Annotated in this window: 46 protein-coding genes and 1 tRNA gene (2 of these 47 only partly in view); 16 read left to right on the top strand and 31 right to left on the bottom strand. The window is 72.7% G+C overall.

Annotated elements, in window-relative coordinates; genetic code table 11:
- On the top strand, nt 1-49 hold the 3' end of the coding sequence (locus tag ACH4DZ_RS06940) for a glycoside hydrolase family 26 protein (protein WP_398285889.1). 1,247 nt of this gene lie to the left of the window's left edge; only the last 49 of its 1,296 coding nucleotides appear in the window; its start codon lies beyond the left edge, outside the window; its stop codon occupies nt 47-49.
- Between the two features lie 31 nt (nt 50-80).
- Here the strand turns inward: ACH4DZ_RS06940 and ACH4DZ_RS06935 are convergent, their stop codons facing one another.
- From ACH4DZ_RS06935 to ACH4DZ_RS06895, 9 genes are all read right to left on the bottom strand, one after another.
- Entirely contained in the window at nt 81-1,238 is a 1,158-nt protein-coding gene (locus ACH4DZ_RS06935; protein WP_398285888.1) for a GNAT family N-acetyltransferase, read from the bottom strand.
- Complete coding sequence (locus tag ACH4DZ_RS06930) at nt 1,235-1,891, bottom strand: lipopolysaccharide biosynthesis protein (protein WP_398285887.1); 657 nt, start codon at nt 1,889-1,891, stop codon at nt 1,235-1,237. Before ACH4DZ_RS06930 ends, ACH4DZ_RS06935 begins: the two co-directional genes overlap by 4 nt.
- Complete coding sequence (locus ACH4DZ_RS06925) at nt 1,888-3,030, bottom strand: glycosyltransferase (RefSeq protein ID WP_398285886.1); 1,143 nt, start codon at nt 3,028-3,030, stop codon at nt 1,888-1,890. The genes ACH4DZ_RS06930 and ACH4DZ_RS06925 overlap by 4 nt, the downstream gene beginning before the upstream one ends.
- Complete coding sequence (locus tag ACH4DZ_RS06920; RefSeq protein WP_398286222.1) at nt 3,027-3,770, bottom strand: polysaccharide deacetylase family protein; 744 nt, start codon at nt 3,768-3,770, stop codon at nt 3,027-3,029. Before ACH4DZ_RS06920 ends, ACH4DZ_RS06925 begins: the two co-directional genes overlap by 4 nt.
- Before the next feature lie 88 nt (nt 3,771-3,858).
- Complete coding sequence (gene murJ / locus ACH4DZ_RS06915) at nt 3,859-6,144, bottom strand: murein biosynthesis integral membrane protein MurJ (protein ID WP_398285885.1); 2,286 nt, start codon at nt 6,142-6,144, stop codon at nt 3,859-3,861.
- Complete coding sequence (locus tag ACH4DZ_RS06910) at nt 6,141-7,532, bottom strand: O-antigen ligase family protein (protein ID WP_398285884.1); 1,392 nt, start codon at nt 7,530-7,532, stop codon at nt 6,141-6,143. The genes murJ and ACH4DZ_RS06910 overlap by 4 nt, the downstream gene beginning before the upstream one ends.
- Nucleotides 7,533-7,536: 4 nt before the next feature.
- Entirely contained in the window at nt 7,537-9,039 is a 1,503-nt protein-coding gene (locus tag ACH4DZ_RS06905) for an exopolysaccharide biosynthesis polyprenyl glycosylphosphotransferase (RefSeq protein WP_398285883.1), read from the bottom strand.
- The gene (locus tag ACH4DZ_RS06900; protein WP_398285882.1) at nt 9,036-10,235 is read right to left on the bottom strand and encodes a glycosyltransferase; all 1,200 of its coding nucleotides are present in this window, start codon (nt 10,233-10,235) and stop codon (nt 9,036-9,038) included. Before ACH4DZ_RS06900 ends, ACH4DZ_RS06905 begins: the two co-directional genes overlap by 4 nt.
- 107 nt (nt 10,236-10,342) lie before the next feature.
- Entirely contained in the window at nt 10,343-11,470 is a 1,128-nt protein-coding gene (locus ACH4DZ_RS06895) for a DUF3344 domain-containing protein (RefSeq protein ID WP_398285881.1), read from the bottom strand.
- 408 nt (nt 11,471-11,878) lie between these two features.
- Between ACH4DZ_RS06895 and ACH4DZ_RS06890 the strand changes: the two genes are divergently transcribed.
- From ACH4DZ_RS06890 to ACH4DZ_RS06860, 7 genes are all read left to right on the top strand, one after another.
- The gene (locus tag ACH4DZ_RS06890; protein WP_398285880.1) at nt 11,879-12,118 is read left to right on the top strand and encodes a chaplin; all 240 of its coding nucleotides are present in this window, start codon (nt 11,879-11,881) and stop codon (nt 12,116-12,118) included.
- A gap of 240 nt (nt 12,119-12,358) precedes the next feature.
- Entirely contained in the window at nt 12,359-13,189 is an 831-nt protein-coding gene (locus tag ACH4DZ_RS06885) for a hypothetical protein (RefSeq protein ID WP_398285879.1), read from the top strand.
- Nucleotides 13,190-13,475: 286 nt separating this feature from the next.
- The gene (locus tag ACH4DZ_RS06880) at nt 13,476-13,772 is read left to right on the top strand and encodes a hypothetical protein (RefSeq protein ID WP_398285878.1); all 297 of its coding nucleotides are present in this window, start codon (nt 13,476-13,478) and stop codon (nt 13,770-13,772) included.
- Nucleotides 13,773-14,029: 257 nt separating this feature from the next.
- Nucleotides 14,030-14,527 (top strand): DUF5949 family protein, encoded by a 498-nt coding sequence (locus ACH4DZ_RS06875; protein ID WP_398285877.1) that lies wholly within the window; start codon nt 14,030-14,032, stop codon nt 14,525-14,527.
- Nucleotides 14,528-14,674: 147 nt separating this feature from the next.
- Nucleotides 14,675-15,181: a hypothetical protein gene (locus ACH4DZ_RS06870; protein ID WP_398285876.1), complete on the top strand. Its 507-nt coding sequence runs from the start codon at nt 14,675-14,677 to the stop codon at nt 15,179-15,181.
- A gap of 41 nt (nt 15,182-15,222) precedes the next feature.
- The gene (locus ACH4DZ_RS06865; RefSeq protein ID WP_398285875.1) at nt 15,223-15,753 is read left to right on the top strand and encodes a tyrosinase family oxidase copper chaperone; all 531 of its coding nucleotides are present in this window, start codon (nt 15,223-15,225) and stop codon (nt 15,751-15,753) included.
- Complete coding sequence (locus tag ACH4DZ_RS06860; RefSeq protein ID WP_398285874.1) at nt 15,737-16,603, top strand: tyrosinase family protein; 867 nt, start codon at nt 15,737-15,739, stop codon at nt 16,601-16,603. The genes ACH4DZ_RS06865 and ACH4DZ_RS06860 overlap by 17 nt, the downstream gene beginning before the upstream one ends.
- Before the next feature lie 135 nt (nt 16,604-16,738).
- Here the strand turns inward: ACH4DZ_RS06860 and ACH4DZ_RS06855 are convergent, their stop codons facing one another.
- The 4 genes from ACH4DZ_RS06855 to ACH4DZ_RS06840 form a co-directional block, all read right to left on the bottom strand.
- On the bottom strand, nt 16,739-17,005 hold the full coding sequence (locus ACH4DZ_RS06855; protein WP_398285873.1) for a chaplin: 267 nt from the start codon (nt 17,003-17,005) through the stop codon (nt 16,739-16,741).
- A 196-nt stretch (nt 17,006-17,201) separates the two neighbouring features.
- On the bottom strand, nt 17,202-18,815 hold the full coding sequence (locus ACH4DZ_RS06850; RefSeq protein ID WP_398285872.1) for a serine/threonine-protein kinase: 1,614 nt from the start codon (nt 18,813-18,815) through the stop codon (nt 17,202-17,204).
- Between the two features lie 60 nt (nt 18,816-18,875).
- Nucleotides 18,876-19,304, bottom strand: a complete 429-nt coding sequence (locus tag ACH4DZ_RS06845; protein WP_398285871.1) for a VOC family protein — start codon at nt 19,302-19,304, stop codon at nt 18,876-18,878.
- A gap of 238 nt (nt 19,305-19,542) precedes the next feature.
- Nucleotides 19,543-19,615: transfer RNA gene (locus ACH4DZ_RS06840), tRNA-Arg, on the bottom strand.
- A 311-nt stretch (nt 19,616-19,926) separates the two neighbouring features.
- On the opposite strand from ACH4DZ_RS06840, the gene ACH4DZ_RS06835 reads away from it, so the two are divergent.
- From ACH4DZ_RS06835 to ACH4DZ_RS06805, 7 genes are all read left to right on the top strand, one after another.
- Nucleotides 19,927-21,534: a dynamin family protein gene (locus ACH4DZ_RS06835; RefSeq protein WP_398285870.1), complete on the top strand. Its 1,608-nt coding sequence runs from the start codon at nt 19,927-19,929 to the stop codon at nt 21,532-21,534.
- Between the two features lie 5 nt (nt 21,535-21,539).
- A complete protein-coding gene (locus tag ACH4DZ_RS06830; RefSeq protein ID WP_398286221.1) occupies nt 21,540-23,564 on the top strand; it encodes a GTPase in 2,025 nt (674 codons plus the stop codon).
- 290 nt (nt 23,565-23,854) lie between these two features.
- Nucleotides 23,855-24,367 (top strand): single-stranded DNA-binding protein, encoded by a 513-nt coding sequence (locus tag ACH4DZ_RS06825; RefSeq protein ID WP_398285869.1) that lies wholly within the window; start codon nt 23,855-23,857, stop codon nt 24,365-24,367.
- 283 nt (nt 24,368-24,650) lie between these two features.
- Nucleotides 24,651-26,066: a TQXA domain-containing protein gene (locus ACH4DZ_RS06820; RefSeq protein ID WP_398285868.1), complete on the top strand. Its 1,416-nt coding sequence runs from the start codon at nt 24,651-24,653 to the stop codon at nt 26,064-26,066.
- A 263-nt stretch (nt 26,067-26,329) separates the two neighbouring features.
- Nucleotides 26,330-27,994 carry an energy-dependent translational throttle protein EttA gene (gene ettA / locus ACH4DZ_RS06815; RefSeq protein ID WP_398285867.1) on the top strand — a complete coding sequence of 555 codons (1,665 nt, stop codon included), beginning with the start codon at nt 26,330-26,332 and terminating at the stop codon, nt 27,992-27,994.
- Between the two features lie 5 nt (nt 27,995-27,999).
- Nucleotides 28,000-28,419, top strand: a complete 420-nt coding sequence (locus ACH4DZ_RS06810; RefSeq protein ID WP_384802410.1) for an acyl-CoA thioesterase — start codon at nt 28,000-28,002, stop codon at nt 28,417-28,419.
- Entirely contained in the window at nt 28,416-29,159 is a 744-nt protein-coding gene (locus ACH4DZ_RS06805) for a hypothetical protein (RefSeq protein WP_398285866.1), read from the top strand. The genes ACH4DZ_RS06810 and ACH4DZ_RS06805 overlap by 4 nt, the downstream gene beginning before the upstream one ends.
- 79 nt (nt 29,160-29,238) lie before the next feature.
- Here ACH4DZ_RS06805 and ACH4DZ_RS06800 read toward each other — a convergent pair whose 3' ends face one another.
- The 4 genes from ACH4DZ_RS06800 to ACH4DZ_RS06785 form a co-directional block, all read right to left on the bottom strand.
- Entirely contained in the window at nt 29,239-30,279 is a 1,041-nt protein-coding gene (locus ACH4DZ_RS06800) for an ABC transporter ATP-binding protein (RefSeq protein ID WP_398285865.1), read from the bottom strand.
- A 94-nt stretch (nt 30,280-30,373) separates the two neighbouring features.
- Nucleotides 30,374-33,292: an FtsX-like permease family protein gene (locus ACH4DZ_RS06795; protein WP_398285864.1), complete on the bottom strand. Its 2,919-nt coding sequence runs from the start codon at nt 33,290-33,292 to the stop codon at nt 30,374-30,376.
- A complete protein-coding gene (locus ACH4DZ_RS06790; protein ID WP_398285863.1) occupies nt 33,285-36,941 on the bottom strand; it encodes an FtsX-like permease family protein in 3,657 nt (1,218 codons plus the stop codon). Before ACH4DZ_RS06790 ends, ACH4DZ_RS06795 begins: the two co-directional genes overlap by 8 nt.
- A gap of 174 nt (nt 36,942-37,115) precedes the next feature.
- Nucleotides 37,116-37,529, bottom strand: coding sequence for a globin (locus ACH4DZ_RS06785; protein ID WP_189779239.1), 414 nt, complete (start codon nt 37,527-37,529; stop codon nt 37,116-37,118).
- A gap of 178 nt (nt 37,530-37,707) precedes the next feature.
- On the opposite strand from ACH4DZ_RS06785, the gene ACH4DZ_RS06780 reads away from it, so the two are divergent.
- A complete protein-coding gene (locus ACH4DZ_RS06780) occupies nt 37,708-38,703 on the top strand; it encodes a methyltransferase domain-containing protein (protein WP_398285862.1) in 996 nt (331 codons plus the stop codon).
- Between the two features lie 156 nt (nt 38,704-38,859).
- Here the strand turns inward: ACH4DZ_RS06780 and ACH4DZ_RS06775 are convergent, their stop codons facing one another.
- The 14 genes from ACH4DZ_RS06775 to ACH4DZ_RS06710 all read right to left on the bottom strand — a co-directional run.
- Nucleotides 38,860-40,326 carry an FHA domain-containing protein gene (locus ACH4DZ_RS06775; RefSeq protein ID WP_398286220.1) on the bottom strand — a complete coding sequence of 489 codons (1,467 nt, stop codon included), beginning with the start codon at nt 40,324-40,326 and terminating at the stop codon, nt 38,860-38,862.
- Between the two features lie 114 nt (nt 40,327-40,440).
- Nucleotides 40,441-41,787, bottom strand: coding sequence for a VWA domain-containing protein (locus ACH4DZ_RS06770; RefSeq protein WP_398285861.1), 1,347 nt, complete (start codon nt 41,785-41,787; stop codon nt 40,441-40,443).
- A 171-nt stretch (nt 41,788-41,958) separates the two neighbouring features.
- Complete coding sequence (locus tag ACH4DZ_RS06765) at nt 41,959-43,635, bottom strand: protein phosphatase 2C domain-containing protein (protein ID WP_398285860.1); 1,677 nt, start codon at nt 43,633-43,635, stop codon at nt 41,959-41,961.
- Between the two features lie 3 nt (nt 43,636-43,638).
- Nucleotides 43,639-46,419 (bottom strand): tetratricopeptide repeat protein, encoded by a 2,781-nt coding sequence (locus ACH4DZ_RS06760; protein ID WP_398285859.1) that lies wholly within the window; start codon nt 46,417-46,419, stop codon nt 43,639-43,641.
- Nucleotides 46,416-47,738: a hypothetical protein gene (locus ACH4DZ_RS06755; protein WP_398285858.1), complete on the bottom strand. Its 1,323-nt coding sequence runs from the start codon at nt 47,736-47,738 to the stop codon at nt 46,416-46,418. The genes ACH4DZ_RS06760 and ACH4DZ_RS06755 overlap by 4 nt, the downstream gene beginning before the upstream one ends.
- A gap of 181 nt (nt 47,739-47,919) precedes the next feature.
- The gene (locus ACH4DZ_RS06750; protein ID WP_398285857.1) at nt 47,920-48,936 is read right to left on the bottom strand and encodes a glutamate ABC transporter substrate-binding protein; all 1,017 of its coding nucleotides are present in this window, start codon (nt 48,934-48,936) and stop codon (nt 47,920-47,922) included.
- 14 nt (nt 48,937-48,950) lie between these two features.
- On the bottom strand, nt 48,951-50,408 hold the full coding sequence (locus tag ACH4DZ_RS06745) for a hypothetical protein (RefSeq protein ID WP_398285856.1): 1,458 nt from the start codon (nt 50,406-50,408) through the stop codon (nt 48,951-48,953).
- Nucleotides 50,409-50,611: 203 nt separating this feature from the next.
- Nucleotides 50,612-51,586: an N-acetylglucosamine kinase gene (locus tag ACH4DZ_RS06740; RefSeq protein WP_398286218.1), complete on the bottom strand. Its 975-nt coding sequence runs from the start codon at nt 51,584-51,586 to the stop codon at nt 50,612-50,614.
- A 44-nt stretch (nt 51,587-51,630) separates the two neighbouring features.
- The gene (locus tag ACH4DZ_RS06735) at nt 51,631-52,896 is read right to left on the bottom strand and encodes a 6-phospho-beta-glucosidase (protein ID WP_398285855.1); all 1,266 of its coding nucleotides are present in this window, start codon (nt 52,894-52,896) and stop codon (nt 51,631-51,633) included.
- 2 nt (nt 52,897-52,898) lie between these two features.
- The gene (locus ACH4DZ_RS06730) at nt 52,899-53,816 is read right to left on the bottom strand and encodes a carbohydrate ABC transporter permease (protein WP_398285854.1); all 918 of its coding nucleotides are present in this window, start codon (nt 53,814-53,816) and stop codon (nt 52,899-52,901) included.
- A 2-nt stretch (nt 53,817-53,818) separates the two neighbouring features.
- Nucleotides 53,819-54,781: a carbohydrate ABC transporter permease gene (locus tag ACH4DZ_RS06725; RefSeq protein WP_398285853.1), complete on the bottom strand. Its 963-nt coding sequence runs from the start codon at nt 54,779-54,781 to the stop codon at nt 53,819-53,821.
- 6 nt (nt 54,782-54,787) lie between these two features.
- Nucleotides 54,788-56,116 carry an ABC transporter substrate-binding protein gene (locus ACH4DZ_RS06720; RefSeq protein ID WP_398285852.1) on the bottom strand — a complete coding sequence of 443 codons (1,329 nt, stop codon included), beginning with the start codon at nt 56,114-56,116 and terminating at the stop codon, nt 54,788-54,790.
- A gap of 67 nt (nt 56,117-56,183) precedes the next feature.
- On the bottom strand, nt 56,184-57,398 hold the full coding sequence (locus ACH4DZ_RS06715) for an ROK family protein (RefSeq protein WP_398285851.1): 1,215 nt from the start codon (nt 57,396-57,398) through the stop codon (nt 56,184-56,186).
- A 223-nt stretch (nt 57,399-57,621) separates the two neighbouring features.
- Nucleotides 57,622-57,671 carry the final stretch of a glycoside hydrolase family 43 protein gene (locus tag ACH4DZ_RS06710; protein ID WP_398285850.1) on the bottom strand. It continues 1,066 nt past the right edge of the window, so only the last 50 of its 1,116 coding nucleotides appear in the window; its start codon lies beyond the right edge, outside the window — the gene reads right to left on this strand; the stop codon is at nt 57,622-57,624.

Raw genomic sequence — 57,671 nt, 5'->3', positions numbered from 1 at the left:
CGGCGGGAAGCTCTGCCTGCGCTTCGACTGGTGGTCGCGCAACCGCTGACCCGACGGCGGAGGGGGCGGCGGCGGGCCTGTCACGGCCTGCCGCCGCCGCGGTCCCTCCAGCCGAGGAACCGGTCGAGCAGCTTCTTGCCCCGGCTGCGGGCGGCCACGTCACAGACGGCGGCGGACATCAGCGGCGACGTCCGCCGCCGGGCCAGCAGGAAACGCTGGTTGACGACGGGCTGCGGGCGCCAGTGGTGCTTGTAGGGCTCGTTGCCGCGCAGCAGGCTCAGCACCCGGCGCCCGCCCGTCCCGCCGCCCGCTCCGGTGTGCTGGGCGCAGGCGTGCAGCAGCATCGTCGCCACGTCCGCCTTGCGCTCCCGCAGCTGCGGATGCGCACCGTACAGATAGCCGCCCGCCAATCGGTCCGACAGGAGCGTCAGGTCGACCGCCACCACGGTGCCGTCCACCCGGAACTCGGTCACCACCGCGTCCCCGGCGCGGACCATCGGCCCCACCGAACGGATCAGATGTTCGGCGAAGCGATCCTGCAGATGCTCGGTGGTCACCTTCCGGCCCTGCCACTGCAGCCGGTGCAGCTCCAGAAGTCTGCGCAGTGCCGTGTCGACCTCGTCGGGGCGTACGGCCCGCCGTTCGACCCCCAGCGTGGACAGCTTGCGCAGCTTGGCACGGACCCGCTGCTGAGCCTTGGCCGTCGCCAGCCGGCCGATCAGGTCGTCCATCGGCACGGCGGGCAGCTCCAGGCACAGCGAGTCCGGCACCTGCCGCCGGGGCCCGCGCCAGCTCGCGTACACCCGCTCCACCGCGCCGCCGGGCCGTACCTCACGGAAGTCGATCAGCGCGGTGCGCGCGGCCGTGGCCAGCCCGTCGGCCAGGGCGGCGGCGGCACGGTCGGCGTGGTCGCCGTCCTCGATCAGCACGTCCCCGAAGTCGGAGATCGATCCGCCCAGCGGCACCAGGGCCGGCCACGGCTGCCGTACGAGCATCAGCGGGGCGGCGGCCACCAGGTCGGCGCCGTCGCGGACGAGCACGAGCCGGAGCCGGCCGGGCGTGCCGTACGAGAGCCACCACGAGTGCAGCCACGCGTGGCTCTGGAACGGGGTCGCCGTGCCGCAGCGCCGGTACAGCCTCCCCCACTCCTCGGCCAGCCGCCCGAACTCCCGCTCGTCCGTGCACAGTTCCGTACGCAGCTCGGTCAGCGGCCGGGTCCGCGGCGCGGCGGCTCTCACAGCTGTCCGTGGACGTCGGCGGCGGTGGCGGGGCCCGGCACCGAGGCCGTGGGCGCGGCCCCCGGGGCGCGGCGGGGGCGCACCAGCAGCGCGAGTCCGCCGAGCAGTCCGCCGGCGCTCGCGCCGACGAGACCGGTCATCGTCGCGGACGCCGAGGACGCCTCGGTGGGTTCGATCGCCCGGGAGAACTGCAGCAGTTCCACATGCGTGCTGTCCTCGGTGTCGTTCGCGTGCCGGGTCAGCGAGCGCGACACGGCGTTGGCGATGTCCGCGGCGAGGTCGGGCCGGGTGGAGGTGGCGGTCACGGCGACCATCGGCGCGTCCGGCGAGGTCGCGGTCCGCACGCTCTCCCGCAGGGTCGACACCGGCACGTCCGCCCACACCTGGGCGTCCCCGAGCACCGCGAGCTGGGTGGCGACCCGCCCGTAGGCCTGCGCGAAGCCGAGCGCCGCCGCCGGGTCCGACTGCTCGGTGGGCACGGCGATGACGTAACTCGTGGCGGTGTACTGCGGTGTCTTCAGGACGCCGTACGTGCCGCCGAGCACTCCGCCGAGGAGGGCGCCCGCGGCGAGCAGGGACCACGGCGGCAGAGCCCTGGCCCGCGCGAGTGCCGTTCCCGGCCGCCCGGTGATACGGATGGGGTTGTCGGTCATGCGGAACTCACTCCCAGAGTTGCGGCCGTGTAGATGTCCATGAGCCGGTCGGCACTGCGGGCGATGCTGTAGTGGTGGGCGGCCTCCGGCGCGGAGCGCGGCCCGGGGTCCTGCGCGCGGGCCTGCCGCACGGCCCGTACGAAGGAGTCCGCGCTGCCCTGCACCCGCCGGGCGAACGGCGCCGCGTTCCGGGGGAGGTCGTCGACGGCCGGGCAGGAGACGTAGAGCACGGGCAGGCCGGCCGCCAGGGCCTCCACGACGGCGAGTCCGAAGGCCTCCTCCGCGGACGGCGAGGCGAGGAGGTCCATGGCTCCGGTCAGGGACGGCAGATCGAGGTCGGGGCCGCCCGGAGCGCCGTGCTGCGCGGGCCCGTTCGGGCGCTCGCCCGTGAGGAGCACCCGGTCCGCGACCCCCAGGTGCTGCGCCGCCCGTCGCAGTACGTTCTCCTCCGGGCCTCCGCCGACCAGCAGCAGCCAGACGTCGTCCGGGAGTTCGGCCAGCGCCCGGACGAGCACCTCGAACCGTTTGCCGGCCGTCAGCCGCCCGACACCTCCGACGACGTACGCCCCCCGCGGCAGCCCCAGCCGCCGCCGGGTGCGCTCGCGCCGGGCCGCGTCGAAGCGGAAGCGGTCCACGTCGATGCCGTTCGGCACGACCTCGATGCGCGGGCCCGGCACCCCCCAGCGGCGCAGCCGTTCGGCGACCGTGGGCGAGACCGCGACCGTCGAGCGGCCGAGGCGCTCGCTGGCCAGATAGAGCGCCCGGACGCCCGGGGTGAGGCGGCGGCCCTCCATCTGCGAGTCGCCGAGCGAGTGTTCGGTGGCCACGACGGCCCGCACCCCGGCGAGCCGCGCGGCGGTCCTGCCGTACACGCAGGCCCGGTAGAGGTGGGTGTGGACGAGGTCGTAGCGGCCGCGGCGGATGAGCCGGGCCAGACGCGGGAGCGCCGCGAGGTCCCGGTTGCCCTGTATGCCGAGGTGGGTGACGCGCACACCGTCCGCGACGAGGCCCTCGGCGACCGCACCCGGGTTGGTGAGGGTCACCACGTCACACTCGACGGGCAGGTTCCGCACCAGCAGCCGCAGTTGCTGCTCGGCCCCGCCGACACCGAGCCCGGTGATGACGTGCAGGGCCTTCACCGGCTCTCCGTCACGGTGTCGGCGGCGGTGTCGGCGCCGGTGCCGAGGTCGGTCAGGGGCACCGGGCGTCGGCGCAGCCGGGCCAGGCGGTACTTCAGCTGCAGCCGCCAGGAGGTGTCGTTCTCCCCGATGTGGACCCGGGGCAGGGCGAAGACGCCGGTGAGTGGGCCGGGGTCGATCGCGCACGCGTAGCCGTACCCGGCGGCCCGGACGGCGTCGGCCACCCGCCGGTCCACCGTCCCATACGGGTAGCACAGGCCCTGGACGGCACGGCCCGTCAGCTCGGAGAGCAGGGCCCGGCTGCCACCGATCTCGGCGCCGAGCAGCGCCTCGTCGGCCAGGGTGAGGTCGACATGGGTGAGACCGTGCGAGGCGATCTCCAGACCCTCGGTGTCCGCGAGCCGGCGGATGCCGTCGGCGGTGAGGAGGGGTTTGCGGGGGCCGAGCGGGTCCCACTCGTTCGTGCCGCCGAGCCGGCCCGGCAGGACGAACACGGTGGCGCCGAAACCCCAGCGCCGCAGTACGGGCAGGGCGTTGCCGGCGAAGTCCGCGTAACCGTCGTCGAAGGTGAGGCCGACCAGGCCCCGGGCCTCGCCCCGGGCGCGGGCCGCGAGCAGGTCCGCCACGCCCACCCCGCGCAGGCCCCGGCGGTGCAGCCAGCCCAGCTGCCGGTCGAGGCGGTCGGGGGAGACCGTGATGCGGTACGGGTCGTCGGAGCAGTCGCCCACCGAGTGGTACATCGCCACCCACAGGGGCGCCGCGGCCGGGCGGGTGCGGATGCGGCTCTCGGCACGGGGAGCGCCGGTCGGGCCGATCGGGTCGGTCGGGTCAGCGGAAACGGGCATGCGGCAGCCTTCGGGTGACGGAGCGGAGGGCGGTTCGGAAGGCGGGTGCGACGGCCTGGACGCCGAGCAACCGGAGCAGCAGTACGTAGACGAGGGTGACGGTCAGACCACCGGTGAACAGGGCGAGCGCGGGCGAATCGAAGCGGCTCGCGCACAGGGCGCCCGCCACGGCCGCGCACCCGGCCGCGCGGAGCGGCTTGGTGAGCTCGTGGACGACCCGGCGGGTATGGATCGGCACGCTGCGCCGCTCGTTCATGCCGGACAGCAGCAGCGCCGCGGTGAGGGTGATCCCGATCGCGTTGGCGGCGGCGATCCCGGACACCCCCCAGGCACCGACGGTCGCGGCGCCGATCCACGAGGTGGCCACGATGCCCGCGGCCATCGCCGCGAGGGGGTACCAGGTGGGCCGGCCGGCCGAGAAGTACGTCCGGACGAGCGCGCCCACGAGGGTGTGGCCGAGCAGCCCCACCGAGTAGACCCGCATGACGGTCGCCGTAGCCGCCGTGTCCCGCGCGGTGAACGCGCCGCGCTGGAAGAGGAGTTCGATGATCTGCGGCGCGCACGCGAAGACCGCGGCGGCGCCCAGCAGGACTATGCACGCGGCGACCGAGACGTCGTGCTCGACCCGGTTGCGGGCCCGCTCGGTGTCGCCCTCGGCGAGCGCCTGCGCCAGCACCGGGAAGGTGACCGTGCACAGCATCAGCGAGAGGGTCATGGGGATCTGGGCCACCTTCTGCGCGTAGTTCAGGTGCGAGATGGCTCCGGAGGGGAGGTTGGAGGCGAGGTAACGCTCGATGAGGACCTGCGACTGCCGGCAGAGGGCGAAGAGCAGGACCGGGGTGACGAGGGCGAGATTCACCGAGTGCGTCACCGATCGCTGCGCGCCCTGCCCACCCTGCCCGCCCTGCTCGGACCGCTCGGCTACGGGGTCTTCGGTGCCGGCACCGGGGGCCTCTGGGGGTTTGGTGAGGGCGACTTCGGGAGCCGGGGCCGGGGTTGCCGTCGCAGGCGACGTCGAGGTCGAGTTCGGGTTCGACGTCGAAACCCCGGGCCGGTGGCGGCCGAAGAGCTGTCGTACGAGGGCGGGAAGCTGTGCCGCCACCATCAGGCAGCCGCCCAGCGCGACACCGATGGCGGCCGACCGCACGCCCCAGTGGCCGCCGAGGACGAACATCGCCGTGATGATGCCGGTGTTGTAGGCGACGTAGATGGCGGCCGGGGCCAGGAAGCGGCGATGCGCGCGCAGTGCCGCGCTGCAGTATCCGGCGAGCCCGAAGCTCAGGACGCAGGTCGCCGTCAGCCGTGTGCAGTCGACGGCGAGCCCGGGGTCGGGCAGTCCCGGCGCGAGTCCCGCGACCAGGTAGGGCGCCCCGGCGATCAGCAGTGCGGAGACCCCCACGAGGGCCAGCGCGATACGGGGCAGTGTGGAGGCGACGAGCGCACGGACGGGGTCCCCGCCGCTGCCCCCGGTTCCGCGTGCCCGCCGTGCCACGGCCAGGCTGAACGCCGGGACCAGCACGAAGGCCATCCCGTCCTCGATCAGCAGCGTCGCCGCGACCTCCGGCACGGTCCACGCGACCAGGAAGGCGTCGGTCTCGGTCCCGGCCCCGAAGAGATGCGCGAGCGCCTGGTCCCGGCCGAGACCGAACAGGGCGCCCGCGATGGAGAGGGCGGCGGTGACGAGCGTGGCCTTGGCGAGGAACCCCCGGGTGGGCGGGGTGACTCCGGCGGTCCCGCCTCCGGTGGGCGTGCTGCCGGTCGAGACGGTCGCGGAAGCGGCGCCGGCCGGGGCGGCCCCGCCGGGCGCGGCGTCGGCCGCCGCCACGCGGGCACCGGGCAACTGAACGTCGTCCCCGACCCCGGTCCCGGCCGTGGCGTCGCCACGCTCCACGGCCCCGGCACCCGCGCCGTGCGTCTCAGTCCCGGCCCTGGCTCCGGTGCCGGGACCGGCTCCGGTCCAGGTCCCGGCTGTGGCTCCGGCCCCGGCCGTCATCCTGGCTGCGGCTGCGGCTGCGGCTCCGGTCCCGGCTTCTGCCCCGGTCCCGGCCGTGGCGTCGCCGCGCTCCACGGCCCCGGCACCCGCGCCGTGCCTCTCGGCCTCGGTCCCGGCTCCAGCTGCGGTCCCGGCCGCGATCTCGGCTGCGGTTCCGGCTGCGGTCCCGGCTCCGGCTGCGGCCCCGGCCCCAGCCGCGATCCCGGCCCCGGACCGGCGGCGGCCCTTTCTCGTCGTCGTTCCCTCGTCCTCGGCTCGGGAAGGCGTCACCGTCATCGCGTCCCAGCCCCTTCGTGGGCGTCGTCGTCCCTGTGGGCGTCTTCGTCGGCCAGCGACCACCACGCGGCGAGGCCGAGGACCAGCGCGGTCAGCACGGTCGAGGGGCCGCCGATGTCCGCGTACACGAAGTCGACCAGCTGCCAGACCAGCAGCCCGCAGGCGACGAGCGCGCAGTCGAGGCCGCCGGAGCGGTCGGAGCCGCTGGTGACGTCGGAGGCGGCGGAACCGTCCGGCGGGCGCCGTGTGCGCAGGAGCCGTCTCAGTCCGAGAACCAGCAGCGCCAGCCAGCTTCCGGCCAGCGCGAGCAGCCCCAGCAGACCCTGCTCGCTGAGGACCAGCAGATACATGTTGTGCGGTGAGAGGAGCGGCTGACGTCGGAAACCGGCACCCGCCCCGTCCGTGTCACTGCCCGAGGACAGCGCGAGTGAGGCGTGCCCGTCGCGATGGTCCGGGAAGCCCTTCAGTCCCACTCCGGTCAGCGGTTGATCGCGCCACATGTCGACGGCGGCCGTCCACATCGTGTACCGGTCGGTCACCGACTGGTCCGGCGCGTCCGCGACCTGCGTGATGCTGCCGATCCGCTCCTGGAGCATCGCGGAGCCCACCCCGAGCCCGCCCACCAGGACCACCGTGGCCGCCGCCACCGCCGCGAACACCTGCACGGCCCGCCGCAGTCCGGCGAGTACGAGCTGCGCCCCGCACGTCACGGCCGTCGCGATCCACGCGCCCCGGCTGAACGACAGCGCGAGCGGCAGCAGCAGCGCCAGCGCGCACACCGCCGCTGCGGTCCGCTGCCGCGCGGGCCCGGACCCGAGCGCGAGTCCGAGCGCGCACACCAGCCCGAACGCCACCACGGCCGCCATGCCCATGATGTCCGTGGCCCCGAAGGTGCCCACGGCCCGGATCATCTCGCCCTGGTACGAGGCCCCGGTCCCGGTCACGAACTGATGGACCCCGAGCGCCCCCTGCCACAGCGCGAGCCCGACGAGGGACCAGGCGACCAGACGCGCGTCACGGCGGTCGCGTACCAGCAGCGTCACCGCCGTCGGCACCAGCACGAAGATCTGCAGATAGCGCACGAGCCCCTCGGCCCCCACCCCGGCCGAGGACGCGCCGGCCGTCGCCACCGCGATCCCGACGACGGGCAGCCCGAGCACGACGGCCGCGGTACGGGACAGGGGGCGCCGCCGGCCGCGTACGAGACGCAGTGCGCAGCACACCACGACCAGCCCGGACACGGCGTCCGCGAGGGTGCCGCCGCCGTCCCCGGAGACCGGCAGCGCGAGCATCACGATCAGCGCGATCACGGGCAGCACGGGAAGGAAGCGGCGGGGCGCCGCGGCCACGGCGGCGACCAGCGGCGGGGCGGGCAGGACCTGGGTCACCGGTTCAGCTCCCCGTCGGACGCACGAGCGAGACCGCGGTGCGCGCCAGGATGCAGACGTCCTGCCAGAGCGACCAGTCGTCGATGTAGGCGTTGTCGAACCGGCAGCGGTCCTCGATCGAGGTGTCGCCGCGCAGTCCGTGGATCTGCGCGAGCCCGGTGATCCCGGTACGCATCCGGTGGCGGGCCGCGTAACCGGGGTACGTCTGGCTGAACTGGCCCACGAAGAAGGGCCGTTCGGGGCGCGGCCCCACCAGGCTCATGTCGCCCCAGAAGACGTTCCACAGCTGGAGCAGCTCGTCGAGCGACGTCCGCCGCAGGAAACGGCAGAACCAGACCATCTCGTGCTCGTTCGCCACGCTCCAGCGGGTCGCCGCCTCGTGCGCGTCGACCGGCCGGTGCGTACGGAACTTCAGCAGGGTGAACGGCCGCCCGTCCTTGCCGATCCGCTCCTGCCGGAACACCACACCGGGCCCGTCGACGGCTCGCAGCACGATCGCGCACACCAGCAGCACCGGGCTGACCAGCAGGAGCAGGGCCCCGGAGACCAGCACGTCGAGCAGGCGCTTCCCGGCGCTCCCGTACCGGCGGCCCATGGGCAGCCGACGGCAGGCGAACCCGGCGAGCCGGCCGGCCCGCCCGTACGCCGGCGCGTCCGGGCGCACCTCCCACACGGCGCAGCCCGACTCGCCCAACGCCCGCAGCAGCGAGGCCTGTTCGGGCCAGCCGGACGCGCCCACGGCGAGCACGTCCTGCACGCCGTTCTGGATGAGGGCCCGCTGGACCTCCTCGCCGCTGGTCAGCACCGGCAGCCCCTCGCCGTCGCTCGCCTCGTCGGCGACGACGCCCACCGGCCGTACCCCGCAGTCCGGATGCCGCAGGAAGGCGGCCGCCACCCGCTGCGCGTCGACGGTGCGGCCGACCACCAGGGCCGCGCGCGGGCGCCGCAGGAGCGCCCGGCGCCGGTGCCCGTGCACGACGCCCCGGCCCGCGCAGCTCACCAGCGACTGCACCGCGCAGCCGAGGACCAGGACGCGGGCGGACAGCGCGTGCTCCGGGGAGTACGCGGCCAGCAGGGCCGCGAGCGCGCACCAGCCCACCGCGATCCGGGCGCAGACGGCGGGCAGTTCGTCCAGTGGAGCCGGTACGGCGGGCGTGGACGTGGCGCGGTACAGCGACGCGTGCGCGTTGAGCCGGAGCACCGCGAGCACCAGTAGGGCGAGCGGAAGCGGATGCGCCCAGGGCAGGGCCAGGGCGCCGCCGGCCAGCGCCGCGCCGATGTCCACGGCGGGCAGGGGCAGCCGTGAGGGCCGCCGGGCGAAGGGCCGTCTGCCGCTCGTGGATCCGAAGCCGCCGACGGCCCCGCGCGGCGGGATGACCGAGACGGGCGAGCCGGACGGGACGGACGGGATGGATGAGACGGACGGGATGGATGAGACGGACGTGAATCCGTGGTCCGCCGCCCGCGGCCGGCCGCCGGGGGAGGGAACGGTACTTTCCGCAGTCACGTGTGGATGGACTCCCTGTACTCGGTGTGGTCCACGCCCGTGTCCCGCCCGGTCGGCCAGGTGCCGATCAGATCGCGGTACACGTCGGCGACGGCCGCGGCCGTGCGCCGCACGTCGTGCGTGGTCGTTGCGTACCGGCGTCCCTGATGACCGAGCGACTCGCGCAGCAGCGGGTCGAGAAGCAGCTCGGCGACGGCCCCGGCCAGCGCGTCCGGCCGCTCGGACGGCACCAGGCAACGTGGCCCCTGGCCCGGCGGCAGGCTTTCGCGCGCCCCGTCCACATCGGTGATCACGACGGGCCGTCCGCAGGCCATGGCCTCCAGCGGCGCCAGCGCCATGCCCTCCCAGCGGGACGGCAGGACGATCAGATCGGCGGCCTGGTACCAGGGCGTGGCATCGGTGACGGCCCCGGCGAACAGCACGGACGGGGGAGCCCCGGCCCGCAGTGCCCGCGCGTCCGGCCCGTCGCCGACCAGTACGAGCCGCGCGGCCGGCACCCGCCGGGTCACCTCGCGCCACGCCTCCAGCAGGACGTCCTGCCCCTTCTGCCGGCACAGCCGCCCGACGCACACGACGAGGGGGGCCGTCGCGTCGACCCCTTCGAGCAGCGGAATCCCGGCCCGTACGGTCTCCACGGCCGCCGGGTGGAAGCTCTCGGTGTCGATGCCGTTGGGGATGACGCTCCACCTGCCCCTGATCCCCGACCGCTGCCCGGTGCGCCGCTCGGCCTCGCTGACGCACACCGTTCGCGAGGCCCAACGGGCGCCCAGCCGCTCCCAGTTGAGGGCGAGGAGCCCGGTGGCCCCGCCGACCGCCTCGAACGACCAGGCGTGCGGCTGGAACACGGTCGGCACCCGCCCGCGTACGGCGAGCCGCGCCGCGAGTCCGGCCTTGGCGCTGTGCGCGTGCACGACGTCGGGCCGTACCTCCCGTACGAGCCGACGCAGACTTCGTACCTCCTGGGCGAGCGACGGCCCCGGCGAGCGGGTCGCCTGCCAGTGCCGTACGTCCGCGCCCAGGAGTTCGGCCGCCGTCGCGAGGCCGCCGTCCGGCGGACAGGCGACGGTGACGCCGGCGCCGGCGGTCAGCTGGGCCCGCACCAGGTCGGTGACCACACGGCCCACCCCGCCGTCGACGGGCTGGGAGACGTGCAGGACCCGTGGCCTCGGTCCTGGGCCGGTCGGTGACAGTCGCATGCGGGCTTTCCTCGCGGAGTCGGGAACAGGGGCGGGAGGCGGGCCGGGAGACGGATCGGGAGAGGGATCGGGAGAGGGAGACGGATCGGGAGAAGAGGGGCAGGGCATCAGCGCTTCGCGTCGACGGCGACGAACAGCGCGCCGGCCCAGGCCGCGTCCCGCCGCGACTCCAGCCGGAAGTCCAGCCGGTCCCCGCCGCGCCGCAGGCCCTCGCGGAGATCGAGGACGTCGGAGTCGTACCCGAGCGTGTTCGGATACGAAGGCGTCCGCGGGGAAGCCGTCCCGTCGGACTCGCCGATCGTCGAATTCAGTACGTCGTCCCGGGGGTTGGCGCTGTTGCCGAGGGGGACCGCCTCGCCCCACCCGTCCGACACGGTGAGCGAGTCGCCGGTCCGCCCGCGGTCGCCGTTGTAGGCGACGAGCCCCGCGCGACCGGTGGCCCCCTCGGGGAACGGCAGGTCGTCCACCCGGACCACCTGGTCGTCATCCGGTCCCACCGGGCCGAAGCCGTCCCAGATCGCCAGATGCCGCAGCGGCTCCGACTCCTTCTCGTACGCCACCATCAGCGTCCAGCCGCCCCACGCGCCGGCCGCCGAGTGCCCCATCGCCACATTGACCTGCGCCACGGTGTACGCGCCCGCGCCGCTCGACCGCACCAGCCGCGTGACGTCCGCCGAGGCCTGGAAGGCGTCCGCGCCGTGCGCCACCCGGTGCCCGGTGAGGGTGTCCGCGAGCACCTCCTGGTACCGGCCGCCGGGCTCGGCGATCAGCACCCTTCCGTTGTCCTTGGGCGGCTTCTGTTCGCCGACCAGCAGATTGCCGCCCCAGTACAGCCGCGCGTACGAGACGCGGGCGCCCGGCGGCAGGGGGACCTCGGCGCTGCTGGAGTTGTAGGTGTTCGGGTCCTTGTCGATGTCCGTGTAGAACATGTCGAAGCCGTCGTTCGCGACCGCCAGGCCCGCGCGGGCGGCGGGGCACGACACCGCGGTCGGCGCGACGGGCGTGCGGCAGGTGATCGACGAGTTGGCGGCCCGGACGATCCCGCCGTGCGCGAGTGCGCGGTACCGCTGGGTGAAGGTCAGGCTCTTTGCCTCGGCGGGCGGTGCGACCGTGGTGTCCGGCGGGACAGGGACAGCCACGACAGCCACCGCCGGTCCGCCCGGCGCCCACAGCGAGGCGAGGGAAAAAGCACCCACCATCCCACGGCGCAGCAGAAGACCCAGGGAATTGCGCATGACCGGCGTTGCCCTTTCGGGGGGAATCTCGGCGGCGGAGGTTCTGGCCCTTGCGGGCGTACGAGAAGGGGACATCGGCGGACGGGACGTGGACATCACACGAGTGCCGACACGACTCCCCGTCTGCTTCAAGCGATCTGAGGTGATCTGAGCTGATCTGAGGTGATCTGGAGCGGTCTGAGATGATCTGAGGAGGAACGCAACTGTAGCCGCTATCCGTATTTATCCGTGAAACCCGCCAAGTGTGTCGGAATCGTGTGCATGCCTCGGAATAACCTCCTGGCTCGCTTCTGGTAACGGGCCGGAGCGTCACTCTTTTGGAGGCACAACCCGCGCCCGCGCCACGCGTTGATTCCAGAGCCGGGCATCCCGCCCGGTTGTTGTTTCAATCCCAAGGAGCACCTCTCCATGTCGCGTATCGCGAAGGGCCTGGTCTTTACCTCCGTTGCCGCCGCCGCCATGGCGGGCACCGCCGGCATCGCCGCCGCCGACAGTGACGCGCAGGGCGCAGCCGCCCACTCCCCGGGTGTCCTGTCGGGCAACCTGGTGCAGGTCCCCGTCCACGTGCCGATCAACCTGTGCGGCAACACCGTGAACGTCATCGCGCTGCTGAACCCGGCGTTCGGCAACGAGTGCGAGAACGACTGACGTCGAAGCCCGGCCCCTGATCGGCCGTCCTCCCCTCGGGGAGGGCGGCCGATCCGCGTTGCCCCGAATGGAGGGAGGGGCCGCAAGTGCGTTCGGCGGGGCCGGTCATGGCGGCTCATCAGGGACAACGGTCGGGGCGGTGGGAGCGGGCCGCCGCGGTGCCCGTCCGATCGGTTGCAGGCGGCGGTCACCGATTCCACGGTGAGTACAGGACCCGACGCATCATCGAAAGGACCCTCCATGCGTGCTCTGTCCGCGCGGCGTACCGCGACCTCCGCGCTCTGCGCCACGTTCCTGCTGGGGATCGCCGGACCCGTCGCCGTGGCCGCCGACCACGACCCGGCGCGCGACGCCCGCGCCGCGGCGGCCCCTGTCACGGCGGTGTCCGCGGCGGCGGTCCGGGCACCGGTGCCCGAGGCGGACGCCCTGCTGGCACAGACCGCAGCTCTCGGCGATGTCGCCGGAGTGCTGAGGCCGGTCACCGACCTGCTCACCGCCGCGCTCAAGGCCGACAGCGGGAAGCTGCCCGCCGCCGACGCCACGAAGCTCGGCGGCGCGGTGAAGGAGGCCATCGCCCAGGCCACCGCGTCGGCCCCGGCCGCTCCGCAGACCCCGCCGGCGAAGACACCGGCCGAGCCGCAGACGCCGACCGCGCCGAAGACGCCCACCGTGCCGCAAACGCCTGCCGAGCCGCAGACGCCCACCGAGCCGAAGCCGCCTGCGGAGGCGAACTCGCCGGCCGATCCCGAGATCCCGGCCGCTCCGCCGGCGATCCTGCCGGCGCTTCCCGGTGCCCCCGCGCTCCCCGCCCCGGACACGGCCGGCCGCGTGGCCGCGCCCGACCTCAGGGCCGACGCGCTCAAGGCCCTGCAGAGCTCGGTCGATTCCCTGGTCGAGGCGGCGGTCGCCGGTGACGCCACCGCTCTGGGGACGGCCGCCAAGCAGACCGTGTCCGGCCTGGTCAACTTCGTCGCCGCGGTGGCGGTGGGCGGCGCTCTGCCCGCACCGAACCTGCCGGGACTGCCCAAGCTGCCCGCGGACGGGCCCGCACAGTCGGGGAGCGGCGGCTGAGGCGAAGCAGCCACCGCCCCGGCCGTCGGGCCGGCCCGTCACCCGGGCCGGCCCGACGGCTGTTTCACACCCTGTTTGCACAATATTTCAGGGTTCTCATATGAGGGGTCCCATTTGGTGATGAAACACAGCCTTCAATCGGGTGGGTTCCAGGAATTTTCAGCGTTCGGGGTTTCCGTCCAGACGAGGGGTCGTTGGGCAGGAAGCAGTGCGAGAGCAGGCATGCACCGTGCCTGAACACTGAGAATTCCCTCTGGTGACGCGAGTCACCGATGAAAGGAACACGATGAAGTCCCTGAAGGCCGCCGCTGTCGTTGCCGGGTCCATGGTCGTCGCTGGTGTCGCCGCGCCCGCCTTTGCCGCCGACCTCACGCCCCCCACGAGCCTCAACGGCGGCCTCGACTCGGCTCTCACGCAGCTCACCACCGAGCCGGTGGACGCCATGCCCCTGCAGTCGCAGTCGAGGGCGCTCGACACGGAGAACCAGGACTCCGCGCTCAGCACCCTCAGCGACGCGACGGACGCCCTGAACTCGGCGGGCGGGCCCACGGGCCTCCTGGGCGGTCTTCCCCTCCAGAAGTGACGACGGGCCCGTACGGAAGTGACGCGGGCCGTACGGAAGTGACGCGGGGCCGGTTGCGCGTCGGCGCGGACCGGCCCTTCGCGTCGGCGGTCCCGCCCATTCGCCGCGTTCCGGCTGTTCCTTTCCCGTGTTCGGGCTGTTTCCCTCTTCCTGTCCGTTCGACCCCGTCCCTCGTTCGTGTGGAGACCTTCATGGAAATCCCCCGGGCGGGTGAGAAAGGGAGCGGACGCATTCCGACACGCCGATACGGTTCCGCGGTGACCTCAATCTCAAGCGAAACGCGCCCTTTTCCCGCCGCGGACCTCGGCACCCTCGTCGTCATGGCGTGGAGCGGCGAACAGCCCGACGGCGACATGCCCTATCTCCTGGCGTACTCCCTCGGTGACGGCGCGGGCGGCCCCGAGGGCTCCACGGCAGCCGTCGAGCAGCTGCTGAAGGCCAACGGACTGCCCCTCGGCGACGAGGTCGTCGACGCCACCCGACAGCCGAGCTTCCCGGTCCGCCTCCTCGTCGAGTCGGGTCAGGCCGTCGTCAGCATGACCCAGCTCAACGCCCAGTGCCCCGTACCGCCGGAGTGGCTCGCCGCGGTCGGCGAACGCGGCTACGCCTACTTCCTGTTCACCACCCGCCCGTGGCCCGAGGCTGAGCCGGGCAAGCCCGTCGAGCCGGAGGCCCTGGCCGCCTTCGCCGGCGACGAGGAGACCCTGAACAACGCGGCGCACGCCCTCGTCCCGGCCCGCAGCCTGCGCGCCTGACCCCACGCGCCGCGCCCGACCACGCGGTGGGACTTTTGGACGAGCTGAAGATTGCATCGACCGGGGGAATTTTGACCGGATCCCGTGCGCCGGGTCGTTACCCGTTTCGGACGCACCCTCCCGAATCCCGAAAGGCCCGTGCCTGAGATGAAGTCGACCACCCGAGGAACTCTTGCCGCCGTCGTCACCTGTGTGGCGGCCGCCGTCGCGACGCCCGCTGTCGCGGCCGACGGGGTTCCGGTCGCCGTGCCCCTGGAAGGTGTGGAGCACTCCCTGAACATGGAGATGCCCAGGATCAGCGGCACCGTGCCGCTGATCACGCCGGGCAGCCCCGACGGGCCCCGGTACGTCGAGGGCCGGCTGCTGCCGGAGCGGGCCCTCCCGCAGCTGCCGGTCACCAGCGACCTGCCCTCGCTCGACCTGCGTACGCCGCTGCCGCGCGTGCTCGGGGACACCTTCGACCACCTCGCCGCCAGCACGCCCACCTCAAGTCTGCGCACCCTGACGCCCGGCGCCTCGCTGGACGCCCCGCTGACCGCGCCGCGCGCGGACATGCTCGGTCTCCCGGCCGCGAAGCTGCCCCAGGTGGCCCTGCTGGCCCCGGTCCTCCAGGCGGCACCGGGGGCGACCCTGGGCCTCGCTCCGGGCCTGTAGGCACCGACAGCGCGGACAGGACGTAGCCAAGGGGGCGGGGAATGCGGGTGAGAGTGGGGAACGGCACGCGGCGTGACGTTCTGAGAGGGGTGCTCGCCGCGGCCGTGGCGGTCGCCGTGGCTCCGTTCGTCGCGGCGTCGAGACCGACGCGCGGGGAGCCGTACGCGCGGGGGGGCCCTGCCGGTGGGCCGTCCCGCGAACTGGCCGATTTCGAGGCGCGGTTCGCTGCCGGTTTCGACGAGATGTACGGCGGGTGCCGGATCCGCGGGTGCAGGGACGGGGCGGCGGGCGGCGTACGTCCGGCCGGGGCCGCGCGTACGGCTCCCGCCGGGCTCTGGCGGGTCACGGTGGACGACCGGCCGCTGCACCTCATGCGGCGGGCCGACGGCGGCTATCTGACGATGGTCGACCACTACCGGTCGTACCCGACACCGCTGGCCGCCGCCCGCGCCGCCGTGGACGAACTGGGCGGCACGCTGCGGCTGCGCGCGGCCGTCACGGAGGCGGATCCGGAGCGGGAACCGCGGGGTCCGGCGAGGCGGGAGGGGCACGGACATGGCGTACACGCGTAAGAACGTGAGCGCGCTGACACGTACGGAGAAGAGCAGGCTCGTCGGCGCGTTCCTGGAGATCAAACGCACCGGCGAGTACGACGAATTCGTCCGCATGCACATCGACCACTACGTGTCGGACGGTGAGGACGGGCTGCGCGCGGCCCATATGACCCCCTCCTTCCTGCCCTGGCACCGGCGGTTCCTGCTGGACCTGGAGCGGGCGCTGCGCAGGGTGGACTCCGGGGTGTCCGTGCCGTACTGGGACTGGACGAAGGACCGCACTCCCGCCGCCTCGCTGTGGGGGGAGGACCTCCTCGGGGGCAATGGGCGCCGCTCCGACCACCAGGTCACCACCGGTCCGTTCGCGCGTCGGCACAAGAAGTGGGTCGTCAAGGAGTCGATGACCGACGGCGACTACCTCACGCGCGACTTCGGCAGGCCCCGCGATCCGCTGTCCCTGCCCACCTCGGGCGAGCTCGCGAAGGCTCTCGACGATCCCGTGTACGACACGGCCCCCTGGGACTCCACCTCCGGCCGCGGCTTCCGCAACAAGCTGGAGGGATGGGGGACCGGGCGGGGCAACGACGCCTGGCGCAACCACAACCGCGTCCACCGCTGGGTCGGCGGGCACATGCTGGGCGGGGCCTCCGTCAACGACCCTGTCTTCTGGCTGCACCACGCCTTCGTGGACCTGCTCTGGACGCGCTGGCAGAAGCGCCATCAGGGCGCGCGGTATCTGCCCGCGTCGCCGCCGGAACTCGGGGAACGGGCATACGGCCGGATCGTCGCGCGGCACGAGGAGATGCCGCCGTGGGGCGTGACGCCGGACCAGTTGGAGGACCACAGCCGGATCTACCGGTACGTGTGAGGTGCCCGTGCGCGCGGTGAGACGCCTGGGGTGTCTAGTGTGCTTGTGGTGTCTGGTGTGCGTGGGGCACCCGGGGTATGAGTAAGCCCCCGGCGGTGGGTACCGGCGGGGGCCTTCGCTTCGTGGTGCGGCGACTCAGTGGCCGTAACCCTCGTGCTTGTCGTCGATGTTGGCGCACTGGTTGCCGAATGCCGGGTTCAGCAGGGCGATGACGTTCACGGTGTTGCCGCAGAGGTTGACCGGGATGTGGACCGGAATCTGGACGGCGTTGCCCGACGCCACGCCGGGTGAGCCGACGGCCGTGCCCGCGGCGTCCGCGTCCGCCATGGCCAGACCGGCACCACTGAGCACAACGGCGCCCGTGCCGAGAGCGACACCGGCTGCCTTCGCGATGCGAGACATCACGTTTCTCCTTCGAATCGGTGAGCGCGGAAGCATGAACGCGACCGCACTGCCCCTTCAACGCCAGGACTCACAGCGGGTAACGGCACTCGACATGACATCGTGCACCAAGATGCTTCGTACCAGGTCATAGATCATATGAGCTGCCTGGTTTGGCGGGGTCCACGCGCGCGTGCGGTTCACTGGCGTGCGCGGTTCACGGGCGTGTGCAGAGGCCCGTCGGGTTGGCGGCCGGAGGGCGGCACTGGAGGTTGTAGTCGTCCGCGCTCGTGCTCGCGTACCGGCCGACGCAGGTGGTCGGCGTGGTCCTGCCGCGTTCCTCGCAGAAGGCCAGGGCGTCGCCGCCGTCGGTGAAGGGGCCCGGCGCGTAGACGACCCAGTAACCCGGGCGGAGGGACGCGTAGTCGTCGCTGCGGAGGTAGACGGCCTCGGGGACGGACTTCCGGACGGCGGCGAGCCGTCGGTCCCGGGCGGCGGTGCCGGAGCCGACCGGTTCGGAGAAGAGCTGGGCGATCCACCGGCCTCCGGAGGCGGGTGAGGAGCCGGGGGCGGACGGCTCGGGAGTGGACGTCGGCGTCGAGGACCGCTTCGAGGACGGCGAGGACGGCGAGGACGTGGAGTTCGACGAGGACGACGTGGCGGCGGGGTTGCCGCCGCCCTTGGCGCCGTCCTCCTTGCCGTCGCTGCCGCCCCGGTCGCCCAGGGTGAGTACCAGAGCGGTCGCGGCCGTCGCGAGCGCGACCACGACGACGGCGACGGTGGCGACGAGCGCCGCACGTCCTCCGTGCCGCCCGGACGGGCGGTGGTCCCCGACGCGCGTCGGCTCCTCACCCGCCGGCGTTTCACCCGGTGCTTCACCCGCTGCTTCACCCGGTGTTTCGGCGGGCGTTTCGCCGTGCGCGGGGCCGCCGGGGCCCGCGGCCGGGACACCCGGGGCGCGGCTCGGGGGCGTCGTGAGCCCGGGCGGCAGCGGGGCGGTCGTCGTCGGCAGCGCCCAGTCCGGCGTCGTACCCGACTCGACCTGCGCCAGCATCGCGTCCAGCCGTGCCGCGTCGGGGCGGGCCGCCGGATCCCGTACTAGCAGGGCCTGGAGTACGGGTGCCAATGGGCCGGAGCGCACCGGCGGGGGCAGGGCCTCGTCGAGCACGGCGGCCAGGGTGGCCAGGGTCGTCCCGCGGCGCAGCGGGCTGACGCCCTCGACGCACACGTACAGGACGAGCCCCAGGGACCAGAGGTCGGACGCCGGGTCGTCGTCGTTGCCGCGGATCCGCTCGGGGGCGATGTACTCGGGCGAGCCGATGAGTTCGCCGGTCGCCGTCAGGGCGGTGGAGCCCTGGAGCGCCGCGATGCCGAAGTCGGTGAGGACCGCGGAGCCGTCGGTGCGCAGCAGGATGTTGGCAGGTTTGACGTCCCGGTGCTGGACCCCGGCCGCGTCGGCGGCGCGCAGGGCGCCGAGCACCTGGCGGCCCAGCCGGGCGGCCTCCACGGGCGGCAACGGGCCGTCGGCGAGCCGCTCCTGGAGCGAGACGCCTTCGACGAGTTCCATCACGAGCCAGGGATGCGGGTCGTCGTTCACGATGTGATGGATCATCACCACGTTCGGGTGGCTGACCCGGGCCAGCGCCCGCGCCTCCCGCAGCACCCGCGCGCGGACGGCTTCGGAGGCCGCCGCATCATGTCGTACGGCCTTGAGGGCGACCTCCCGGTGCAGCACGCTGTCCCGCGCCCGCCACACCGTGCCCATACCACCGCTGCCGAGCCGCCCGACCAGTTCGAACCGACCGTCGATCATGTCCCCCGGTGCGTTCATGGCGGACAGATTAGTGGGGCCGGTGAGCTCCGAGGCGGCGGGCGGGCGGGAGAGCGGCCCTCAGTCGATACAGAACTCGTTGCCCTCGATGTCCTGCATCGGGATGCACGAATCAGTGCCGTCGTAGAGCGTTCGCACGTGCACCGCGCCGAGCGGGACCAGCCGCGCGCGTTCGGCCTCCAGCGCGGCGAGGCGCTCCTCGCCCACGAGTCCGGTGCCGACCCGCACATCGAGATGCAGCCGGTTCTTGGCGGCCTTCCCTTCGGGGACGCGCTGGAAGTACAGACGCGGACCCACACCCGAGGGATCGACGCAGGCGAACCATGAATCCTGCTGCTCGGGCGGCTGCGAATGCTTGTGGTCGTCCCAGGTGGCGAACCCCTCCGGCGGCGGCGGTACGACGTATCCCAACACCTCGCACCAGAAACGGGCGAGGCGCTCGGGTTCCGCGCAGTCGAAGGTGACCTGGAACTTCTTGACCGACGTCATCCGGCCACCGTAGGGGCGCGTGCTGCTCCGTGTCACGAACGTGCCTGAAGCGGAGTGCGGGCCGTCGGGTACACCCGCCAGGTCCGACACCAAGTGCACGGACCAGCTCGACTACGCGGGCGGCTTCCTTACAGAAGGAGCACCGAGGGCTGTCGGCGGTCATCGGAATCAAGCCGCGAGCTGCCCCTGCTCCGACACGGTGCAGCCCCGTAAAAGGCTGCCCGTAAGAGGCTGTCTGCGCCCCCGGCAGGACTCGAACCTGCGGCCAAGCGCTTAGAAGGCGCCTGCTCTATCCACTGAGCTACGGGGGCCGGGTGTGGTGGCCTGTGGTGCTGGTGCCCGGGTATGGGCGGGGCTGTGACCTTGCCGGGGACAAGGATAGAGCTCCTGGGTCCCTGCGCTTCGCGCTTCCCCTCCGTGGCTCGATGTGGAGGTTCAGTGAAGCGGTCCTGATAATCGCAGGCAGGTACGAATCGTGCATCGCTTTTGGCGTCTCCCGCCCCGGGTGTTGTGCACTCGTTATGCCTGCGCCCCAGTCATCCCTTAGGCCCCGTGTGTCCAATCGGCGCGCAGACATGCCCATATGCTTTAGAAAGCCTGCAAAATTGGGCATTCTTCGCATGTGGTGACCTTGGACGTACGGCCCCAGCTGCTCGACGCACTCTCCGCCCTGCGCGACCGTGTCGCCGCCGCACGCTTCCCGCTGCCCCTGGCGGGGGCTCCACGCGCGCGTGCCAACCGCGACGAACTGCTCGCGCAACTCGACGACTATCTCGTGCCCCGGTTGAGAGAACCCGAAGCACCCCTGCTCGCCGTGATCGGAGGATCGACCGGGGCGGGCAAGTCGACGCTGGTCAACTCCCTTGTGGGGCGGCGGGTCAGCGAGGCCGGGGTGCTCCGGCCCACGACGCGTACTCCGGTGCTCGTGTGCCATCCCGAGGACCATCACTGGTTCAGCGGGATGCGCGTACTGCCCGACCTCACGCGCGTGTGGATGCCGCAACAGGACGTCGACGACGATCCGCTGCTGCCCGGTGAGGAGGACATGCGCGTCCTGCGCATCGAGACCGCCGACACGCTCCCCCGAGGGCTCGCGCTCCTCGACGCGCCCGACATCGACTCCCTGGTGGCCGGCAACCGGGTGCTCGCCGCCGAACTCATGTGCGCGGCGGACATCTGGGTGATGGTCACCACGGCGGCACGGTACGCCGACGCGGTGCCGTGGCATCTGCTGCGTACCGCGAAGGATCATGACGCCACCCTCGTCACCGTGCTCGACCGGGTGCCCCACCAGGTGGTGTCCGAGGTGTCGCGGCAGTTCGGCGCGCTCCTCGCCAAGGCGGGGCTGGGCGACATGCCCCGTTTCACCGTGCCCGAGCTGCCCGAGTCGGCCTGGGGCGGGGGACTGCTTCCGGCCACCGCCGTGGCGCCCCTGCGCGCCTGGCTGGCCCAGCGGGCCCAGGACCCGGGCGCCCGGCATCAGGCGATGGCGCGCACCGCCCGCGGGGCGCTCGACTCGCTCAGTTCGCGGATGCCCGAGCTGGCCTCCGCCGCCGCGGCCCAGTACGCCGCCGCGCTGCGGCTCACCGCGGCCGTCGACGGGGCGTACGACAGCGAGTACACCCGCCTGCGGGGCCGGTTGCAGGCCGGCGCGGTCCTCGCCGGGGGCGCGCTCAAACGGTGGCGCAGCTACCCGCTGGACTCCACCGCCGGTGAACTGCTGGACGCGCTCGTCGAGAGCCTGGCCGCACTGCTGCTGTGCGCCGTCACCGCGGCCGACGAGCGCGTCGACGAGGCGTGGCGGCGTGAACCCGCCGCGGGCGCCCCGGGGCTGACGGACCGCGATCCGACGCTGGAGAGCGCCGAGCACCGTATCGGGATGGCGGTACGGCGCTGGCGCCGCGTCCTGGAGGAGTACGCCGAGGACGAGGTGCGTGCCCTGGACAAGAGCGTCGCGCCGGATCCCGAGGCGGTGGCCGCGCTGGTCGCCACCGCGCTCCTGGGCGGTCGGCGGGCGCGTTCCGCGGGCGAGGGGCTCGCCGAGCGGATCGGCGCGCACGGCGCGCTGCGGCTGCGCGACAAGGGCGGCCGGCTGCTCACCGACTACCTCGACAAGGCGCTGCACGACGAACGGGAGCGGCGGCTCGCCCCGCTCGACGCACTCGGCGTACATCCGCACCCCCAGGCCGAACTCATCGCCGCGCTGTCGGTACTGCAGAAGGAGAGGTGACCGCGGTGACCGCCGTCACGGACCACACGGATCACGCCGACCAGCCGGGGGACGACGACCGCCGGAAGAAGGGCCCCGGCAGGGAAATCGCCCGCAAGGAGGACCCCGAAAGGGAAGTCGTGCGCAAGGAGAGGTCCGGCAGGGAAGTCGTGCGCAAGGAGAAGGGGGATTCCGGGCACGGGCGCGGGCGCGGGTCTACGGAGGCGGGTTCCGGGGCTGGTTCCGGCTCTGGTTCCGGCTTCGGCTCCGGTGGCGCGGAGGCCGTTGCCTCGGAGGACAGGGGAGTCGCCGACGGCGCCGGCGGTGCGGGCGCCGCGGACGCGGTTGGCGGCTGGGACGACGGGCTGATCGCACGGCGCGTGTCCGCCACGGCCGAGGGTCAGGCCAGGCCGGTACAGGAGACCGCCGTGGACAACAGGCCGCCCGTGGTGGCCCCCCTCGCGTACGACGGGCCGTTGCGGTCCCGTCTCGACGCGCTGCGCGAACTGGTGGGGCTCTCCAGGACGCGGCTGGACAGCAGGACGCTCGCCGAGGCGGGGCAGGTCCTGGACGAGGCGGCGGCACGGCGCAGGCTCTCGGGGCAGCACACCGTCGTCGCCATCGCGGGGGCCACCGGAAGCGGCAAGTCGCAGCTCTTCAACGCGCTCGCCGGAGTGGCCATCTCGGAGACCGGGGTACGCAGGCCGACCACCGCCGCTCCCATCGCGTGCAGCTGGAGCGACGGCGCGGCCGGACTCATCGACCGGCTCGGCATTCCCGGGCGGTTGCGCCGCAGGCCGCTGCAGAGCGCCGAGGCGGAGGCGCAGTTGCGCGGGCTCGTCCTGGTGGACCTGCCCGACCACGACTCGGCGGCCGTCCAGCACCGTGAGCACGTGGACCGGATCCTCGCGCTCGTGGACGCCGTCATCTGGGTCGTCGACCCGGAGAAGTACGCCGACGCGGTGCTCCATGAGCGCTATCTGCGGCCCATGGCGGGCCACGCGGAAGTCACCTTCGTGGTCCTCAACCAGGTCGACCGGCTGCCCGGTGAAGCCGCCGACCAGGTCCTCGACGACCTGCGCCGGCTGCTCGACGAGGACGGGATCGCGCTCGGCGAGTACGGCGAGCCGGGCGCGACCGTTCTCGCGCTGTCCGCGCTCACCGGAGAGGGCATCGGGGAACTGCGCGAGGTGCTCGGTCACTTCGTCGCCGAGCGGGGAGCCGCGGCCCGCCGGATCTCGGCCGACGTGGACGCGGCCGCGGTGCGCCTGTGGCCCGTCTACGCCAACCGGCGGCAGGCCGGGCTCAGCGAGGAGGCACGCGACGAGTTCGCCGACCGGCTCGCCGACGCGGTCGGCGCCACGGCGGCGGGCGAGGCCGCCGAGCGCGCGTGGCGCCGCAACGCCAACCGCGCGTGCGGCACGCCCTGGCTGCGGCTGTGGCGCTGGTACCAGGACCGGTGCGAGCCCGCGACGGGACGGCTGTCCGTACGGGCGTACGACGACGAGGAGGCCACGGCGCGGCAGCGCGTCGAGCAGGCGGTGCGCACGGTGGCCGAGCAGGCGACCGACGGGCTGCCCGCGCCCTGGGCACAGGCGGTCCGTGAGGCGGCCGTACGGGGGTCGCAGGGGCTGTGCGAGGCCCTGGACGAACTGGCGGTACGGGCCGGGACACCGGTCGGCCGGCCGCCGCGGCCGGGCTGGTGGCCGGCCGCCGTGCTCGCGCAGGCGGCCATGACCATCCTTCAGGTCGTCGGCGGACTGTGGCTGTTGGCCCAGGTCATCGGCTTCATGTCGCCGAACCTCGGTGTGCCCGCGCTGCTGATGGTCATCGGCATCGTGGGCGGCCCGGGTGTCGAGTGGGCCTGCCGACTCGCGGCGAACGGGCCCGCGCGGCGGTACGGGTCCGAGGCCGAACGGAGATTGCGGGAGGCGGCGTCGGGATGCGGCCGGGCCCGGGTTCTCGATCCGGTGGCGGCGGAGTTGCTGCGGTATCGGGAGGTGCGGGAGCAGTTCCTGCGGGTCTCGGGGGTCACGGTGTCGGCGGGGTGAGGTGAGAGGGGGAGGGTGCGGGCGGAGGCTCTCGTTCGGGTGGCGGAGTTGTCCACAACCGGGGGGTGGCCCACAGGGCTCAGCGGGTTCGGGCCGACGGAGGCAGTCTGAGGTCTCGACGGACACGACGTGATCGCCGCGAGGCGGTCATGGGGCGTCATGAGGCGCCGCGAGGCGTCATCGGGCGCTGTGAGGCGGTCGAAGCATGAGCGCCAAGTCGTGTTCGGCGCGACAGACGGACACAGCCGTACGGGACGAGCCCGTGCGCGTGGGCAGGGAGGGCTTCCGCGATGAACGAGACGATGGTGTGCGTGGTGGGGAACGTGGCGACACAGCCCGTGTTCCGGGAGACGGCGGCAGGCCCGTCGGCGAGGTTCCGGCTGGCGGTCACGCAGCGGTTCTGGGACCGCGAGAAGAGCGCCTGGCGGGACGGGCACACCAACTTCTTCACGGTCTGGGCCAATCGGGCGCTGGCGGCGAACGTACAGGCGTCCGTGTCGCTCGGGGAGCCGCTGATGGTGCGAGGCAGGCTGAAGGTCCGCTCCGAGCAGCGCGACGGGCAGTCGTGGACGGGCGCGGACATCGAGGCCTCGGCGATCGGGCACGATCTGGCGCGCGGCACCGCGGCGTTCCGGAGGACGCTCAGGGGCGACGGGGCACCGGATCAGGCGTCCGGCGAGTCGTCGGGCGCGTCGGCCCGCCCGGAGCCGAACTGGGAGACGGAGCCGGCCGATCAGGCCGACGGGGCTGAGCCGACCGATCAGGCAACTCCGCAGCGGCAGGAACCGGCTCTGGCGGGGTGACCGTGGTGCATGCGGTGACTGTGAGTGCCGAAACCTCGGCCTGACCGAAGTGCGGCTTATCGGTGAATGCGTTGCGAACGGTCCCAGTGGATTTGTCGATAAGCGCGGTCCGAAACCGGCCCTGGCGATAACGATTCCGATTCGGATCACTCATCGGATGACATGACCGGGGAGGGAGCTGCGCCCCGTCCTTAGGATGCCGGGCATAGCTCTCGGGGCTGCTGATTCCGCTGGTGGGACCGTAACCCTCCAGTTCAACGGGTCCCGCTCGAAAGGGAATTCTGTGCTTTCTTCGTTCTCTGCGCCGTCCGTGCACGGGCGAGGTGCCGCTGCCGCCCGCCTGGCCGCGGTGGTGCTCGTGTCCGGCCTCGTCGCCGTGAGCGCCGTGACCACCGCCGGTGCGGCCGTCGCGGACGAACTCCCTCTGAGCCAGGGCGGTGCGACCGCCACGATAGGCGGCCTGAAGACGTCCGGGCCCGCGGTCATCCACGAGGAGGGCGGGGACAAGCAGGTCTCCGCCGGGCTCTTCGAGATGTCCGTGGACAACGGCGGCACCCTGCAGACGTACTGCGTCGACATCTACAGCCCGACGCAGAAGGACGCCAAGTACCAGGAGACCCCCTGGAGCGGTACGTCGCTGAACGGGAACCCCGACGCGGGCCGGATCCGCTGGATCCTGCAGAACTCCTACCCGCAGGTCAACGACCTCGCCTCGTTGGCCGCGAAGGCGGGCGCGAAGGGCCTCACCCAGCAGGACGCGGCGGTCGGCACGCAGGTGGCGATCTGGCGGTACTCGGACGGCGCCGACGTGGACGCCGTGGACCCGCGGGCGGAGAAGCTCGCCGACTATCTGCAGCGCAGCGCACGCGATCTGGCGGAGCCCGCCGCCTCCCTGGAACTGGATCCGCCCGCGGTCTCCGGTCGCCCGGGTGAACTGCTCGGCCCGGTCACCGTGCGCACCAACGCGGCCGGCGTGACAATGACGCCGCTCGCCGACGCCACGAGCGGTGTGAAGGTCGTCGGCCGGGACGGCAAGGAGATCACGTCCGCGACCGACGGCAGCGAGTTGTTCTTCGATGTGGCCGAGGACGCCGCGGACGGTTCGGCCGCGCTGACGGTGCAGGCGTCGACCACCGTGCCGGTCGGCCGGGCCTTCGCCTCCGAGACCAGGAGCCAGACCCAGATCCTGGCCGGTTCCAGCGAGTCGACGGTCTCCGCGGCGGCGACCGCGAACTGGGCCGGCGCCGGAGCGATACCCGCGCTGTCGGCCGAGAAGAACTGCGCGGAGGGCGGCCTCGACGTCACGGCGGTGAACGAGGGCGACGAGGCGTTCACCTTCGAGCTGATGGGCACCGAGCACACCGTCGAGGCGGGCGCGTCACAGACCGTGACGGTCCCGCTGAAGGAGGACCAGGCGTACGACTTCACGGTCGAGGGGCCGGGTGGCTACGAGAAGCGGTTCCAGGGCGTGCTCGACTGCAAGACGCAGAGCGGCGCCGCCGCCGAGGAGACCGTCCGGACGCTGAACGAGCCGAGCCCCGCCACGGTCGGCGGCACGTCCGCCACGACCACCGACCTCGCCGAGACCGGCGCGTCGAGCGCCACCCCGGTGATAGCCGGAATCGCGATAGGCCTGGTCCTGATCGGCGGCGCCGCGATCCTCTTCATCCGCAAGAAGAAGGCGCCTGCGCAGGACTGAGGGCCGGAGCGGACGCCGCACGCCGACGCCGGACTCAAGCCGCGCGAGCGGCGTGAGCCCGACCTCCGGAACGAGAAGCCGCACCTTGACAAGTGGACAGTGAGTCACCGGACGTCGACGCACGGTGCCGCCGACGGCCCGCGGCCGACCGCGGCGTCCCAGCTCAGAGGCCTCCGCCATACGCGTTTCCCCCCGGGGGTGGCGGTACGGCAAGATGGGGTGTATCTGCCCACTGCCGATTTCAAGCGTCCGGACGGTTTCTCTTGGCTGAGTTCATTTACACCATGCGCAAGACGCGCAAAGCGCACGGCGACAAGGTGATTCTTGATGACGTCACCCTGAACTTCCTGCCGGGGGCGAAGATCGGCGTAGTCGGGCCGAACGGTGCCGGCAAGTCGACCGTGCTCAAGATCATGGCGGGCCTGGAGCAGCCGTCCAACGGTGACGCGTTCCTGTCACCCGGCTTCAGCGTCGGCATCCTCATGCAGGAGCCGGAGCTGGACGAGAGCAAGACGGTTCTGGAGAACGTCCAGGACGGCGCCGCCGAGCTCATGGGCAAGCTCAGCCGCTTCAACGAGGTCGCCGAGCTGATGGCGACCGACTACTCGGACGCGCTCCTGGACGAGATGGGCAAGCTCCAGGAGGACCTGGACCACTCGAACGCCTGGGACCTCGACGCGCAGCTGGAGCAGGCCATGGACGCGCTGGGCTGCCCGCCCGGCGACTGGCCCGTCACCACCCTCTCCGGTGGTGAGAAGCGCCGCGTCGCGCTCTGCAAGCTCCTCATCGAGGCGCCCGACCTGCTGCTCCTCGACGAGCCCACCAACCATCTCGACGCCGAGTCGGTGAACTGGCTGGAGCAGCACCTCTCGAAGTACGCGGGCGCCGTCGTCGCCGTCACTCACGACCGGTACTTCCTGAACAACGTCGCCGAGTGGATCCTCGAACTGGACCGCGGCCGCGCGATCCCCTACGAGGGCAACTACTCCACGTACCTCGACAAGAAGTCCACGCGTCTCAAGGTCGAGGGCCGCAAGGACGAGAAGCGCCAGAAGCGGCTCAAGGAAGAGCTGGAGTGGGTGCGGTCCAACGCCAAGGGCCGGCAGACCAAGTCCAAGGCGCGCCTCGCCCGTTACGAGGAGATGGCGGCCGAGGCCGACAAGATGCGGAAGCTGGACTTCGAGGAGATCCAGATCCCGCCGGGCCCGCGTCTGGGCTCCATCGTCGTCGAGGTCAACAACCTCTCCAAGGCCTTCGGTGACAAGGTCCTGATCGACGACCTCAGCTTCACCCTGCCGCGCAACGGCATCGTGGGCGTCATCGGCCCGAACGGCGCCGGCAAGACCACGCTGTTCAAGATGATCCAGGGCCTGGAGACCCCGGACTCCGGCGCGATCAAGGTCGGCGACACCGTCAAGATCAGCTACGTCGACCAGAGCCGCGCCAGCATCGACCCCAAGAAGACGCTGTGGGCCGTCGTCTCCGACGAGCTCGACTACATCAACGTCGGCCAGGTCGAGATGCCGTCGCGGGCGTACGTCTCCGCCTTCGGCTTCAAGGGCCCGGACCAGCAGAAGCCGGCCGGTGTCCTCTCCGGTGGTGAGCGCAACCGTCTGAACCTGGCGCTGACCCTCAAGGAGGGCGGCAACCTGCTGCTCCTCGACGAGCCCACCAACGACCTCGACGTGGAGACACTGTCGTCGCTGGAGAACGCGCTGCTTGAGTTCCCCGGTGCGGCCGTGGTCATCTCCCACGACCGCTGGTTCCTGGACCGGGTCGCGACGCACATCCTCGCCTACGAGGGCGAGTCGAAGTGGTACTGGTTCGAGGGCAACTTCGAGTCGTACGAGAAGAACAAGGTCGAGCGGCTCGGAGCGGACGCCGCGCGTCCGCACCGCGCCACCTACAAGAAGCTGACCCGGGGCTGATCTCCTTGCGGCACATCTACCGCTGCCCGCTGCGCTGGGCGGACATGGACGCGTACGGCCACATCAACAACGTGGTCTTCCTCCGTTATCTGGAGGAGGCGCGTATCGACTTCCTGTTCCGCCCGGACAAGGATTTCCAGCAGGGGTCCGTGGTGGCGCGCCATGAGATCGACTACAAGCAGCAGTTGGTGCACCGGCACACCCCGGTGGACATCGAGTTGTGGGTCACGCAGATCAGAGCGGCTTCGTTCACCATCTCCTATGAGGTCAAGGACCCGGACCAGGTGTATGTGCGGGCCCAGACGGTGATAGTGCCGTTCGACTTCGAGGCGCAGCGGCCGCGTCGTATCACCGCGGAGGAGCGCGAGTTCCTTCAGGAGTACGCGGACGACGGGGCCGGTTCCGCGGGGGCCGTCGCCGCATGACGGCCCTGCACCTCGTCGACGAGGGGGAGGCGGCGGATCTCGCCGCCTTCCTGGCTCGGCTGATCCACTACGACCGGGCCGCCGCGGTGCGGCTGCAGGCGTCGGGGACGACGCTCGCGGTGTTCGGCCGGCCCCCGTCGTTCGAGGTGCTCGCGATCCGTACGGCACGGCTCGCCAAGCCGTACGAGAACGGTCTCGACCGCACCCTCGACGTGACGGTCTCGGCCGGTGAACTCCTGGAGTCCCTCGACGAGGCGGCGGCCACGGCGATCGTGCCCGCCGCCGTCACGGGGCCACCGTGGGCCGGAGTGCTGCCGCCGCGCGGCGGCTGGCGGCCGGAGCCGGGACTGCCCGCGCTCGACGCGGTGCGCACGACGGTGGCCGCGGTGGTCGCCGAATTCCGGTCGCGGATGGACGAGTTGGCGCCCGAGGGGCGTACGCGGTCCGAACTCGACCGGATCGGGCGGGAGATCTGGTCCCGGCCGGTCGGGGACACCGAACTCCCGGTACGGGCCGCACACGCGGCTCAGTCGCTGGGCTTCCTGAGGCCCGCGCGCACCGTCTCCTCCGCCGGACCCGCCGGACCCGCCGGACCCGCCGGACCCACCGGACCAGGCGCATCCGGTGAAGCCCCGCTGCGGTTGCTCTCGTCGGGCGCGTGGCTCAGGCTGCGGACGCCGTACGGGACGATCGCCGTACGCAAGGCGGGGCTCGGGGCGCTGGACGTCAGCGTTCGCTGAGCGGGCGGCGGAAGCCTCCCCGGCACCGGCACCGGCATCGGCACCGGCACCTGCGTTGGCGTCAGTATTGCCGTTGGCGTCAGCGGTGTTCGCTGTCGTCCGGCCATACGCCGATGTGGTCCGGTTCGAGTTCCAGGGCGACGCGGTCGCGCATACCGAGGGCCTCGGTGTACTCGGCGGGCAGCTGGAGCCGGCCGGCCCGGTCGAGCATCGCGTACTCGCGGGCCACCACCGTCTCGTGGCCGGTCGTGGCGTCCACCTCGGTGCGGCGCAGGACCTCCGTGGAGGTACGGCCGTCCCGGATGGCGACCGTCCGGCGGACCTCGGCGGCGACCGCCTGGTCGTGTGTGACGATCACGATGGTCGTGCCGAGACGCTCGTTCGCGGTGCGGAAGGCGGCGAAGATCTGCTCGGCGGTGTGCGAGTCGAGTTCACCGGTGGGTTCGTCGGCGAGCAGGACCGACGGGTCGTTGGCCAGCGCCACGGCGATGGCGACGCGCTGCTGCTGACCGCCGGACATCTGGAACGGGCGTCGGCCCCGGCACTCCGCGACCTCCAGCAACTCCAGTAGTTCCAGGGCGCGTTGGGCCTGTGCGCGACGGCCCTTGCGGGAGACGCCGAGTTGCATCGGCAGGGCGACGTTCTGGGCGGCCGTCAGATAGGGCAGGAGATTGCGGGCCGTCTGCTGCCAGACGAAGCCGACGGTCTCGCGCCGGTAGCTGAGGCGGTCCTTGGCCCCCATGGTCAGCAGGTCGTGCCCCGCGACCCGGGCGGCGCCCGCGGTGGGGGTGTCCAGACCCGCCAGGATGTTCATCAGGGTCGACTTGCCGCTGCCGGACGCGCCGACCAGTGCCATCAACTCGCCCTCGCGCACGAGGAGATCGAGGCCCTGCAGCGCCTGTACCTCCACGCCGTCCGTGGAGAAGATCCGCACCAGCCGGTCACACGTGATCAGGGCGTCATGGCCGTAGGCGGGACGGTCGCGGCGGTCGGCGGCACGCTGGGCGAGGTCGGCGAAGGAGGGACCGCCGGAACCGGCCGGACCGCCGGAACCGGCCGGACCGCCGGAACCGGCCGGACCGGCGGAACCGGCGGGACCGACGGAGTCGGTGGTCGTCATCGGGCGTCTCCGGTCGTGGTCGTCATCCGGTGGCTCCGGCTGGTCGTGGTCGTTATCGGGCGGCTTCGAGTGGCTTCGAGGGAGTCGGGAGGGGTCACCGGGCGTCCCCCGCCCGTAGTTCCCTGACCGAACCCCGTCGCCCGGTCCACCACGCCTGGGCCGCGGCGATGCCCGTGGCGACGAGAAGTACGGCGAGGGCGGGCAGGAGCAGGGACGCCGGGTCGGTGTGCAGTGCGGCGGTGCCGGGGGGAGGGCTGCCGCCGGGGGTGGCGAGGGCCACGGAGGTCAGGTCGACGCCGGGTGCCAGGAGGCGGACCGCCGCCCAGCCCGTCAGGGCCCCGCCCACTGCGGCGAGCAGGGCCTGCGGCAGTGCTTCCAGCACGAGCAGCCGACGGCCCTGGCTCCGGGTGAGGCCCATGGTGCGCAGCCGGGCCAGCAGGGCCGTGCGTTCGGGTGCCGCGCGGATCAGGGCGAGCAGCAGCGCGAGTACGGCGTAACCGGAGCCGGCGGCCACGGCCACCGCGTAGACGCGTTCGGCGCCGGACTGGAGAGGGGAGTCGACGTACCGCGCGCGTTCGTCGGCCCGCAGGCGTACGTCCGCGGCGGTGCCCGCGGCCTTGCGCAGCACACCCGCGTCCATCCGGTCGCCGGTCAGCAGGAGGGCCGTCGGCCGTGCGGGGACGGCGCCGAGGCCGGCGCGGTCCACGATGAGGAAGTCGGTTCCCGACACGGCCGGGGTCAGCTCGCGCACCACGGTGATGCGGACGGTGATGTCGCTGCCGTCCTCCAGGCGGACCGGGAAGGGCTGCGTGCCGAACCGCTCGGCGACGGTGGGGGAGGCGAGGGCGGGCAGCGGGGACCCGTTCGACGCACCGTTCTCCGAGGGCTTCGAGGGCTCCGAGCGCTCGGAGGGCTCCGAGGGTTTCGGTGGCTTTGAGGGCTTGGCGTCCGCCGGTGCCGTCAACTCGCCCGCCGGGAAGGCCCCGAGGTTCGTGCTCCGCGCCAGCCGGGCGTAACCCCCGGGCTCCACGCCGGCCAGGGGTACCGTCTCCACACCGGTCCCGGGCTTGGCCTGGTAGCCGATGCTCAGAGGGGTGACCTCGCGTACGCCGGGTGCCGAGCGGAGCTGTTGCGGGAGGCCGGCGGGGAGTGCGCCCATCACCTCGACGCGGGCGTCGGCCCCGAGGTTCAGCAGGGCTGCCCGGTCCCGTGCGTCCGCGACGCCCGCAAGGACCGACCCGCCGAACGCGGCCGTGGTGAGGGCCGTCAGGAGGGCGAGCAGGGGCAGCACCGTGGAGACGGAGGTGCGGCCCGCGCGGGCCAGCGAGAGATGCCCGACCGCACCGCGCAGCCGGCCGGCGGGACGGGCCAGCCAGCGCAGGGGCAGCGGATAGAGCCGTACCAGCAGGAGCGCGGCGATCACACCGATCAGCACCGGTGCCAGCGCGACGAGTTGATCACCGGAACCCGAGCCGGAGCCGGAGGCGTCCAGGTCCACCGGGTCGCCCGGGCCCGCCGCGCCGGCGGAACCGCCCGACGTCCCGCGGCTGCGCAGCGCGAACACCGCCGCCGACGCCAGTACCAGCAGGGTGAGTTCGGCGACCGTACGGCGGCGCGAGGGGCGTACGGACGCGAGATCCTCGCGGGCGCCGTGGACGCGTACGGCACGGTGGGTGATCCAGGCGCGCACGGGCAGCATCGCGCAGGCGAGGAGCGCGACCGCGGCGGCGGTCCACACGGCGTACGACAGGCGGCCGTACGGGACGACGAGCAGGGCGCCCGCGAGGCCGAGCGCGGCGGCCGGTACCGCGACCACCGCCGTCTCGGCGGACAGCCGGGCCGTCAGGCCGCGCAGGGAGACGCCCCGGGCGCGCAGCAGGGCGAGTTCGCCGCGGCGGCGGTCGGCGGTGAGGCCGCCGGCCATGAGCAGGACGACGGCCGCGACCGTGGCGCTGCCGAAGGCGGCGACGGCGACCAAGGGGCGGATGCCGGAGCGCAGTCCGGCGTACGAGGCGAGGACGTCGTCGAGGTCGGTGCTCGCGTCGGCCGCCGGATCCGTGAGCGCGCGCACCTTCAGCAGACCCGGGCCGGACTCCAGCGCGGCGATCGCGCCCGCAAGGCGGGGCAGTTCGCTCGCGGTCAGGGCGGCGGGGGCCGGGGCCAGTTGCCAGTAGCGGGCGGGGGCGCCGGGGGTGCCGAGGAGGGCCGGTGCCGCGTCCGGGGCCAGGAGGAGCGCGCCGAGCCAGTACGTGCTCGGTTCGGCGCCCTGGGTGGGGAGACGCACGAGGGACGGGGTGCGCAGGATGGGCTGGGTCGCCCAGTACGCGCCCTCCCGGTCGCGCGGGGCGACGATGCCGGTGACGCGTACGGCGAGCGGGGCGCGTTCGACGGCGGGGACGTGGATCACCGAACCGACCTCGATGTGGAGGTGGTCGGCGGTCTCCGTGGTGACCGCGGCCTCCAGCTCAGGGGTCGCGGCGGTCACCGTGCCGTCGGCGCGCGGGAGACGGCCCGCGCGCAGCCGGGCGTGTTCGGCGAGGCCGTTCTGGGCGGCGAGGGTCATGTGCGCGGGCAGTCCGGTCGGCCGCGGCAGCCACTTCTCCGGCGTTTCGAGGGATTTCGTGGTGCGGACGCCGTACGCGGACTGGCCCGGGTCGGCGACCAGGGGCCGCTCGATCACCTTCAGGATGCGCTTGTACCGCTCGCGTACCGAGGCCGGGCGCAGGACCGACTCGCGTTCCTTCTGCGTGGCGCCGAGGGAGGGCGGCGGGGCCGACATCTGTACGGAGGTCCTGAGGGCCGTGGCGTCGGCGACCGCCCGGCGCAGGCCCGCGTCCTCGTAACGGTCGACGGCACGCGGGAAGGACGCGGCGAGGAGGACGGTCGCCAGCACCAGCAGGGCGAGGGCGACGGCGGCACCGGGCGCGGCGCGCAGACGGGTACGGATCCAGGGAGCGACGGGGGGTTCGGCATCCCGACGCGTGAAGGTCCACCGGCGGCCCACCTCACTCACCCCCCTGCTCGTGCAGCGAACGCAACGACCGCAGCGACGAGGCCGAGTCGCCCCGCCGCAGCACCAGTACACCGGTCACGATCAGCGGCGCGACCACCAGGCCCGCCAGCAGCAACGCGACGCGGGCGAGGGGCAGTTCCACCAGTACCTCCGGGACCGGCCGGGTGGCCCGGGACGTCAGCACGATCAGCGGAACGACCGCCCTGGTCAGTACCGCTCCCAGGGCCACCCCCACCACCAGGGCCAGCGCCACCAGCACGCCCTGCTCGGCCGCGACCAGCCGGGCCAGTTGGCGGCGGGGCGCCCCCAGCGCGCGGAGCAGCGCGAACTCGGCGCCGCGCTCCCGCAACGAGCCCGCCGTACTCACCGCGAAGCCGACCGCGGCCAGCGCGGCGGCGACCACGGAGGCCGCGGCGAACGCCGCCTCCGGCCCCGCCCCGAACGGGTCGTCCCGCAGCCGTTCCGCGATCTCGTCGCGCACGACGACCTGCGACGGTTCGACATCGGGCCGTTCGCGCAACTGGGCCGCCACCCGGGCCTCGGCGCCCGGCTCGGTCCGCAGCCACCACTCGGTGGGCGCGACGCTCTCCCCGTACCGCTCCTCCAGCACCCGGTTCACGGAACGGAGATCGACCAGCAGCGCCCCGCCGGAGCTCTGCGTGGCGTCCGAGCCCGCCGAGCCCGCCGAGCCTTCCGTGGTCGGCAACGCGCGGACGCTCTCCACGATCCGTACCGGTACGGCCGAGCCGCCGAAGGGGATGTCGAGCCGGTCCCCCTCGCGCGCCCCCGCGGCCTTCAGGAAGTCGTCGGTCGCCACGGCCTCGACCTCGGGTGCGGCGGGCCGCTGCGCCTGCAGCCGGATCGTCACCGAAGAGGTCTCCCAGGGGGTCTCCCGGGGGATGTAGCCGGTTCCGTAGGTCACGGTCAGCGGGCGCTCGGACTTCACGTCCGGGCCCGTCGGGGTGTTGCCCGCCTTGGGGTCCGCCGTGGTCTGGTTGTTCTCCGACGTCACCTGCCAGGACGGGGGCGCCGACAGTGGCCGACGCGTCCCGTCGGACGTCGTGGCCGTCAACCGCTCCACGGACAGCCGGTGTTCCTCCGCGCGCCCGGTCGGCTGGGACATCTCCAGCTGCGCCCCGGTCAGCGAGAGCGGTTCGGCGGCCCGGTCGGACGGTGCCTGCCCGGCCTGCGCCAGTTGCACGGTGAGGCGGTGTGCCTTTCCGTCGGCGGGGAGGTCGCCGGCGGAGACGCGGTACGGGGTGCCGTAGCGGTCCTCCAGCGTCACGGTCACGTCCGCCGACATCTTGGAGCGGTACGCCGACGACCCCGCCGAGCCTGTCGAGTCCGAGTCCGAGTCCGATGCGTCCGCCGCGTCCGCCGCGTCCAGGGTCGAAGGCTGCGCGCTCGCCCGGATGCGTAGTTCCAGTTCCAGCCGCGTACTGGCCTTGGGCAGGGCCACGCCCGCCGACCCGGCCCGGCCGGGGCCGAGCCCCGCCAGCAGCCGTCCGGCGGGCTTGTCCGCCAGGTCCCCGCGCAGGAGCATCGCGGCGGCGTCCCCGCTCCCGGAGCCACCGTCGGAGCCGCTGTCGGAACCGTTGCCGGAGGCGTCGTCGGAGCGGCCACCGGAATCCTTGCCGGCCCCCTCGCCGGAATCCGCCCCGGCGCCCTCCGTGTCCAGCGCCAGCACCGCCGCCGTCCGGTTGCCGGACAGCGGCAGCGACGTACGCATGGCGGGGGCCGCCCCGCGTACGCCGTCGAGGTCCGCGTAGAGCCCGGCCCGGGACAAGCCGTCCGTGCCGCCCGCCAGGACCCGTACGGACGTGCCGGCCAGGAAGTCCGCCTGGTCGTCCTGCGAGCGGTTCCACGACGCGCCCTGGCCGATCGCGAGCATGCCCATGGCGACGGCGAGGACGAGCAGCAGGACCGGTCCGGCGCCGCGCATCGGGCGACGGCTGAACTGCCAGCCCGCGAGCGCCGTCGGCAGCCCCCGGCCACCGGCCGCGCGCCGTTCGGCCAGGCGGGCCACGGGCGGCATGAGGCGCAGGGTGAGGACCGTCCCGGCCAGCAGGGCCAGCGCGGGAGCGGCGACCAGCAGGGGATCGATGCCGAGCGTGTCCGTGGGCGTCGCCGCCGACCGGCCGGGGCCGGTGGCGGTGACGGCACCGGAGGTCTGCCGGCTCAACTGCCAGTACGCGACGGCCGCGACGACCAGCAGGCCGACGTCCGCACCCGCCCGTACCGGCGCGGGGAGCGAGTGGGCACGGCCGCCTTCCGCGTTCTCCTCCCGCGCGGTCAGCGCGGGTACGGTCACCGCCAGCGCGCAGCCCAGCGCGACCGCTGCCGCCGTCGCCCACACCGCGCCGGCCCCCGCCGAGGTGTCCAGGCGCAGCCCGATCCGCGACAGCGCCCCCTGTCCGGCCAGCAGCCGCGTCAACGGCCCGGCGAGCAGCGGCGCGCAGACGACGGCGGGCAGGGCGAGGAGCGAGGCCTCCAGCGCGGCGAGGGCGGCCACCCGCCCGCGCGAGGCGCCACGCGCCCGCAACAGCCGTGTCTCACCGGCTCGTTCGACGCTCAGCAGCCGGGCCACGAGCAGCAGCGCGTAGCCGGCGAGCAGCGCGAGCTGGAGCGCGACGATCAGCAGCGTCGAACGGGAGACCAGCAACGACCGCTCCACCCGCTCCAGTTCCTCGGGCAACGATGTCGTGACGGCCGTGGTGCCGTGCAGCGCGGGCGACTTGAGCAGGGCGCGGGTCCCGGCGGTGGCCGCCTCCCGCAGGGCGCCGATCCGCCCGGTCGTCAGTGCCGAGAAGTCGGCGGACGCCAGCCAGGCGGTCGGCCCGGAGCTGACCGGTTGGCCGCTTCCGGTGGCCGCGAGCACCGACGGGTCCGCCAGCAGCGGCCCGTACGTCGTGAAGTCGAGCTTGCTGACCCCGCGTCCGTGCAGGTCGTCCAACTGCCAGTAGGGCGAGGTGACGCGCACGGGCCGGTAGAGACCGGTCACCAGGACCCGTACCTTCGGGCCGTCGAAGCGGTCGACGAGTGTCAGCCGCGCGCCCGGTTCGACCGCCAGCCGGCGCGCGGCGGTCTCGGGAAGGGCCACCTCGATCTCTCGGCCGTCGGCGAGGTCGCCCGGGGCCCGGGGCGCGCGTCCCTCGACCGTCCGTACCTGGGAAGGGTCCAGCGCCGCGAAGTGCGTGAGATCCGGGTCCTTCGAGCGGGCGGCGGGCTCCTGCAGGGACCTCGGCAGGGCGTAGGGCCCCGACCGGGACAACGTCCGCAGTGTCACGGGCAGCCCGTCGAAGGTGCGCCCGGCCCCGTCCCGTACGGCCTGGTCGGCGGCCTTGCGCTCCGCCGCGGGGACGTCGGCCTTGACGACCAGCGTCGTGGCCGCGGCGCTCTGCGTGTCCGCCTTGGCCGCCTTGCCTGTCGCGCCCGCCTTGCCCGTCGTGGTCGCCGTGCCCGCCGAGGTGTCGAGGAGCGAGTGCCGCAGTGCCGCGTCACCGATGGCACCCGAGTACGCGGTCAGGGTCGTCAGGACAGCCGTCGTCAGCAGGACGGTGAGCAGCGCGGCGGCCAGCAGCAAACGATGCGCTCGCACACGCAGTAGGACGAACCCCGTCACCCGGCCCCCCGCCGTATCGCCGGACATCCCGGATCTCTGATGATGTTGTCAGAGAGAAAGGGGCGCGGGTAAGCGCTTGAGGACCGGGTTTGACCGGATCGTGACCGGAATCCGGCGACGCGTGACCGGAATCCGCGCGTCAGTCGGCTCTGTTCACCTCTCGGAAGATGCCGCTGTCCGGTCTTCGGCGGACGTTGCCGGTCAGCCTTCGGTGTTCACCATCGAAGCCGCCGCGTACGTCAGGTAGTTCCACAGGGTGTGCTCGTGCTCCTCGGAGAGGCCGAGCTCGTCCACGGCGACCCGCATGTGCTTCAGCCAGGCGTCGTGCGCCGCCCGGTCGACCGCGAAGGGGGCATGCCGCATCCGCAGCCGGGGATGACCGCGGTTCTCGCTGTACGTGGTCGGACCGCCCCAGTACTGGATCAGGAACAGCGTGAAGCGCTCCTCGGCCGGGCCCAGGTCCTCCTCGGGATACATGGGCCGCAGCAGCGGGTCCTCGGCGACACCCTCGTAGAACCGGTGCACCAGGCGCCGGAAGGTCTCCTCGCCGCCGACCTGCTCGTAGAAGGTCTGCTCCTGAAGCGTGCCGCGCCGAATCTCTTTCACACCGTCCATGGTCTCAGACGTGCCGACCGAGGACTCAGGACTTAGGACCCCCTGAAGCATTCCCTGAAGCAGTGCCTGAAGGATCGCTTGGAGGATCACGTGGAGGACCGCCCGAACGAAAGGGCCGGTTCCGGATCGCGCGGCCCCGGCGCTCGCCTCCCGGGCCGTCCCGCAGCACAGTGGAGGTATGAGCGCGTACGCGGTCGACCACGGGCTCGACGACCTCGCCGCCACGGCGCGGGCGGCGCTGGTGCGCGAGATCGGCGCGAGCGGCGCCTGGGACGCCGACCCCGGCTGGCGGGCGGCCTTCGGGGCCGTCCCCCGCCACCTCTTCGTGCCGTACTACTACGTGGGCACGGGGGGCCCGCAGGGCGGCTACGAGCGCAGATGGGGCGAGGACCCCAGCCCGCGCCGACGCGAGGAGTGGCTGCGCGGGGCGTACGCGGACGTCCCGCTGGCCACCCGCATGCGCGACGGCGAGCTGCTGTCGTCCAGCAGCCAGCCGTCCCTGATGGCGAAGATGCTGGCCGAGCTGGCGGTACGGGACGGGGACGCGGTCCTGGAGATCGGCGCGGGCACCGGCTACAACGCGGCGCTGCTCTCGTACCGGCTGGGCGACGGGCTGGTCACGACGGTCGACCTGGACCCGGAGATCACGGAGTCCGCCCGGCGGCACCTGGCCGCCGCGGGTCACCGGCCCGCCGTCGTCACCGGCGACGGCGCGCGCGGCTGCCCCGACCGCGCCCCCTTCGACCGTGTCGTCGCCACCTGCGCGCTGAACTCGGTCCCGCGTCCCTGGCTCGCCCAGTGCCGCCCCGGCGCCAGGATCCTCGCCCCGTTCGCCACCGGCCTGATCGCCCTGCGGGTACGGGACGCCGGGCACGCCGAAGGCCGCTTCCTGCCCACGTCCGCGTACTTCGTGCCCCTGCGCGGCGGCACCCGGACCGGGCGCCAGGCCGCGGACGTGCACCTCGCCGGTCTGCCGCGCCGGGCCAGGGAGCACGAGCGGTTCCGTTTCCTGCTGACCCTGAGCGCGGACGGCCTCACCTCGGACGAGGCGCACGCGCTGTGGGAGCACGAGGCCTGGCCGGCCCGCGAGCGGTACGGCATCACGGTCGCCGGCGACCGCGCGTGGGCGTGGCTGGACGACCCCGAGGGGCCGTACACCTGGCCCCTGCCGTGACCGCTGCCCCTGCCGTGACCGCTGCCCCTGCCGTGACCGCTACCCCTGCCGTGACCGCTGTCCGGTGCCGCACCGGGCAGCGGTCAGGGGACACGGGGAGCCGCGCGACCGGCCCCCACCGGCCCGCGGGTCACCACCGTGCTTCCGGCGAAGCGTCTAGCCGCGCCGGATCGTGATCGTCGTCCAGGCGCCCACGTGTACCCGGTCGCCGTCCTGGAGCGGGACGGGGACGAACGGCTGGATGGGGTCCTCGGCGCCGTTGACCGTGGTGCCGTTGGTGGAGTTCTGGTCGACGACCGCCCAGCTGCTGTCCGGCTGCTGCACGAGCACCGCGTGCTGGTGAGAGACGCCCGGGTCCTCCGGCGGCACCGACAGATCGATGTCCGGGGTGTCGCCCGTGGAGTGGCGGCGGCGGCCGATCGTGATCTGGTTGCCACTGAGCGGACGCTGCTGTTCCGGCGAGTACGCGGGCAGGTTCAGCCCCGCGGCCTCCGGTCCTGAGCGCTGCATCATCGCCATGAAGTACTCACGGTCGGGCCCGATCGTGATGCTCCACGACAACGACTGTTGCGGCTGTTGCTGGTACCCGGCGGCCGCCTGCGTCGTGCCGGACTGCGGGTAGCCGTAGCCGCCACCGGGTCCGGGCGGGCCACCAGGGCCACCAGGTGCGGGCGGGCCGCCGGGGCTGCCGGGCGACGGCGGTGAGATCACCCAGTCGTCCGCGCCGCCTCCGAAGGACGGGCCACCCGGCGCCTGCGGACGCCCGGTCTCCTGCGGATACGCGGTCTCCTGCTGATACACCGGCGGGCCGGACTGACCGGCCTGACCGGACTGTGACTGTCCGGGCGGACCGGGCTGCTGGAATCCCTGGGGGGCACCGGGGCCGCCGGGGCCGCCCTGGCCCCCAGGACCGTTCGGACCACCGAGTCCGTTCGGACCGCCGTACCCACCTTGCCCGCCGGGGCCAGGTCCACCGGGACCGGGGCCGCCGGGACCGCCGTACCCATCAGGACCTCCGGGGCGGGTGCCCCCGGGACCAGGCGGTGGCGGTACCGGTCGTGACGGATCACCGGGGAAGCCCGAGGGGTCCTCGCCGTAGGGCGGGATCGGCTCCGCGGGCCGGTTCATCTGCGAGGGCCGGGAACCCTGGTAGTCGAAGCCGCCGTGGGTCGGGCCGGACTGCCCGGGAGGCGGCTGCTGCTGGAAGCGGAGCGCGGGGTTCGGCCCGCCGGGCCCCCCGGGACCGGGGCCGCCGGGGCCCGGACCGCCAGGACCGGGTCCACCGGGGCCGGGCCCGGTGGGACGCGGCGCGGCCGGGGTGTACGAGGTCGCGGTGTTCGTCAGGAAGTTCCACCGGCACTCCTCGCAGAACGGCGCTCCGCCCTCGCGCGGGGTACGGCACTGCGGGCACAGCTCCGCCTCGGGCGCCGGGTCGGGCACCGCGGAGAGGTGCGGCCGGCCGCCCTGACCGGGCGGCGGCTGCGAACCGGGCGGCGGATAGCCGTAACCGGCCGCCGGGGGCGGCGGTGGAGGTGGCGGGGGCACGGCACCGGCCATGCGGTGACCGCAGACCTCGCACCAGTCGTCGGAACCCGACTGGTGTCCGTTCGGGCAGGTCGGCATGTCGGCGCTTCCCCCTCTCATGTCCGGCCCACCGGGGACCGTGAGTCGTGCGAAACCGTGTGCGTGGTGCTCGCGCGTTGCTACGTACCGTGTGCGCAGTGCTTGTGCGCTGCTCTACTTCTTTACACGAACAGTCTTTGTGGACCGTGTTTCGAGAGTCATCTCGTCGGCCTCCGCGACCTTCGCCTTCAATCGCACAGTACCCGCCGCGGCATCGACCACGTCCACCACCTTCGCAAGCAGTTTCGCCGTATCCGCGTTTCCGGAGGCACTCGCGAGCTGAACCGCGCGGCCCAGTTTGGCCGTTGCCCCGTCGGCATCTCCCGCTTTACGCGCATCCAGGCCCTGTTGGATGACTTGCGCCAGTTCCGCCTGACCCGTGTAGTGCGCGACCTGCGGATTGATCGACGTGGACGCCGTCATGTCGTCGGTCCACACGGCCCGTACGAGCCCCTGCGCGCCCAGCGTCCGGGCGGTGCCGTCGCCGTGCGGGATCACCAGGGAGACCCGGGCGGCGAGCATCTCCTGCCCGAGGCCGGCCTCGGGCACCTCCACGCACACGTGGTAGTCGCGGGACTCGTCCCCCCAGGAGCCCGTGGGGTAGTCCCCGGCGCGCGGGCCCGCCTCGGTGCGGCGGTCGGTCAGCGGCTCGACCGTCGGCGCGACCTGCTTGACGAACTTGATGGAGGTGCCGACCGGGGTCCACAGCCGCAGCGCCACGTCCGCGACCTCCTTGCCCATGGCCGTCTCCATCATCTGCGTGAAGTCGGCGGACAGGCCCGCCGGATCGGCCACGATGTCGGCGGTGCCGAGCAGCGCGGACGCGATGGCGGTGACTTCTTTCACTTCCCAGTCCGTGCCGACGCCCCGGGCGTCGGCGGTGAAACGGCCGGCGGAGGCGTCCAGGGAGGCCTTCAGGTCCTCGGGCGACTCGTGTTCGTTGCGGCCGTCGGTGAGCACGATGCCGTGCCGGATGGTGACGTCCGCCGAGGACAGCAGCCGGTCGGCCAGCTTCAGCCAGGTGCCGATCGCGGTGCCGCCGCCCGCGCTGAGCTTGCGCAGCGACTGCTTCGCCTGCTCGCGGGTCTGCGCGTCGGCGACGGCCAGTTCACCGTTGCCCGGGTAGACCTCCTTGGCGACGTGCGTCCCGCCGATCACCGCGAAGTGCACGCCGTCCCGCAGGGCGTCGATCGCGGCGGCCGTCGCGTCCCTTGCGCCGCGCATCTTGGTGGGCGGGTAGTCCATGGACCCCGAACAGTCGACCATGATCGCCACGGCCGCGTCCGGGCTCTGTCCCGGTGTGTACAGATGCGGTGCCGCGGCGGCACTCCCGACCGTGCCGCCGCCGGTGGAGGTCACCGTCACGATCGCGTTGACCTCGCGGCCGCCCTCCGGCAGGTACTCGTTCTGGTAGACCTCCACCGAGAACTGCGGCACGTTCGACTTCGAGAAATTGGCCATGCCTTCTCTGCTCCCCCTCAGGACTCCCACACGTCGTGGGTGATGCCGGTAGGCGGACCGGTCCCCTCCGGTCCCGACCGGGCCGAGGCCCTCGCCGTCCCTGTCGTTCCTACCGCCACTGCCGTCTCTACCGTCTCTGCTGTCTCTGCCGTTTCGTACCGCTTGGGCCTCTTAGGCCGATCCTGCCCCTTGTTGCGGCGTGGGGAACGGAAGGACGGCCACTGTTACGTTGTCGTGGCCCCCGCCGTCCAGGGCGTGGCCCACCAGGACCTGGGCACTGTGCAGCGGCCGGTCCGCGGCGTCGCGCGGGATGACCTCGGCCATCTCCTCGGCGCCCTCCGCGTAGTTCCACAGCCCGTCGGTGCACACCACGACCACACCCGGCCGGTCCGGCTTGAAGGAAGCGGTGTGCGGCTCCAGTTCGTACGCGTCCGCCCCCAGCCAGCCCGTGATGGCGTGGGCGCGCTCGTCCGCGTACGCCTCGGCCTCGCTCATCAGGCCCGCGGCGACCATCTGGGCCGCCCAGGAGTCGTCCTCGGTGAGCCGGGCCGGTGGTGCCGACCGGTCCACGGGCACCCAGTAGACGCGGCTGTCGCCGACCCAGCCGACGATCAGAAGGCTGGGGGTGACGACGGCGCCGACGAGCGTGCAGGCCGGTGCGTTCACGTGCGGCTGGTGCTCGTGGGACGAGGTGGCGGGGTCCGCGAGGGAGTTGACCGCCTCGGCGGCGGCGAGGATCGCGTCGTGCATGGCCTGCTGCGGGTGCGTGCCGCAGGGCAGGGCCGCGAGCAGCGACTCGTTCGCCGCGCGGGAGGCGGCCAGGGAGGCCTCGTCGGGGCGGGTCGCCGAGGAGACGCCGTCGCAGACGATCGCGACGACCGCGGGCGAACCGTCGGGCAGCGCGGTCGAGGAGACCGTGAACGCGTCCTCGTTGCGGTGGTGGCGCAGACCGCGGTCGCTGACCGCGGCGACCGCGTCCAGCTCCTGCTCCATGTGGTCGCGCTCGCGTGGCTGCGCGTGGCCGCAGTTCTCGCAGTAGCCGTCCCGGTCGACCTGGCCCGCGCGGCACGCCACGCAGACCTTCAGGCCCGCGGCGGGCGTCGCGAGGTCGGCCGTCCGCGGGTCGGCGCGCGGTGCGTCGATCGTGGGGACCTCGACCGTCGGCAGATCGTCCGCCGGGATCTCGGGAGGCAGCGGGGCGGCGAGCGGGTACTCGTCCGGTTCCGCCGCGACCTGGCCCGCCGGGTGAGCCGACGCCGGGGCGGGCGCGTGGCCCGGCGTGTGGCCCGGCGCGTGGGCCGACGCCTGGCCCGGCCGGTGAGCCGGCCCGGGGGCCGATCCGGGGGCCCCGGATCGAGACGGCGCCTGCGCCTGCCCCTGCCCCTGCCCCTGCGGCTGGGCGGGCGACTCGGCCTGTGTCTGGCCGTGCGACAGGGCGGACGACTGCTCAGGCGGCAGGGCGGACGACTGCGTGTGCGACTGCGTGTGCGGCGGGGCGGGCGACCCGGCGGGCCGGTCGAACCGTACGCCGGGGCTGTCGGAGCCCCCCGACTCGCGGCCCTCGATGTCCGCCGGCAGGACCACGGCCGCCGGTGTGCCCGAGCTGTCGGCCTCGGGCGCGACAGGCCAGTCCACGGCGGTCACCGGGGCCACGGGTGCCGCGGGGGCCACCCCGGCCGCGGCCGAAGGAGGCCGTGGCGCCGAGCCGTTCATGGTGATCGTGGGACTGTCGTCCGGCGGCGCTGGTACGGCCGACAGGTCGTAACCGCACGCACCGCAGAAGCGGTCTCCCGACTCCAGCGGTTCCTCACAGCTGGGGCAGGCGGCCAGTTGGGGCATCTGCGACATGAATTACACCCACGTCCGGGGGCGGTAGCGGTTGGCGCGCTCCACCAGATCGATCCTCTCCTCGCCACCCTGGGCGAGCCGGGCCAGTGTCCGGTACGAACGCTCCAGTCCGAAGCGCAGGCCCCGCTCGTCCAGGTCACTGCCGAGCAGTACGGTCCGCGCACCGGTGTTCGGCGGGACGGAACCCTGGATACCGGAGAGTACCCAGTCCAGGGCGCAGCCAAGGACCTCTGTGGACAACTGCTCGCGGCGCACCGCGTCCAGGCCGTACCCGTCCAGTGCCTCGACCTGGGCCGCGGCCGAGGTCAGGTCGTCCAGGAACGGCGTCCCGGAGTTCCCGGAAGCAGCAGGGGCCGCAGAAGTTCCCGGGGCCCCGGGCGGCGCCCCCGGCGCTCCCGGCGGGCGCGGAGCGGCCTCGGCCAGGCGCTGCCTCAGCCGCGCCCGGACCGCGGCGACCCGCGCCGCCGTGTAGTGGATCGAGGACTCCGGCACCGACTCCAGCGTCCGTACGGCGCCGGGGCGGTCGCCCGCCGCGAACTGGACGCGGGCCAGGCCGAACGCGGCGCTGACATAGCTCGGGTCGGTCGTCCACACCAGCCGGTAGTACTCGGCGGCGTTGTCCAGCTGTCCGAGGACCTCCGCGCACAGGCCGAGGGCCAGCTTGGGTGCGGGCTCACCCGGGAAGGCGTCGTAGATCGCGTCGAAGGACACCGCCGCCACCTCGTGGTCACCGGCCGCGAGCGCCGCCACGCCCCGGTACCAGACCACCCGCCAGTCGTCGGGGTGGTCCGTCTCCAGCGTTTCGAGCGTCCTGGTCGCGTGGTCGAGCTCGCCCAGCTCCAGGCGGGCCCGCAGCTCGCGCAGCCGCAGCTCGGGGGAGCCGGCGGGCGCCGACTGCAGGGCGCTGATCAGCTCCCCGGGCGCGGATGTCATGAGGCCGGCCAGGAACCCGGCGTTCGGATCGCCGGGGTCGACATGGGGGACCGGGAGCGCGAGCGAGGCGGCCGAGGTGTTCAGCGGCTTGACGGAGGAGGCCGGGGCGGGCACCAGGAGGGGAGAACCGCTCGTTCCGGCCCCTGCCCCCGCCCGTGTCCCCGTCCCCGCCCGCGTCTCCGGCGCACCGTTCGCCCCCGCCGTCAGCTGCGGCGCACCGTTCGTTCGGGCCGTCACAGCCGGTGATCCGTTCGCCCCGGCCGTCACAGCCGGCGCGCCCTTCCTCCCCCGTCTGCCCCGCTTCTCCCGTACGGGCTCCACCCGTACGCCCAGCCGCGACACGTCGCCGCTCAGCTTGCCGAACAACTCCGTGTCCGTGACCTTCAGTTCGGGCCCGAACAGGGTGGACAGCGCGGGCCGCGGCCGGCCCGTCTGCACGGAGACGACCTCGCGCAGCACACCCGTGAGCTGCTCGGCCATCTCCTGCGCGGAGGCGAACCGGCGGGCCGGGTCGGGGTCGGTGGCCCGTACGAGCAGCCGGTAGAACGACTCGTACGTACGGAAGACCTCGATGTTGTCGGGGTCGGGCAGGGAGTCCACGAACACGTTCGTGTAGCCCTGGAAGTCGAAGGTCATGACCGCCAGGGTGCGGGCGACCGTGTACAGGTCGGAGGCGACCGAGGGGCCCACGTCGGCGACCTCCGGGGCCTGGTAGCCGACCGTGCCGTAGATGGCCGACTCGTCGTCGTCCATCCTGCGCACCGCGCCCATGTCGATCAGCTTGAGCTGGTCCTCGGTCTGTATCGCGTTGTCGACCTTGAAGTCGCAGTACAGGAGGTTGCGGCTGTGCAGATGGCCGAGCGCCTCAAGGGCCTCGATGCCGTAAGCACACGCTTGCTCCACCGGCAGCGGGTCACGCTTGCCGGCCGCGGTACGGCGGTCGTTGGCGATCTCCTTGAGGGACTTGCCGCCGACGTACTCCATGACGATGTAGCCGTCGAGGGAGCCGGTGCGCTGGTCGAGGTGCTCCACGAAGTTGTAGATCCGCACGATGTTCGAGTGCTCGATCTCGGCGAGGAAGCGGCGCTCGGAGATCGCGGCGGCCATGGCGTCCTGGTCACCCGTGTCGAGAAGACCCTTGAGGACCACCCAGCGGTCGGACACCGCCCGGTCGACGGCCAGATAGACCCAGCCGAGCCCGCCGTGCGCGAGACAGCCCATGACCTCGTACTGGCCGTGCACGATGTCGCCGGTCCGCAGCTTCGGCACGAACGAGTACGGGTGGCCGCACTTGGTGCAGAAACCCTCCGTGCGTCCGGACCGCTCCCCGCGCGAACGCCCCACCGGCGCACCGCAGTCGGAGCGCGAGCAGAATCGCTTCCGCTCCGGAACCTCGGGGTTCTCCTGCACCATCGCGTGCGGGTCGGGCCGCGGCACGTCCGGCACCTGTACGAGGCCGACCCCGAGCCGGCCGCGACTGGAGGACCCGGCCGCCGAACCGGAACTGCGCACCGACACCGAACGGCCCGTCGACCGCCCCGAGACGGCCCGCGAGAGGCGGCCCGACACCGAACGCCGGGACTGCGCGGAGCGCGACGTGGAACGGGACGACGCCTGGGAGCCGGAGCGCGCGCTCCCGCTGCGGGAGCCGCGTGAGTTCCTGCCGCCCGCCGTGATCCCGGTCGGCGGCGAACCCACCATGCCGGTCGACGAGACGACCGGCGCCAGACCGCAGGTGTCGCAGTACAGCTCGCCGCCGCCCATGTCCTCGTACGACCCGGGGCAGCCGGGCCGCTGACACTGTTTCTGCTGACTCTCCTGACTCGGCCGGCTTTCGTTCGGCTGACTCATGACTCCCCCCTCCGGTCCTGTGGTCCGCCGTCCCCGGGGACCCTCGGCACCAGTACCTCGGCGGCCGCCTGCTGGTAGCGCAGCACCGCCTGTTCCGCCACGCGCAGGTCGCAGGGCGCGCTCCACAGCATGCGGCGCGCCGCGTCGTACCGCTCCACCAGCAGCGGATCCTCGGCGAAGCCGTGCCGTGCGACCTTCGCCTTGTACGCGTCGAGACGGCCGCGCAGTTCCGCGCGGACCGCGAGCGGCGCGGTGACCGCGGTCAACGACTCGCGGGCGCGCATCAGTTCGTCCTCGGCCTTCTCCTCCAGGGACTCCAGCAGGGGCGACAGGCGGTGCCACTGCGCGTGCCTGCGGTACTCGGAGGCCATGGCCAGCTGTTCCTGCAGCGCGGTCGGCGGACCGCCGACCGCGGGCACCTCGGAGGCGGCGATCTTCGCCAGTACCTCGCCGCGCGCGCTCCTCGCCTCGGCCAGCGTGCGGTCCGCGCGGCTCAGCACGTCCCGCAGCCGCACCAGGCGCGCCTCCGCGTCCTGCCGCACGGTGAGCACGGCGTCGATCTCGCGGCGCACCTCTTCCAGGGCGCGCGCCTCGCGGTCGTAGCGCGTCGTGTCGGGACGGCCGCCGCCCGGCGCCGAACTCCCCTGCGCGGGCGCCCAGAAGGCCAGCGGGTCGGACACCACCTGCTCGCGCAACGAGGTCAGCGTGCGGGTGATCCGCTCCAGGTCGTCGCCCGAGGGATGCTCACCGGGCCGGACGCCCACGGAGTGCGCGAGCCTGCGGGTGCGCTGCAGCTCCGCGGCCAGTAAATCTATCCGCGCGGGCAGCGCCGACCAGACGGCGTCGGCCGTGACGACCATGTCCAGCGAGGTCGCGTACAACTCGTTCATCCGCTCGACGAGTTCGGCGAGGGTGAAGCGCTCGCTCAGCCGGCCCGTGCCCGCCATCGTGGGCGCGGCGGCCGTGGCACCGGCGCTGCCGGCCATCGTGACGCTCTCGCCGCGCAGCAGTTCCGTCAGCTCCACGAGGTCGTCGCGGCTCGACCAGCGTCTGCGGGAGCGGATCTCCCGAGCGGAGCGCAGCGCGTCGGCGTACGCGTCGAAGTAGGACCAGAGCAGGGTGATCGACGCCTCGGCGGTGCCCCAGCGCTCCTTGGTCGTGCCCGTGAGCTCGGCACCTTCGAGGAGTCTGCGGCCCGCGTGGTCCTGGAGGGCGAGGAGCGAGGTCTCGATGGCCTCGTGCTCCGCACCGAGCCGCGCCAGCGCACGGTCCACCTCGTCCCGGTCCAGTACCGGCCCGGATGGTCCCGCGACGCCCATCGATCACCCCTCGTTTCCTGTTGCCTGCGCCGGTCTGTCCTGTACCGCTCGTCCCGCGCCGCCCGTCTCGTCGTCCCGCGCCGCCCGTCTCGTCGTCCCGCGCCGCCCGTCTCGTCGTCCCGCGCCGCCCGTCTCGTCGTCCCGCTCCGGAACCACCCGCGGAACTACGGGAGTGCCGTGGTCATTTGTACTGGACCGGGGGTGGCCCGGACGACTCGCCGAGGCTCTCGGCGAGCCACTTGTCGTACGACTCCTGCCAGCCGTCCTTGCGGTAGTCCACCAGGATCTGGTTGACCCGGCGCACCAGATCGGCGGCGTCCTTCTTCATCGCCACGCCGTAGAACTCGTCCGTGAACGGCTCGCCCTTGAGGCCGACCGTCGGGTCCTGTGCGGCCTGGCTCGCGGCGAGCGCCCCGTCGGTCACCACGGCGTCGGCCTCACCGAGCTGCAGCCGTACCAGACAGTCGAGTTGGTTCGGCACGGTGCGGTCCCTGAAGTCGGCGGACGCGGGGAGGGTGCCGTCCTTCTGGGCCGCGTCCAGCGCTTCCCAGGCGGTCGAGCTCGTCGCCGTGCAGATCCGCTTCTCGGCCAGGGACTCGTCGAGCCCGGTGATGTCCGACTTCTTCGGGGCGAGCACCTGCTGGCCGGTCTCGAAGTACGGCGAGGAGAAGGCGACCTTGCCCAGCCGGTCGCAGTTGATCGTCATGGTGCGCACCACCATGTCGACCTTGCCGTCCTGGATCGCCTTGATGCGCTGATCGGTGGGGATGGCCCGGAAGCGGACGTTCTTCGGCTTCTCTCCGACGATCTTGTCCGCGATCTCGTGCGCGAGGTCGATGTCGAAGCCCTCCAGCTCGGCGTCGCCCGACGCGCTGTTCGGGTCGCGGTAGCCGAAGCGGTAGCTGTTCTGGTCGACACCGACGATCAGGAAGCCGCGCTTCTTGATCGCCTGGACCGTCTTGCCGTTCTGGTCGCCCGAGGACGGCGAAAGGCTCTGCTTCTCGGGATCGGGGCACTTGGGGGCCCTGATCTGGTCGCCGTCGGCCGTGCCCTGCCCGGCGAGGCCCTCGGCGTCGTTCTCCCGTGACTGGGTCACCGGCAGCAGCAGCGCGAAGACCGCCGCCAGGGCACAGACGACCGCCATGGCTCCCACTCCGCCCCAGCCCCTCAGGCTGGCTCGCAGACGTCGCGCGTTCATCGTCATGCCCCCTCTCACCGGTACTCCGACAGCCTGCGCCCGATGCCCAGCACCGCGCCGGCCGCGGCCAGCACGGCGAGCACCGCGGCGCCCACCACGAGGCCGTTCATCGCGCCCAGGCCGTCACCGGCCGCCTGCTCGAACTCGGCGCGCTCGTGCGTGATCGCGGCCTTCAGGTTCGTCTCCACGCTGTCGAAGCACTCGCCCGTCGGTTTGTCCGCCCTGGAGCCGATGACCTTGTCGAGCGCCTTCTGGTAGTAGCCCAGCTGGTCCTGCTCGCGGGCCTCCGCGTGCCGCTGCTTCCAGACCTTCATGTTGCCCGTCGCGGCCTCGACCGGCTTCACGCCCGCGCTGTCGTCGGCGAGGTCCGCGGCGTCGGCCAGCTTCGTGGTGAGGTCCTTCATCTGCTGCTCGAAGTCGTAGTCGAACGTGTCGACGGTCTGCTTCCCGGCGTCCGTGACCACCTCCTTGGTCTCCGCGCCGCGGGAGACCAGCGTGAGGTTCTCGTTGCTGCGGGCCTTGAGCGAGGCCAGCCGGGCGTCGTTCAGCGTGTTCATCGAGCGCACACCGTGGTCGTACGAGTCGTTCAGCCCGGCGCGGGCCACGGTGTGGCCGACGACCAGCCAGAGCAGGACGACCGTGGTGGCCGCGGTGGCGGCGGCCAGGCCGTGGTTCAGCACGCGGTTGGTCCGGCGGTAGTTGCGCCGCTGCGCCCACACGAGACCGCCGATGGCCACGGCACCGGCGCCGATCGCGATCCACGGATAGGGCGTCGCGTCGTCGTAGTCGGAGCGCAGCCGCTCGTTCTCCACCTTGTAGAGCCGCTCGGCGTCGTCGAGCATGATCTGCATCTTCGCGTTCGCGTACCGCAGGTAGGCGCCGCCGAGGGGGTAGCCCTGCCGGTTGTTGGCGCGGGCCCGCTCGACCAGGCCCTTGTACTCGGGAAGCATCGTGTTGAGCTTGGTGATGGTCTTCGCCGAGGTGGAACCCGGTTCGGAGTTGGCCGCCGCGGTCACCAGCTTCTCCGCGGCCAGGCCGATGTCGTCCTCGTACCGCTTGCGGGTCTTGGCCGGCTCCTGGCCGCCCGCGAGGAAGCCGCTGGACGCGGCGGTGTTGGCGTCGGCGAGGGAACGGTAGATGTCCGCCGCGTCGGCGCTCAGCGGCTGGCTGCTGTGCAGCACGTCGTCCGCGGCGGCCGAACGTTCCGTCATCTCCCAGGCGGTGAGCGCGCCGAACGCGACCACCAGGACGGCGAGCACGGCGCCGATGACGCGCAGCCGTCCGGGCTCGGTGGTCGCCCCGGCCCGCAGCCGGTCGACGCCCTCCGCCCATGCCGTGCGCCGCGGGGGCCCGGGGTCGGGCACACCCGGCCTGCCCTGCGGCCCCGGTGGCGGGGCCTGCGGCGGGACCGCGGGCGACGCGCCCGCCCGCCCCTGCGGTGGCGCCGCGGTGCTCTGCTGCTGGTACGTCACCTGACCTCCCCCATGGTCGTCGCCGGTCACCTCCGCCCGGCGCCGAGGAGCACGGGAAGAGACGCACGGCCGCAAGTATCGCCGCCGGGACCGACATCCGAACAGGTCTTGACGCGATCTTGGTCGGATTGCGGCCCGGTGAAGATCCCGCACCGCCCCTGCTCATGAATACGCCAACCCGAACTGTTCGGTTCCCGGGGTGCTCAGACCCTCTCGTAAAACTCCCGCACGCGGGCGTGCGCCCGGGCCGGGGCGCCCTGGTGGTCAAGGCCGAGGAGCGCGGCTCCCAGGACCGGCCGGGCGGTGACGACCCGGGGTACGGCCTTGGGGGCACGCTCGCCCAGCAGCTCCCGTACGCGGTCGTCGAGTTGGGGGTGGCGGGCGGCCAGCACACCGCCGCCGAGCAGGACCGGCGCCTCCTCGCCCAGCAGGTCGAGGCGGGTCAGGGCGACGACCGCCATGCCCACCACCTCGTCCGCCAGCCGGTCGACGAGCGCACGGGCCACCGGGTCGCCGTCCGCCGCCGTGGCGAACAGGACCGGCGTCAGCTCGTGGCGCCGCACGTCCTCGACGCGACCGAGGTGCAGGGCCTCGATGAGCGCGTACATCGTGCTCAGGCCGAAGTGCGCGGGCAGGGCGCGGGCCAGCTCGGTCGCGGCGCCCCGCCCGTCCTCGGCGCGCGCCGCGTGCCACAGGGCCTCCTCGGCGAGGCCGGAGCCGCCGCCCCAGTCACCGGACAGGCGGCCCAGGGCGGGGAAGCGGGCGACCCGTCCGTCGGGCCGCATGCCCACGCAGTTGATGCCCGCGCCGCACACCACGGCGACGCCCCGCGGCTCCTCGACACCGGCCCGCAGTATCGCGAAGGTGTCGTTGCGGACGTCCACGGTCGCCCCCCACGCGCGCGCGTGCAGCGCGGCGGCCAACTGTTCCTCCTCCACGGGCAGATCGGCGTTGGCGAGGCAGGCGGAGACATGGCCGACGGCGGTGACGTCCGCCGCGGCGAAGGCCCGGCCGACGGCGTCGGCGAGCGTGTCCACCGCCTGCCGGACGCCGACGACGGGAGGCCGGAACCCGCCGCCGCGGGCGGTGGCGAGCACACTCCCGTCACCCGCCACGACCGCGACGTCGGTCTTGCTGTTCCCCGCGTCCACGGCGAGGACGGTGTGTTCGGCCTCCATGCGGGCGGCGGGGTCGGTGTGTTCGGGCCCCGTGTGGGACGCGGTCACGCCCACGCGAGGTGCTCCCGGTTGTGCGCGATCAGCCGGTCGGTGAGGCCGTCGGCGAGTGCGTACTGGCCGACCAGGGGATGGGCGAGCAGTGCCCGGAACACCCGCTCGCGGCCCCCGCGCAGGGCGGCCTCCAGGGCCAGGTCCTCGTACGCGGTCACGTTCGCCATCAGCCCCGCGAACAGCGGGTCCACCGGCGCCACCGGCAGCGGGACGGCCCCCGAGTGCCCGACCGCCGCCTGCACCTCGATCACGGCGTCGTCGGGCAGGAAGGGCAGCGTCCCCCGGTTGCAGGTGTTCACCACCTGGTAGGGGCTGCCGCCCCCGCCCAGCAGGGACGCGGCGAGGTCGACGGCCGCCTCCGAGTAGTAGGCCCCGCCCCGTTTGCCCAGCAGCGCGGGCTTCTCGTCGAGCGCCGGGTCGCCGTACATCGCCAGCAACTCCTTCTCCATCGCGGCCACTTCCGCGGCCCGCGAGGGCTTCGTACCCAGCTCCCGTACGACCTCGTCGTGCGCGTAGAAGTAGCGCAGGTAGTAGGACGGCACGACTCCCAGGCGGTCCAGGACGCCGCTCGGCAGGCGCAGGTCGGCGGCGAGGGCGTCACCGTGCTCGGCGAGCAGCTTCGGCAGGACGTTCTCGCCCTCGGGACCGCCCAGTCGCACATGGGTTTCCCAGGTGAGGTGGTTGAGGCCCACATGGTCCAGATGCACATCGGTGGCGTCGACCCCGAGCAGCCCGGCGAACTTCCGCTGGAATCCGATCGCCACGTTGCACAGTCCGACCGCTTTGTGACCGGCCTGGAGGAGGGCGCGGGTCACGATGCCGACGGGGTTGGTGAAGTCGATGATCCAGGCGTCCGGGTTGGCCCGCCGGACCCGCTCGGCGATGTCGAGCACCACCGGGACCGTACGCAGCGCCTTGGCGAGGCCGCCCGCGCCGGTGGTCTCCTGGCCGACGCAGCCGCACTCCAGCGGCCAGGTCTCGTCCTCGTTGCGGGCGGCCTGCCCGCCCACGCGGAGCTGGAGCAGGACGGCGTCGGCGCCGTCCACACCCGCGTCGAGATCGTCGGTCGTGGTGATCCGCCCGGGGTGCCCCTGCCTGGCGAAGATGCGCCGGGCCAGCCCGCCGACGAGTTCCAGACGGTCGAGCGCCGGGTCGACGAGGACCAGTTCCTCGACGGGCAGGGTGTCGCGCAGCCTCGCGAAGCCGTCGATGAGTTCAGGGGTGTAGGTGGAGCCCCCGCCCAGTACTGCGAGTTTCATTCTCAGCCCTTCACTCCGGTGAGCGTGACGCCCTCGACGAACGCCTTCTGTGCGAAGAAGAACACGAGGATCACGGGTGCCATGACCAGGACGGTCGCGGCCATCGTCAGGTTCCAGTCGGTGTGGTGCGCTCCCTTGAAGGACTCCAGGCCGTAGCTCAGGGTCCAGGCGCCGGGGTTCTCGGACGCGTAGATCTGCGGCCCGAAGTAGTCGTTCCAGGCGTAGAAGAACTGGAAGAGCGCGACGGCCGCGATGCCCGGCTTCGCCATCGGCAGCACGACCTTCAGCAGCGTCTTCAGGTCCCCGCAGCCGTCGACCTTCGCCGCGTCGAGGTACTCGTTCGGGATCGTCATCAGGAACTGCCGCAGCAGGAAGATGGAGAACGCGTCGCCGAACGCCATCGGGATGATCAGCGGCCACAGGGTGCCCGACAGATCCAGCTGCTTCGCCCAGAACAGGTACATCGGGATGATGATGACCTGCGGCGGCAGCATCATCATCGAGATGACCAGCATCAGCGACAGATTCCGGCCACGGAAGCGGAACTTGGCGAGCGCGTACGCCACCGGGATCGAGGACGCGACCGTCAGCGCGGTGCCGGCGCCCGCGTACAGGAGGGTGTTCTTCCACCAGGTGAGGAAGCCGGGGGTGTCGAAGACCTGTGTGTAGTTGCCCCACTCCCAGGTGTCCGGGACCAGGTCCCTGGTGAGCGTCTGGTCGTCGCTCATCAGCGAGGTCAGGACGACGAACACGAAGGGCAGCACGAAGAACAGCGCGGCGGCGACCCCGAGCGCGTGCACGGCGATCCACTCCAGGAGCGCCTTGCGGCGGGCGGTGCGCTCGGCCGGCGTGACGGGCGCCTTCGGGCTCTCCGGTTCCCGTGTCGCGCCTGGCAGTCGGACTTCAGTCGTCTGCGTCATGGTCAGTCACCTGCCTGGATGAGACCGCCGCGGCGCCGCATCAGGAACGCGGTGAACGCCATGGACAGCGCGAACAGCACCAGCGCGACCACGCAGGCGGAGCCGTAGTCGAACCGCTGGAAGCCGAGGTTGTAGACGAGCTGCGGCAGGGTGAGCGTCGACTTGTCGGGGTAGCCCGGTTCGAACTGCTGGCCCGAGCCGCCGATGATCCCGGAGGCGACCTTCCCGGCGACCAGCGGCTGCGTGTAGTACTGCATCGTCTGGATGACCCCCGTGACCACGGCGAACATCACGATCGGCGAGATGTTCGGCAGCGTCACGAACCGGAACCGCTGCCAGGCCGACGCGCCGTCCAGCTCGGCGGCCTCGTACTGCTCCCTCGGTACGTCGAGCAGCGCGGCCATGAAGATGACCATCAGGTCGCCGACGCCCCACAGGGCCAGCATGGTGAGGGCGGGCTTGGACCAGGCGGCGTCCGTGAACCAGCCGGGCGTCGGCAGACCCAGATCGCCCAGCACCGAGTTGACCGGCCCCGTACCCGGGTTGAGCAGGAACACGAAGGCCAGCGTGGCGGCGACCGGCGGCGCCAGGTAGGGCAGGTAGAACAGCGTGCGGAAGACGCCCGTGCCGGTCTTGATCTTCGTGATCAGCAGGCCGATCCCCAGGCCGAACACGACCCGGAAGGTGACCATGACGAGCACCAGCCACAGGGTGTTGCGCAGCGCCGGCCAGAACATGGGGTAGTCGTCGAAGACGTAACTCCAGTTCTCCAGCCCCCGGAACTCCGGGGCGCCGAAGCCGTCGTACTTCATGAACGAGAAGTACACGGTCGAGATCAGCGGGTAGGCGAAGAAGACGCTGAAGCCGATCAGCCACGGCGACATGAAGGCGGCGGTGCGCAGGGCCTGTTTCCTGCGTTTGGTGCGCAGAGTCGGTGAGGCCGCGGGTGCGGGGAGGGTGGCCATGGGGCGCTACTTCGCCTGCTCGATGTCGCGGTCGATCTGGTCGGCGGTCTTCTTCAGGCCGGCCTTCAGATCCTTCGCCTTGCCGGACTCGTACTGGTAGCCGAAGTCCTGGAGCGTCGTCTGGTACGTCGAGCCGTTCACGGAGGCCGGCGGGGTGTTGGACTGCGGGTGCTGGGCGATGTCCACGAAGGTCTTGAAGCCGTCCTCGACCTTCAGGCCGGGCGACTTGAGCGCGTCGAACGTGGACGGCACGTTGTGGATGGCGTTGGCGAACGACACGACGGCCTCGGTGTCGGTCGTCATGTACTTCATCAGTTCCCAGGCCGCGTTCTGCTTCCTGCTCTGCGGGGCGATGCCCATGATCGTGCCGGAGAGGAAGCCCTTGCCGTACTCGTCCGCCTCGTCGTCGGCGACGGGCATCGGGGCGGTGCCGATCTCGAACTCCACCCCCGCGTCCTTCGCCATCCCCAGCCGCCACTCGCCGTCGAGCTGCATCGCCACCTGGCCGGTCTGGAAGGGGTGCTTGGCGCCCCACTCGTCACCGAACGTGTTGCGGTACCTCTCCAGCTTCCGGAACCCGCCGAGATCGTCGACAAGCTTCTTCTGGTACGTGAACATCTCGGCGAAGGCCGGGTCCTCGGCGATGTTCGACTTGCCGCCCTCGTCGAAGTAGGAGTGGTCCCACTGCGACATGTAGTGGTCCACCACGGTCTCGTAGCCGTGGTAATTGGGCATGAAACCGAGCTGCGCGTACGAGTCGCCCTTGCTCTTCGTGAGCTTCTTCGCGTCCTTCGCGAACTCGGTCCAGGTCTTCGGGGGCGCCTTGATGCCGGCCGCCTCGAAGGCGTCCTTGTTGTAGTAGAGGCCGTACGCGTCGCCGAGCAGCGGCAGCGCGCACCGGGTGCCCTCGAACTGCGTGTACTCCAGCATCGGCTTCGGGATGATCGCGTCCAGGTCGAGCTTCGACTTCTCGATGAACGGCTTGAGGTCGGCGAAGGCGCCGGACGAGCAGAACTTGCCGACGTTGGACGTGGTGAACGACGACACCACGTCGGGGCCGTTCGAACCGCCCGCGCGCAGCGCCTGGTTGAGCTTGTCGTCGTTGATGTTGCCGACGACCTTCACCTTGATGTTGGGGTGCGCCTTCTCGAAGCGGGCGATGTTCTCCTGGACCGCCTTCACCTCGGCGGGCGCGCTCCACCCGTGCCAGAAGGTGATGGTGGTCTTCGCGTTCGGGTCGTCCGTGGCACCGGAGTCGGACTGACCGGTACAGCCGGTGGCGAGAAGGGCTATCGACGCGGCGGCGAGCACCGCTTTACGGGGCATTCCGAGCATGACGGGGTCTCCCTACGAGCAGGGCGGGCTGACGGGGGAAAAGGTGAGGGGGAGGCGAGGGGGCTGTTCAGTGGGCCGAGGTGTCGAAGACCTCGTCGCGGGTCGCGGCGAGCGCGCTCTCCAGCGCGCCGCGCAGCACGGGCTGTTCATGGACGTCGCCGACGACGAGACGCGGCCGGGACGCGGCCAGCTCCTCCAGCTCGGCCTGCACCAGCGCGCGCAGGGGTTCGCCGCCCCTGCTGAGCGAGGCGCCGCTGAGAACGACGAGTTCGGGGTCGAGGACGGACACGAGGGAGGCGAGACCGGTGGCGAGGCCGGTCGCGTAGGTCTGCAGCAGCTCTCGGTGGGCGCCCGCGTTGATGTCCGCGGCCTGCTGTACGAGGGCTGCGGCGGCCTCGCTGTACGGGCCCGTGGGAATGGGGCGTATGCCCAGTTCGCGGGCGAGCCGGGGGATGGCCTGGGAGCCGGCCAGCTCCTGGTAGCCACCGCTGTTGGCCTTGGTGACGTGCCGGACGAGCGGCGCGCCGGGCACGGGCAGGAAGCCGACCTCGCCCGCGCCGCCGGTCCAGCCGCGGTGCAGCCGTCCGCCGAGTACGAGGGCGGCGCCCAGGCCCCCCTCGTTCCACAGGAGGACGAAGTCGTCGTGGCCCCGGGCGGCGCCGAGCCGCTGTTCGGCGACGGCGGCGAGGTTGACGTCGTTCTCGTACTCGACGGGCATCGGCAGCGCCGCCGCGAGCTCGTCGAGCAGGGCGGGGGAGTGCCAGCCGGGCAGGTGGGAGGCGTAGCGCAGCCGGCCCGTGTTCGGGTCGAAGGCGCCGGGGGTGCCGATGACGAGCCGCCGGATGTCGGCCCGGGCGAGCCCCGCCGCCTTCACCGCGCCGTCGAGGGCGTCGGTGACCTGGCGTACGACGGTGTGGGCCGGGCGCCGGCCGGGGGTGGGCAGTTCGTACTCGCCCACCGTCCGCCCGGTCACATCGGCGACGGCGGCGAGGATCCGCTCGGGGGTCACGTCGAGCCCGGCGGCGTACGCGGCGGAAGGATTCACCGCGTACAGCTGGGCGTTGGGTCCGGGCCGCCCCTCGCTGGTGCCGGTGACGAGGACGAGTCCCGCCGCCTCCAGCCGGGCGAGCAGCTGGGAGGCGGTCGGCTTCGAGAGGCCTGTGAGCTTGCCGATCCGGGTGCGGGAGAGCGGGCCGTGCTCCAGCAGGAGGTCGAGCGCGGCCCGGTCGTTCATGGCGCGCAGCACGCGCGGGGTGCCCGGGGTACCGGATGTTGCTGCCATGACTGTCGACACCTGCCTTTCGGCTGCCCAGCTTCCCAGTGTGATTACCGGAAAGTCCACCGAGGGATCACCGTGCGGAGCACCGCGGGAATCACTGTTAGGAAACTTTCCTATCGGTGGGAGGAAGGTAGGCCGGGGGTGGGGGAGGCGTCAACAGGTTGCCCCCGCGGCAACGGAGTCGTTACCTGCGGGGGCGTGTGTGTCGTCTTCGCGGACGCGGGCTTCACTCGAAGAACTTGAGGCTGTACCCGGTGTCGGCGGGGGAGCCGGGGA

Origin of the sequence: Streptomyces sp. NPDC017991 (assembly GCF_044328075.1) — a bacterium.
GTDB lineage: Bacteria > Actinomycetota > Actinomycetes > Streptomycetales > Streptomycetaceae > Streptomyces.
This window is presented reverse-complemented; position numbering and strand designations above follow the sequence as displayed.

Bases quoted from the DNA above. Each gene is read 5' to 3' on its own strand.
- ACH4DZ_RS06930 (WP_398285887.1), bottom strand. From the start codon at position 1,891: ATGACCGACAACCCCATCCGTATCACCGGGCGGCCGGGAACGGCACTC.
- ACH4DZ_RS06920 (WP_398286222.1), bottom strand. From the start codon at position 3,770: ATGTACCACTCGGTGGGCGACTGCTCCGACGACCCGTACCGCATCACG.
- murJ (WP_398285885.1), bottom strand. From the start codon at position 6,144: ATGACGGTGACGCCTTCCCGAGCCGAGGACGAGGGAACGACGACGAGA.
- ACH4DZ_RS06900 (WP_398285882.1), bottom strand. From the start codon at position 10,235: ATGCGACTGTCACCGACCGGCCCAGGACCGAGGCCACGGGTCCTGCAC.
- ACH4DZ_RS06895 (WP_398285881.1), bottom strand. From the start codon at position 11,470: ATGCGCAATTCCCTGGGTCTTCTGCTGCGCCGTGGGATGGTGGGTGCT.
- ACH4DZ_RS06890 (WP_398285880.1), top strand. From the start codon at position 11,879: ATGTCGCGTATCGCGAAGGGCCTGGTCTTTACCTCCGTTGCCGCCGCC.
- ACH4DZ_RS06885 (WP_398285879.1), top strand. From the start codon at position 12,359: ATGCGTGCTCTGTCCGCGCGGCGTACCGCGACCTCCGCGCTCTGCGCC.
- ACH4DZ_RS06880 (WP_398285878.1), top strand. From the start codon at position 13,476: ATGAAGTCCCTGAAGGCCGCCGCTGTCGTTGCCGGGTCCATGGTCGTC.
- ACH4DZ_RS06870 (WP_398285876.1), top strand. From the start codon at position 14,675: ATGAAGTCGACCACCCGAGGAACTCTTGCCGCCGTCGTCACCTGTGTG.
- ACH4DZ_RS06865 (WP_398285875.1), top strand. From the start codon at position 15,223: ATGCGGGTGAGAGTGGGGAACGGCACGCGGCGTGACGTTCTGAGAGGG.
- ACH4DZ_RS06860 (WP_398285874.1), top strand. From the start codon at position 15,737: ATGGCGTACACGCGTAAGAACGTGAGCGCGCTGACACGTACGGAGAAG.
- ACH4DZ_RS06855 (WP_398285873.1), bottom strand. From the start codon at position 17,005: ATGTCTCGCATCGCGAAGGCAGCCGGTGTCGCTCTCGGCACGGGCGCC.
- ACH4DZ_RS06850 (WP_398285872.1), bottom strand. From the start codon at position 18,815: ATGAACGCACCGGGGGACATGATCGACGGTCGGTTCGAACTGGTCGGG.
- ACH4DZ_RS06845 (WP_398285871.1), bottom strand. From the start codon at position 19,304: ATGACGTCGGTCAAGAAGTTCCAGGTCACCTTCGACTGCGCGGAACCC.
- ACH4DZ_RS06825 (WP_398285869.1), top strand. From the start codon at position 23,855: ATGAACGAGACGATGGTGTGCGTGGTGGGGAACGTGGCGACACAGCCC.
- ACH4DZ_RS06805 (WP_398285866.1), top strand. From the start codon at position 28,416: ATGACGGCCCTGCACCTCGTCGACGAGGGGGAGGCGGCGGATCTCGCC.
- ACH4DZ_RS06800 (WP_398285865.1), bottom strand. From the start codon at position 30,279: ATGACGACCACCGACTCCGTCGGTCCCGCCGGTTCCGCCGGTCCGGCC.
- ACH4DZ_RS06790 (WP_398285863.1), bottom strand. From the start codon at position 36,941: ATGTCCGGCGATACGGCGGGGGGCCGGGTGACGGGGTTCGTCCTACTG.
- ACH4DZ_RS06785 (WP_189779239.1), bottom strand. From the start codon at position 37,529: ATGGACGGTGTGAAAGAGATTCGGCGCGGCACGCTTCAGGAGCAGACC.
- ACH4DZ_RS06780 (WP_398285862.1), top strand. From the start codon at position 37,708: ATGAGCGCGTACGCGGTCGACCACGGGCTCGACGACCTCGCCGCCACG.
- ACH4DZ_RS06775 (WP_398286220.1), bottom strand. From the start codon at position 40,326: ATGCCGACCTGCCCGAACGGACACCAGTCGGGTTCCGACGACTGGTGC.
- ACH4DZ_RS06770 (WP_398285861.1), bottom strand. From the start codon at position 41,787: ATGGCCAATTTCTCGAAGTCGAACGTGCCGCAGTTCTCGGTGGAGGTC.
- ACH4DZ_RS06765 (WP_398285860.1), bottom strand. From the start codon at position 43,635: ATGTCGCAGATGCCCCAACTGGCCGCCTGCCCCAGCTGTGAGGAACCG.
- ACH4DZ_RS06760 (WP_398285859.1), bottom strand. From the start codon at position 46,419: ATGAGTCAGCCGAACGAAAGCCGGCCGAGTCAGGAGAGTCAGCAGAAA.
- ACH4DZ_RS06755 (WP_398285858.1), bottom strand. From the start codon at position 47,738: ATGGGCGTCGCGGGACCATCCGGGCCGGTACTGGACCGGGACGAGGTG.
- ACH4DZ_RS06750 (WP_398285857.1), bottom strand. From the start codon at position 48,936: ATGAACGCGCGACGTCTGCGAGCCAGCCTGAGGGGCTGGGGCGGAGTG.
- ACH4DZ_RS06740 (WP_398286218.1), bottom strand. From the start codon at position 51,586: ATGGAGGCCGAACACACCGTCCTCGCCGTGGACGCGGGGAACAGCAAG.
- ACH4DZ_RS06735 (WP_398285855.1), bottom strand. From the start codon at position 52,896: ATGAAACTCGCAGTACTGGGCGGGGGCTCCACCTACACCCCTGAACTC.
- ACH4DZ_RS06730 (WP_398285854.1), bottom strand. From the start codon at position 53,816: ATGACGCAGACGACTGAAGTCCGACTGCCAGGCGCGACACGGGAACCG.
- ACH4DZ_RS06725 (WP_398285853.1), bottom strand. From the start codon at position 54,781: ATGGCCACCCTCCCCGCACCCGCGGCCTCACCGACTCTGCGCACCAAA.
- ACH4DZ_RS06720 (WP_398285852.1), bottom strand. From the start codon at position 56,116: ATGCTCGGAATGCCCCGTAAAGCGGTGCTCGCCGCCGCGTCGATAGCC.
- ACH4DZ_RS06715 (WP_398285851.1), bottom strand. From the start codon at position 57,398: ATGGCAGCAACATCCGGTACCCCGGGCACCCCGCGCGTGCTGCGCGCC.